The sequence below is a fragment of the Rhizobacter sp. OV335 genome (assembly GCF_900142965.1).
Classification (GTDB): domain Bacteria; phylum Pseudomonadota; class Gammaproteobacteria; order Burkholderiales; family Burkholderiaceae_C; genus Rhizobacter.
This window is the reverse complement of the sequence record NZ_FRCQ01000037.1, coordinates 1-54,262: the sequence shown is the minus strand read 5'-3', so window position 1 is coordinate 54,262 and position 54,262 is coordinate 1. Positions and strand designations below refer to the sequence as shown.

General features: G+C 69.1%; 57 protein-coding genes and 1 pseudogene (1 of these 58 cut by a window edge). 33 read left to right on the top strand and 25 right to left on the bottom strand.

The genetic code is table 11. From position 1 onward, the window contains the following. The 3 genes from tagH to BUE42_RS27910 form a co-directional block, all read left to right on the top strand. On the top strand, nt 1-1,095 hold the 3' portion of the coding sequence (gene tagH, locus BUE42_RS34220) for a type VI secretion system-associated FHA domain protein TagH (RefSeq protein ID WP_073468553.1). 1,008 nt of this gene lie to the left of the window's left edge; only the last 1,095 of its 2,103 coding nucleotides appear in the window; the start codon falls outside the window, past its left edge; the stop codon is at nt 1,093-1,095. A gap of 35 nt (nt 1,096-1,130) precedes the next feature. After that, nucleotides 1,131-1,937, top strand: coding sequence for a PP2C family protein-serine/threonine phosphatase (locus BUE42_RS27915; protein WP_083614665.1), 807 nt, complete (start codon nt 1,131-1,133; stop codon nt 1,935-1,937). Nucleotides 1,938-2,032: 95 nt separating this feature from the next. Continuing rightward, nucleotides 2,033-2,614, top strand: a complete 582-nt coding sequence (locus BUE42_RS27910) for an OmpA family protein (protein WP_159445507.1) — start codon at nt 2,033-2,035, stop codon at nt 2,612-2,614. A gap of 32 nt (nt 2,615-2,646) precedes the next feature. Here the strand turns inward: BUE42_RS27910 and BUE42_RS27905 are convergent, their stop codons facing one another. After that, a complete protein-coding gene (locus BUE42_RS27905) occupies nt 2,647-2,985 on the bottom strand; it encodes an ORF6N domain-containing protein (protein WP_073468552.1) in 339 nt (112 codons plus the stop codon). Nucleotides 2,986-3,086: 101 nt separating this feature from the next. Here BUE42_RS27905 and BUE42_RS27900 point away from each other — a divergent pair, with 101 nt between their 5' ends. Continuing rightward, complete coding sequence (locus BUE42_RS27900; protein ID WP_073468551.1) at nt 3,087-3,566, top strand: GNAT family N-acetyltransferase; 480 nt, start codon at nt 3,087-3,089, stop codon at nt 3,564-3,566. A 36-nt stretch (nt 3,567-3,602) separates the two neighbouring features. Here BUE42_RS27900 and BUE42_RS27895 read toward each other — a convergent pair whose 3' ends face one another. From BUE42_RS27895 to BUE42_RS27865, 11 genes and pseudogenes are all read right to left on the bottom strand, one after another. Further along, complete coding sequence (locus BUE42_RS27895; RefSeq protein WP_073468550.1) at nt 3,603-3,965, bottom strand: hypothetical protein; 363 nt, start codon at nt 3,963-3,965, stop codon at nt 3,603-3,605. Between the two features lie 353 nt (nt 3,966-4,318). Further along, a complete protein-coding gene (locus BUE42_RS32725) occupies nt 4,319-4,882 on the bottom strand; it encodes a hypothetical protein (protein WP_143171804.1) in 564 nt (187 codons plus the stop codon). Further along, nucleotides 4,879-4,989, bottom strand: a pseudogene (locus BUE42_RS32720) (lipoprotein-releasing system ATP-binding protein LolD); the annotation flags it as partial. The gene BUE42_RS32725 and the pseudogene BUE42_RS32720, both read right to left, overlap by 4 nt. 29 nt (nt 4,990-5,018) lie before the next feature. Beyond that, on the bottom strand, nt 5,019-5,540 hold the full coding sequence (locus BUE42_RS32715; protein ID WP_143171803.1) for a hypothetical protein: 522 nt from the start codon (nt 5,538-5,540) through the stop codon (nt 5,019-5,021). Between the two features lie 311 nt (nt 5,541-5,851). Continuing rightward, a complete protein-coding gene (locus BUE42_RS32710; protein WP_143171802.1) occupies nt 5,852-6,226 on the bottom strand; it encodes a hypothetical protein in 375 nt (124 codons plus the stop codon). Nucleotides 6,227-6,359: 133 nt separating this feature from the next. Continuing rightward, nucleotides 6,360-7,046 carry a lipoprotein-releasing ABC transporter ATP-binding protein LolD gene (lolD, locus tag BUE42_RS27890; RefSeq protein WP_073468549.1) on the bottom strand — a complete coding sequence of 229 codons (687 nt, stop codon included), beginning with the start codon at nt 7,044-7,046 and terminating at the stop codon, nt 6,360-6,362. Next, a complete protein-coding gene (locus BUE42_RS27885; protein ID WP_073468548.1) occupies nt 7,039-8,295 on the bottom strand; it encodes a lipoprotein-releasing ABC transporter permease subunit in 1,257 nt (418 codons plus the stop codon). Before BUE42_RS27885 ends, lolD begins: the two co-directional genes overlap by 8 nt. A 43-nt stretch (nt 8,296-8,338) precedes the next feature. Continuing rightward, complete coding sequence (folE2, locus tag BUE42_RS27880; protein WP_073468547.1) at nt 8,339-9,130, bottom strand: GTP cyclohydrolase FolE2; 792 nt, start codon at nt 9,128-9,130, stop codon at nt 8,339-8,341. Between the two features lie 89 nt (nt 9,131-9,219). Beyond that, nucleotides 9,220-11,112 carry a 1-deoxy-D-xylulose-5-phosphate synthase gene (gene dxs, locus BUE42_RS27875; RefSeq protein ID WP_073468546.1) on the bottom strand — a complete coding sequence of 631 codons (1,893 nt, stop codon included), beginning with the start codon at nt 11,110-11,112 and terminating at the stop codon, nt 9,220-9,222. 7 nt (nt 11,113-11,119) lie between these two features. Continuing rightward, nucleotides 11,120-12,007 carry a polyprenyl synthetase family protein gene (locus BUE42_RS27870; protein ID WP_073468545.1) on the bottom strand — a complete coding sequence of 296 codons (888 nt, stop codon included), beginning with the start codon at nt 12,005-12,007 and terminating at the stop codon, nt 11,120-11,122. After that, nucleotides 12,004-12,246 carry an exodeoxyribonuclease VII small subunit gene (locus tag BUE42_RS27865; protein WP_073468544.1) on the bottom strand — a complete coding sequence of 81 codons (243 nt, stop codon included), beginning with the start codon at nt 12,244-12,246 and terminating at the stop codon, nt 12,004-12,006. Before BUE42_RS27865 ends, BUE42_RS27870 begins: the two co-directional genes overlap by 4 nt. Nucleotides 12,247-12,467: 221 nt before the next feature. Here BUE42_RS27865 and BUE42_RS27860 point away from each other — a divergent pair, with 221 nt between their 5' ends. The 4 genes from BUE42_RS27860 (at nt 12,468) to BUE42_RS27845 (ending at nt 15,907) form a co-directional block, all read left to right on the top strand. Continuing rightward, nucleotides 12,468-13,592 (top strand): aromatic ring-hydroxylating oxygenase subunit alpha, encoded by a 1,125-nt coding sequence (locus BUE42_RS27860; protein ID WP_073468543.1) that lies wholly within the window; start codon nt 12,468-12,470, stop codon nt 13,590-13,592. 32 nt (nt 13,593-13,624) lie between these two features. Then, entirely contained in the window at nt 13,625-14,518 is an 894-nt protein-coding gene (locus BUE42_RS27855; protein WP_235002652.1) for a DMT family transporter, read from the top strand. An 11-nt stretch (nt 14,519-14,529) separates the two neighbouring features. Next, complete coding sequence (locus BUE42_RS27850; protein WP_073468541.1) at nt 14,530-15,384, top strand: sulfurtransferase; 855 nt, start codon at nt 14,530-14,532, stop codon at nt 15,382-15,384. 88 nt (nt 15,385-15,472) lie between these two features. Continuing rightward, entirely contained in the window at nt 15,473-15,907 is a 435-nt protein-coding gene (locus tag BUE42_RS27845; protein WP_056810045.1) for a universal stress protein, read from the top strand. Nucleotides 15,908-15,910: 3 nt separating this feature from the next. Here the strand turns inward: BUE42_RS27845 and BUE42_RS27840 are convergent, their stop codons facing one another. Both BUE42_RS27840 and BUE42_RS27835 read right to left on the bottom strand, forming a co-directional pair. Further along, nucleotides 15,911-16,687, bottom strand: a complete 777-nt coding sequence (locus tag BUE42_RS27840) for a ZIP family metal transporter (RefSeq protein WP_073468540.1) — start codon at nt 16,685-16,687, stop codon at nt 15,911-15,913. A 62-nt stretch (nt 16,688-16,749) separates the two neighbouring features. Continuing rightward, complete coding sequence (locus tag BUE42_RS27835) at nt 16,750-17,562, bottom strand: dienelactone hydrolase family protein (protein ID WP_083614661.1); 813 nt, start codon at nt 17,560-17,562, stop codon at nt 16,750-16,752. Between the two features lie 115 nt (nt 17,563-17,677). Here BUE42_RS27835 and ppx point away from each other — a divergent pair, with 115 nt between their 5' ends. Genes ppx through BUE42_RS27820 form a run of 3 tightly spaced genes read left to right on the top strand, consistent with a single transcriptional unit; the run spans nt 17,678 to nt 21,120 of the window. Continuing rightward, nucleotides 17,678-19,189, top strand: a complete 1,512-nt coding sequence (ppx, locus tag BUE42_RS27830; protein ID WP_200799047.1) for an exopolyphosphatase — start codon at nt 17,678-17,680, stop codon at nt 19,187-19,189. 55 nt (nt 19,190-19,244) lie between these two features. Further along, the gene (locus tag BUE42_RS27825; protein WP_073468539.1) at nt 19,245-20,435 is read left to right on the top strand and encodes an AAA family ATPase; all 1,191 of its coding nucleotides are present in this window, start codon (nt 19,245-19,247) and stop codon (nt 20,433-20,435) included. Further along, a complete protein-coding gene (locus tag BUE42_RS27820) occupies nt 20,428-21,120 on the top strand; it encodes a hypothetical protein (protein ID WP_073468538.1) in 693 nt (230 codons plus the stop codon). Before BUE42_RS27825 ends, BUE42_RS27820 begins: the two co-directional genes overlap by 8 nt. On the opposite strand, the gene BUE42_RS27815 is transcribed toward BUE42_RS27820, so the two are convergent. Next, entirely contained in the window at nt 21,121-22,653 is a 1,533-nt protein-coding gene (locus BUE42_RS27815; RefSeq protein WP_073468537.1) for a Y-family DNA polymerase, read from the bottom strand. A gap of 18 nt (nt 22,654-22,671) precedes the next feature. After that, nucleotides 22,672-23,487, bottom strand: a complete 816-nt coding sequence (gene imuA, locus BUE42_RS27810) for a translesion DNA synthesis-associated protein ImuA (protein WP_073468536.1) — start codon at nt 23,485-23,487, stop codon at nt 22,672-22,674. 132 nt (nt 23,488-23,619) lie between these two features. On the opposite strand from imuA, the gene BUE42_RS27805 reads away from it, so the two are divergent. Next, the gene (locus BUE42_RS27805; RefSeq protein WP_073468558.1) at nt 23,620-24,594 is read left to right on the top strand and encodes a bifunctional helix-turn-helix transcriptional regulator/GNAT family N-acetyltransferase; all 975 of its coding nucleotides are present in this window, start codon (nt 23,620-23,622) and stop codon (nt 24,592-24,594) included. Continuing rightward, nucleotides 24,591-24,965: a YchJ family protein gene (locus tag BUE42_RS27800; RefSeq protein ID WP_073468535.1), complete on the top strand. Its 375-nt coding sequence runs from the start codon at nt 24,591-24,593 to the stop codon at nt 24,963-24,965. Before BUE42_RS27805 ends, BUE42_RS27800 begins: the two co-directional genes overlap by 4 nt. Here BUE42_RS27800 and BUE42_RS27795 read toward each other — a convergent pair whose 3' ends face one another. The 3 genes from BUE42_RS27795 to BUE42_RS27785 all read right to left on the bottom strand — a co-directional run bounded on the left by BUE42_RS27795 (nt 24,966) and on the right by BUE42_RS27785 (nt 27,024). Then, the gene (locus BUE42_RS27795) at nt 24,966-25,496 is read right to left on the bottom strand and encodes a hypothetical protein (protein ID WP_073468534.1); all 531 of its coding nucleotides are present in this window, start codon (nt 25,494-25,496) and stop codon (nt 24,966-24,968) included. Nucleotides 25,497-25,660: 164 nt separating this feature from the next. Continuing rightward, a complete protein-coding gene (locus BUE42_RS27790) occupies nt 25,661-26,737 on the bottom strand; it encodes a WD40/YVTN/BNR-like repeat-containing protein (RefSeq protein ID WP_073468533.1) in 1,077 nt (358 codons plus the stop codon). Nucleotides 26,738-26,754: 17 nt separating this feature from the next. After that, nucleotides 26,755-27,024, bottom strand: coding sequence for a MoaD/ThiS family protein (locus BUE42_RS27785; protein WP_073468532.1), 270 nt, complete (start codon nt 27,022-27,024; stop codon nt 26,755-26,757). Nucleotides 27,025-27,069: 45 nt separating this feature from the next. Here BUE42_RS27785 and rarD point away from each other — a divergent pair, with 45 nt between their 5' ends. The 3 genes from rarD (at nt 27,070) to BUE42_RS27770 (ending at nt 30,051) form a co-directional block, all read left to right on the top strand. Continuing rightward, the gene (gene rarD / locus BUE42_RS27780; protein ID WP_073468531.1) at nt 27,070-27,945 is read left to right on the top strand and encodes an EamA family transporter RarD; all 876 of its coding nucleotides are present in this window, start codon (nt 27,070-27,072) and stop codon (nt 27,943-27,945) included. 97 nt (nt 27,946-28,042) lie between these two features. Beyond that, on the top strand, nt 28,043-29,068 hold the full coding sequence (locus tag BUE42_RS27775) for a chitosanase (RefSeq protein WP_083614659.1): 1,026 nt from the start codon (nt 28,043-28,045) through the stop codon (nt 29,066-29,068). 68 nt (nt 29,069-29,136) lie between these two features. After that, complete coding sequence (locus BUE42_RS27770; protein ID WP_073468530.1) at nt 29,137-30,051, top strand: alpha/beta hydrolase; 915 nt, start codon at nt 29,137-29,139, stop codon at nt 30,049-30,051. On the opposite strand, the gene BUE42_RS27765 is transcribed toward BUE42_RS27770, so the two are convergent. From BUE42_RS27765 to BUE42_RS27750, 4 genes are all read right to left on the bottom strand, one after another. Beyond that, entirely contained in the window at nt 30,008-30,583 is a 576-nt protein-coding gene (locus BUE42_RS27765; protein ID WP_073468529.1) for a DUF3501 family protein, read from the bottom strand. The genes BUE42_RS27770 and BUE42_RS27765 overlap by 44 nt on opposite strands. Before the next feature lie 13 nt (nt 30,584-30,596). After that, nucleotides 30,597-31,943: a (Fe-S)-binding protein gene (locus tag BUE42_RS27760; RefSeq protein ID WP_073468528.1), complete on the bottom strand. Its 1,347-nt coding sequence runs from the start codon at nt 31,941-31,943 to the stop codon at nt 30,597-30,599. A 4-nt stretch (nt 31,944-31,947) separates the two neighbouring features. Continuing rightward, nucleotides 31,948-32,367 carry a rubrerythrin family protein gene (locus BUE42_RS27755; RefSeq protein WP_073468527.1) on the bottom strand — a complete coding sequence of 140 codons (420 nt, stop codon included), beginning with the start codon at nt 32,365-32,367 and terminating at the stop codon, nt 31,948-31,950. Nucleotides 32,368-32,526: 159 nt separating this feature from the next. Then, nucleotides 32,527-33,393 carry an alpha/beta hydrolase gene (locus BUE42_RS27750; RefSeq protein WP_073468526.1) on the bottom strand — a complete coding sequence of 289 codons (867 nt, stop codon included), beginning with the start codon at nt 33,391-33,393 and terminating at the stop codon, nt 32,527-32,529. A 147-nt stretch (nt 33,394-33,540) separates the two neighbouring features. On the opposite strand from BUE42_RS27750, the gene BUE42_RS27745 reads away from it, so the two are divergent. The 6 genes from BUE42_RS27745 to BUE42_RS27725 all read left to right on the top strand — a co-directional run bounded on the left by BUE42_RS27745 (nt 33,541) and on the right by BUE42_RS27725 (nt 38,449). Beyond that, the gene (locus BUE42_RS27745; RefSeq protein ID WP_200799046.1) at nt 33,541-34,032 is read left to right on the top strand and encodes a pilin; all 492 of its coding nucleotides are present in this window, start codon (nt 33,541-33,543) and stop codon (nt 34,030-34,032) included. A 114-nt stretch (nt 34,033-34,146) separates the two neighbouring features. Continuing rightward, a complete protein-coding gene (locus BUE42_RS34140) occupies nt 34,147-34,269 on the top strand; it encodes a hypothetical protein (protein ID WP_255376901.1) in 123 nt (40 codons plus the stop codon). A 95-nt stretch (nt 34,270-34,364) separates the two neighbouring features. After that, nucleotides 34,365-36,068, top strand: coding sequence for an AAA family ATPase (locus BUE42_RS27740; protein WP_073468524.1), 1,704 nt, complete (start codon nt 34,365-34,367; stop codon nt 36,066-36,068). 11 nt (nt 36,069-36,079) lie between these two features. Beyond that, the gene (locus BUE42_RS27735) at nt 36,080-36,769 is read left to right on the top strand and encodes a general secretion pathway protein GspB (RefSeq protein ID WP_073468523.1); all 690 of its coding nucleotides are present in this window, start codon (nt 36,080-36,082) and stop codon (nt 36,767-36,769) included. A gap of 45 nt (nt 36,770-36,814) precedes the next feature. Continuing rightward, complete coding sequence (locus tag BUE42_RS27730; protein WP_073468522.1) at nt 36,815-37,048, top strand: DUF2630 family protein; 234 nt, start codon at nt 36,815-36,817, stop codon at nt 37,046-37,048. Between the two features lie 99 nt (nt 37,049-37,147). Continuing rightward, the gene (locus tag BUE42_RS27725; RefSeq protein WP_073468557.1) at nt 37,148-38,449 is read left to right on the top strand and encodes a UDP-N-acetylglucosamine 1-carboxyvinyltransferase; all 1,302 of its coding nucleotides are present in this window, start codon (nt 37,148-37,150) and stop codon (nt 38,447-38,449) included. A 16-nt stretch (nt 38,450-38,465) separates the two neighbouring features. Here the strand turns inward: BUE42_RS27725 and BUE42_RS27720 are convergent, their stop codons facing one another. Continuing rightward, nucleotides 38,466-38,972, bottom strand: coding sequence for a GyrI-like domain-containing protein (locus BUE42_RS27720; RefSeq protein ID WP_073468521.1), 507 nt, complete (start codon nt 38,970-38,972; stop codon nt 38,466-38,468). A 25-nt stretch (nt 38,973-38,997) separates the two neighbouring features. After that, a complete protein-coding gene (locus BUE42_RS27715; protein WP_083614657.1) occupies nt 38,998-40,158 on the bottom strand; it encodes an imelysin family protein in 1,161 nt (386 codons plus the stop codon). Nucleotides 40,159-40,342: 184 nt separating this feature from the next. Here BUE42_RS27715 and BUE42_RS27710 point away from each other — a divergent pair, with 184 nt between their 5' ends. The 11 genes from BUE42_RS27710 (at nt 40,343) to BUE42_RS27660 (ending at nt 54,042) form a co-directional block, all read left to right on the top strand. Beyond that, a complete protein-coding gene (locus tag BUE42_RS27710) occupies nt 40,343-41,467 on the top strand; it encodes an acyltransferase family protein (protein ID WP_159445506.1) in 1,125 nt (374 codons plus the stop codon). A 13-nt stretch (nt 41,468-41,480) separates the two neighbouring features. Beyond that, nucleotides 41,481-42,965, top strand: a complete 1,485-nt coding sequence (locus BUE42_RS27705; protein WP_073468518.1) for a lipopolysaccharide biosynthesis protein — start codon at nt 41,481-41,483, stop codon at nt 42,963-42,965. Next, on the top strand, nt 42,962-44,233 hold the full coding sequence (locus BUE42_RS27700) for an O-antigen ligase family protein (protein WP_073468517.1): 1,272 nt from the start codon (nt 42,962-42,964) through the stop codon (nt 44,231-44,233). The genes BUE42_RS27705 and BUE42_RS27700 overlap by 4 nt, the downstream gene beginning before the upstream one ends. Nucleotides 44,234-44,256: 23 nt before the next feature. Beyond that, complete coding sequence (locus tag BUE42_RS27695) at nt 44,257-45,273, top strand: polysaccharide deacetylase family protein (RefSeq protein ID WP_073468516.1); 1,017 nt, start codon at nt 44,257-44,259, stop codon at nt 45,271-45,273. After that, nucleotides 45,273-47,018, top strand: coding sequence for an aminoglycoside phosphotransferase family protein (locus BUE42_RS27690; RefSeq protein WP_073468515.1), 1,746 nt, complete (start codon nt 45,273-45,275; stop codon nt 47,016-47,018). The genes BUE42_RS27695 and BUE42_RS27690 overlap by 1 nt, the downstream gene beginning before the upstream one ends. 22 nt (nt 47,019-47,040) lie before the next feature. After that, on the top strand, nt 47,041-48,204 hold the full coding sequence (locus tag BUE42_RS27685; RefSeq protein ID WP_073468514.1) for a glycosyltransferase family 2 protein: 1,164 nt from the start codon (nt 47,041-47,043) through the stop codon (nt 48,202-48,204). An 11-nt stretch (nt 48,205-48,215) separates the two neighbouring features. Beyond that, nucleotides 48,216-49,379: a hypothetical protein gene (locus tag BUE42_RS27680; protein ID WP_143171801.1), complete on the top strand. Its 1,164-nt coding sequence runs from the start codon at nt 48,216-48,218 to the stop codon at nt 49,377-49,379. Between the two features lie 655 nt (nt 49,380-50,034). Then, nucleotides 50,035-51,117, top strand: a complete 1,083-nt coding sequence (locus BUE42_RS27675) for a glycosyltransferase (protein ID WP_073468512.1) — start codon at nt 50,035-50,037, stop codon at nt 51,115-51,117. Continuing rightward, complete coding sequence (locus tag BUE42_RS27670) at nt 51,114-51,725, top strand: polysaccharide deacetylase family protein (protein WP_073468511.1); 612 nt, start codon at nt 51,114-51,116, stop codon at nt 51,723-51,725. The genes BUE42_RS27675 and BUE42_RS27670 overlap by 4 nt, the downstream gene beginning before the upstream one ends. Next, nucleotides 51,722-52,873: a glycosyltransferase gene (locus BUE42_RS27665; protein ID WP_073468510.1), complete on the top strand. Its 1,152-nt coding sequence runs from the start codon at nt 51,722-51,724 to the stop codon at nt 52,871-52,873. The genes BUE42_RS27670 and BUE42_RS27665 overlap by 4 nt, the downstream gene beginning before the upstream one ends. Then, nucleotides 52,870-54,042: a glycosyltransferase family 2 protein gene (locus tag BUE42_RS27660; protein ID WP_083614654.1), complete on the top strand. Its 1,173-nt coding sequence runs from the start codon at nt 52,870-52,872 to the stop codon at nt 54,040-54,042. Before BUE42_RS27665 ends, BUE42_RS27660 begins: the two co-directional genes overlap by 4 nt. Nucleotides 54,043-54,262 lie beyond the last annotated feature (220 nt).

The window sequence follows — 54,262 nt, the reverse complement described above, 5'->3', positions numbered from 1 at the left end:
GCGGCCTTCCTGGCTGCGCCCTCGCCGAGCGGCGCGTCGGCCAACACCGATCCGCTGGCGATGTTCGGCGGCTCCGCGCCCGCGGCGCCGCCCGCCGGCATCCCGGCCGATTTCGACCACACGCCCGAACTGCGCGGCGCCTATGTGCCGCCGGCGGTGCAAAGCCCGCCGCCGCCGGCTGCGCCGCCTGCGCGGCCGCTGCCGCCGACGCCGGTGGCACCGCCGCCGTTCGACCCCAACATGACGCAGGTCAGCGCACCGCGCCCGCCGGCACCGCCGCGCGCCGCGCCGCCGGCCGCGCGCATCCGCGGCGACGACCTGACCCCGACCACCACGATGCCCGGCGTGCGCCCGGCCCGGCCGTCGCTGATGACCTCGGCCCCGATGCCGTTGGCGCCGATGCCGCCCACGGCCTCCACGCCGGTCACTCCGCCCGTCGCGATGCAGCCGCCGCCCGCCGCCCGAGCCTACGCCGCCGGCGACACCACGCCCGAGGCCTTGTGGGCCGCGTTCTGCGAAGGCGCCGGCATCCACCTGCAGCCGCCGCAGGGCCTGAACCCGGCGCTGATGAAGGTGATCGGCGAGGTGCTGCGCCATTCGGTGGACGGCACGCTGAAGCTGGTCGCCACGCGGGCTGCCGCCAAGCAGGAGCTGCGGGCCGACGTGACGATGATCCAGGCGCGCAACAACAACCCGCTGAAGTTCTCGCCCGATGCCGGCACCGCGATCGAGCAGCTGCTGCAGCCGCCGATGCGCGGCTTCATGGTCGGCCCGGCCGCGGTGCACGACGCGATGGACGACCTGGTCGGCCATGCGATCGGCACGATGGTGGGCATGCGCGCCGCGCTCGAAGGCGTGCTGAAGCGCTTCGAGCCCTCGCAGCTCGAGGGCAAGCTCTCCGGCAACAGCGTGCTCGACAGCGTGCTGCCGATGAACCGCCGCGCCAAGCTGTGGGAGCTGTACCTGCAGCACTACCAGCGCATCCACGACGACGCCCAGGAGGATTTCCACGAGCTGTTCGGCAAGGCCTTCATCAAGGCCTATGAAGACCAGCTGGACCGCCTGGACGCAGAGCGTCACCCCGGCGGCACCTGATCCCCATCGATATCCCAAGCCGCCGCACAGGACGCATGGCCATGCTGCAAGTCGAGATCGCCGCCCGCAGCGAGGTGGGCGGGCGAAGCCGCAACGAGGACGACCTGCGCCATGGCGTCAGCGGGCCGTTCTGCTATGCCGTGTTGGCCGACGGGGCCGGTGGGCACCGGGGTGGCAACGTCGCCTCCGACATGGTCGTGCGGATGACCGCGCTCGGGCTGCAGTCGGCCACGCAGGCCACGCCGGAGTACCTGACCCAGCTGGTGTGCGACACGCATGCGGCGATCAACGAGCAGCAGCAAGGCAAGCGCAGCGCCGAACGCATGCACGCGACGCTGGTCGCGCTGTGGATCGACACGCGGCGCGAGGAAGCACTGTGGACGCACGTCGGCGATTCGCGCCTGTACATGCTGCGCCACGGCCGCGTGTGCCACGTGACGCGCGACGACAGCGTCGTGCAGCGCATGGTCGACGCCGGCTACCTGACGCCGGAAGAAGCCGTCGACCACCCGCACAAGAACCAGCTGCTCGGCGCGATGGGCACCGAAGGCCCGGTCGAGCCGAGCACGCTCGAGACGCACATGCCCATCGAAGACGGTGACGCCTTCCTGCTGTGCTCCGACGGCTGGTGGGACCTGTTCTCGAAGCGGGCGATCGAGGCGGCCTTTGCGGCCGCCGATTCGGCCGAGGACTGGCTGGACCGCATGGGCGAGACCATTCGCGCGGCGGCCAAGCCGAAGCAGGACAACTACAGCGCGGTCGCGGTGTGGATCGGCGATCCGTCGGAAACGACCCGGATGTCGGGGTTGTGGGAAGACGACAGCGCCGGCAAGACCCCTTGAACGCGGGCACCTTCGATCGTGGGGGGCGTGACCTTGGTCGCTTCCGACGGCCAGTGGCACCGGTCATGATCACGAAATCTGTACGGAGGTCCCTGATGGACGCGCTGAGCTTCAATTTCTCTTCTTCGCTGCGCCGCACGGCCGGGCTGGTGCTGGTCGCTGCGTTCGCCACCTCGTCATGGGCCCAGGACATCGGCGACACCCGGGTGCTGAAGGGCAACAAGGTCACCGAGGCCAACCTGCTGGACGCGCTGACGCCGCCGCCGGAGCCGGTCGTCACGCGCAGCCTGAAGGTGAGCCGCGATGGCGCCGGTGTCTCGGCGCCCGAGCGCAAGGCGAGTGCCTCGCTGCTGATCACGTTCCTGACCAACTCGTCGGAGCTGACCGAATCGGCGAAGCAGCAGCTCGACGTGGTGGCCGGCGCGCTGAAGAACGACCGGCTGGCCGACTACAGCTTCAACGTCGAAGGCCACGCCGACCCGCGCGGCAACCCCGACGCGAACATGGTGCTGTCGCAGCAGCGCGCCGAGAGCGTGCGCGACTACCTGGTCACGACGCACAGCATCGCCGCCGACCGGCTGAAGGCCGAGGGCAAGGGCGATCACGACCTGCTGAACCGCGCGGTGCCGGCGGCGCCGGAGAACCGGCGGGTGACGATCGTGACGAACACGAAGTAGGCTGAGATCAGCCGGGTCAATCGCTCCGACCGTCAGATCTCTTTTCTTCGAGCGCAACAAACCCGATCGGACGCTTGGGCGGATCGGGCGGGCGCCTGAATGGCACCGTGTTCGGTAAAGGCCAAGGGCGTCGTCCGCGAGAATTTCAGCTTTCGGAGGTGGTCACAGTTTGTGACCACCTCCGCTTTCTCTTCCGGCCTCAGCGAAAGCAGGAAGTCCTCTGGAAATCGACTGAGGTTGCGCCTGACCGCCTGGTTCGCCAGGTCGGCATCGATGATGACCCGCTGACCTCGCACAACCAGGATCCGGTCTTCGATCCGCGGCTGTTGGCCATCGGACTTGTCGGACGTTCTGGCTTCCTTGGAAGACACCAGCCCTGGAGTGGAAGTTGCTCGCTTCATGGCGCCGCAGTCTCGCCGAGACCGTCTGTGCAGACACCGGTACAGACCGCCCTCGCGTAACATCCGACGCCATGTCCGACATGCTCGTCACGCTCTACAAACTGCCACCGCTGAACGACGCGCTGGCCGCCGTGCACTGCCATGGCATCACCGTGCGGCGCGCGCTCGCACCCGAGAAGCCGCGCATCCTGGCCTGGGCGGCCGAGCACTACCCCGGCTGGGTGGCCGAGATCGATGTCGCGATCGGGCGCTTGCCGGTGGCTTGCTTCATTGCCGTGCGTGAGCAGCAGATCGTCGGCTTCGCGTGCCATGACGCGACCTGCAAGAACTTCTTCGGCCCCGAAGGCGTGCTCGACGCCGTGCAAGGCCAAGGCGTCGGCCGGGCGCTGCTGCTGGCCGCGCTGCACGCGCAACGCGAACTGGGTTATGCCTACGCCGTCATCGGCAGCGCCGGGCCGAAAGCGTTCTACGAAAAGACCGTCGGCGCGGTGGTGATCGAGGGATCGTCGCCCGGGATCTATGCCGGGATGCTGCGGGCAGGCCTCGAATAGGAGCGGCGCTTCGAGCGCAACGCTTTCCACGCTGCATCAGCAAGCATCACCGTCAGTCGCCCCATGCAGTACGAGTGGCGGCACTCGAACCATAAAAGTTGACTTGAGGCGGAACAGAAACTCGAAGACGATCGTCGCATAGGCACCGATTGCGGCGTCCATTCCCGGGTGCCAGCCGGCGAGCCAACACGCGAGCGCTGCAGGCAGCGTCAAGACCTTGGCTGCTTTCCAGCCTTGGTTGTGAAGTGCGAGGAAGTCGCTGGCGGCATCCCGAGCCGACCGGACGCCATCTCGGGCCGAGCCCATCCGCTCTCGAACATGCAGGTTCTCGTCGAACACGTGCAGGCTCTCGTCGAGCAGGCCCAGGGAGTTGGAAAACAGCCGCGCGGGGGTCAGCACTCTCAAGCGCTGTTGCGCCGCAAGTCAGGGCTCAGACAATTCCACTGAATCGCCGGATGCCTCCTGCACCGACGACAAGGGGGACTCTTCCGTCGCCCGCTGTCGCAGCAACAAGTCGACAGACAAGACGCAAGATGCGCTTCCGAGCATCAACAATGCTGAAGCGCCCGCAAGAGTTGTCATCCCGTGAACGGTAGACGGGTCGGAGATCCCGATGGAAACAAAAGGGGCTTGTCGGGTGGCGCCCTGAGGAACGGGAGCCGGAACCGGCCTGCCGGTCCCGGTTCCCAGCGATCGCTCGCGCCATCGAACCGAACAAGAGAGGTGGAAACGCCATCAACCTCGCCGGTTCTTCAGGCAGATGCACTTGCACCGGCGTCTTGTTCGCTCGATTCATCAACGTCCGATGATCGCGATGCTGAGCGTTCCTGCTCTGGCAACGACTCCGACGAAGAGCTTGAATCGTCGCTCGATTGCGCAGTCGAATCTGGTTCGCCGGAAGACTCGACATCGACTTGCATCAGGCCTTCAACGCCACCACCCTGCCTCCGCCGTCCGTCTTCGCGCCCTCTCCACTGTTCCTTGAACAAGTGCAGATGAAGGGCAACCGCTGCCGCGAAAACACTCCCCACGACTGCACCGCCGATGGCAATGACGCGCTCCGCCTCGTCACTGCAGTCAAATCCGTTCTTGACGGAACACCCAACCCCGGCAATCACGAAGGCGGGAAAGGGGAGCATCGTTCCTCCAATCGCAAGCTTCAAGCCGGCGTCAAGGCACGCCATCAGAGCACCGAGGCGAACAGCGGGCACTGCACGGTGTACACCGCCGTTCACTTGCGAGGTTGCCCTTTCGCTTTCGCTGGAGCTGACGGAATCGCTGTGAGATCGGCGGCTTGTTGTTGGTGTTGGGTTCATGGCGGTCCCTGCTTCAACCGCAGCACCCGGTCGCAGCGCTTCGCCAGCACCTCGTCATGCGTGACCATCACGAAGGCCGTGCCCTGGTTGCGCGCGAGTTCCAGCAGAGGTTGCGCTTGACCGCCCGGTTCGGAAGTCATGGATCGAGTTCCTGGCCCGCGGGCTTTTGCGGCGGCAGGTCTTGCGATGACAGTTCCACCGACGATTCGGTTGATGAGTCGAACTGTCCCGAAGAAGAGGACACCGAACCTGCCTCGCTGGCGTCATACGTCGAAGCGTCCTGCGGTTGCTGCTGACCTGAAAGTCTTCTGCCCAGCTCCATGCTCAGAAAATAGGCTCCAACGCTTACCAAGCCCGTTGTCAATGCGACACCTCCCAAGCCAACTGCCGCCCCCGCGCTGCAATTGAACTCATTGAGTACGATCCCCACCCCGCACCCCATGATCCCCAGATTCGAAATAAGGGCTGGGATGCCAACAACCACCGCAGTACCCGCCAAGCACCCGGCAAGAGATTTCAAAAAACTCTTGGCACAAGACCTGACTTCCTCTACGTCGGCGCCGACATCCTCCTGTCGTTGATCCTTTCGGCTGTCTTCTCGCTCAATGACAGTACTGCTCCTGACAGGACTGCTCCGTGATTCGCTGCTCGTGCGCATGTCAGATTCCCGTGAGCTGTGAAAGTACGGCTTCAGACGATCGCGATGCCGGGCACGCCCGCGCCGGTCGCTGTGCAGACGACTCGCTTGAATCAACGGGGTTGCTGCGCAGGTCGTCGAGCATTCCGGGTATTCGCGTGTTCATGGCCACTCCGATCTTTGAAAAGTTGTAGAGACGATGCATGTCCGAATCGAACCCGCGCATTGCAGGTTGCTGATCCGGACACCGCATGAGTGGCCAGAACGCCGATTCGGTTCCAGCACGGGCCATCTCTTCGCCAGGGCCTCGTCACCCTGTGGGCATGGGTGTGTCAGCCCCTGACAGCTGCTTGATCGGGCATTGCCGGCTGGACTGGAGCATCGGGCTCCTCGGGCAATGCAAGAACCAATTGGGCGAGATGATCCCCACCAAAGGTCAGCCCCAGATAGACACCCGTTGCGACGGCCATTGCCGTTTCCAAGCCAGCAACACCGCACACGAACGCGATAGCCAGCGCCGATACCCTCAATTGATTCAGGCTCGTCTGGATGCCACGGCCCACGAGGAATCCTCTGGCGGCTACGAGCGCCGCCCTGATCTTGCCCCGAAGATCGCACCCAGGTTCTTGCCCCTCGGGTACCGCGACGGGATTCACGGCGACGCGACCGCTTGCGACACCCGAGGCCGATGCTGATGTTCCGTTCATGTCAATTCCTTGCGCTGTGAAGACACTGCATGAGTGAACCGCCGCCTGGATTTCGTTCCGGCAGGGGCGAGGTTCTCGCGCGGCTCTCCGTCCATCGCTCCCGCGATGGCAACCCGCATCGACACCGATCGACTCAGTCGACCAGCCGCCCCTGCTTCAGCCGCAGCACCCGATCACAGCGCTTCGCCAGCGCCTCGTCGTGCGTGACCATCACGAAGGCCGTGCCCTGGTTGCGCGCGAGTTCCAGCATCAGCGCGAACACGCCATCTGCCGTCTCGCGGTCGAGGTTGCCGGTCGGCTCGTCGGCCAGCACGCAGGCCGGCTTGCCGGCCAATGCCCGCGCGATCGCGACGCGCTGGCGCTCGCCGCCCGACAGCTCCGACGGCCGGTGGTGCACACGCGCCGCCAGGCCCACCTGCGCGAGCACCGCCTCGGCCTGCTCACGCGCCTCGGGCTGCGTCAGCCGGCGAATGCGCAGCGGCATCGCGACGTTGTCGAGCGCGGTGAACTCCGGCAGCAAATGGTGGAACTGGTAGACGAAGCCGAGGTACTGGTTGCGCCAGACGCCCTGCTCCGTCGCGTTCATGTGCGAGAAATCGCGGCCCTTCAGCTGCACCGCGCCGCTGGTGGGCGCCTCGAGCCCGCCCATCAGGTGCAGCAGCGTGCTCTTGCCCGAGCCCGATGCACCCACCACCGCCACCGTCTCGCCGGCCCGCACGCTCAGCGCCACGCCCTGCAGCACGTGCACGTCGAGCCCGCCTTCGCTGAAGCGCTTGTGCAGCGCCTGCGCATCGATCACCAGTTCGCGCGAGTCACTCATAGCGCAGTGCCTCCGCCGGTTGGACGCGGCTCGCGCGCCAGCTCGGGTAGAGCGTCGCGACGAACGACAGCACCAGCGAGATCAGCGTGATCGGCACGATGTCGGCGGCCTGCGGGTCGCTCGGCATGCGGCTGATCAGGTAGATGCTCGACGGCAGGAAGCTGGTGCGCAGCAGGTGCTCGATGAACGGCACGATCACGTCGATGTTCAGCGCGATCAAGAGCCCGAAGCCGACGCCCGACAGCGTGCCGATGATGCCGGACGCCGCGCCCTGCACCATGAAGATGCCCATGATCGAGCGCGGGCTCGCGCCCAGCGTGCGCAGGATCGCGATGTCGGCCTGCTTGTCGGTGACGGTCATCACGAGGGTCGAGACGAGGTTGAAGGCGGCCACCGCGACGATCAGCGTCAGGATGATGAACATCAGGCGCTTCTCGAGCTGCACCGCCGAGAACCAGTTGCGGTTGGTGCGCGTCCAGTCGCTGACGATGAACTGCGGACCGAAGGCCTGCGACAGCTGCTCGGCGACGTCGCGCGCCTGGAACAGGTCCTTCAGGCGCAGCTGCACGCCGGTCGGGCCTTCGGTGCGGAACAGCTTGGCGGCATCGTCGACGTGGATCATCGCGAGGCCGCTGTCGTACTCGTAGTGGCCGGCGTTGAAGGTGCCGACCACCGTCATCTGCTTGAGACGCGGCACCACGCCGGCCGGCGTGACCTGCCCACCGGGCGCGACGATCGTGATCTTGTCGCCCTCGTGCACGCCGAGCGAGCGGGCCAGCTCGATGCCGAGCACGATGCCCCATTCGCCGGGCACGAGCTTGGACAGCGTCTTGTCCTTGATCTCGGCGGCGAGGTCGGTGACCGTGGCTTCATCGTCCGGCGAGATGCCGCGGATGATCGCGCCGCGCATGTCGTCGCCGCGCGCGACCAGCGCCTGCGCCGCGATGAACGGCGCCGCGCCGATCACCTGCGGGTTCTCGCGCGCCTGCTTCGCGGTGAGGTGCCAGTCGGGCAGCGCCTGGCCCTGGCCGTCCATCACCTCGACGTGGGCGACGACCGACAGCATGCGGTCGCGCACTTCCTTCTGGAAGCCGTTCATCACCGACAGCACGATGATCAGCGCCGCGACGCCGAGCGCGATGCCCAGCATCGAGACGCCGGAGATGAAGGAGATGAAGCCGTTGCGACGGCCGGTGCGGCCGGCGCGCGTGTAGCGCACGCCGATTTGTAATTCGTAGGGCCAATTCATAGGTGCGCGGATGCTACCCGGAATGCCCTCCGGATCGCACCGGTCACAGGCGCTCGATGCGGGCGAAGGCGCTGTGGTTGTGGATCGACTCGAAGTTCTCGACATCGACCGTGTAGCGCCCGATGCGCGCATCGCCATTCAAGGCCAGCGCCACATCGCGCACCAGGTCTTCGACGAACTTCGGGTTCTCGTAGGCGTGCTCGGTGACCCACTTCTCGTCAGCGCGCTTCAGCATCGGCCAGATCTCGCTCGACGCCGCGTTCTCGGCGAAGCGCACCAGCTCGCCCCACGGCACGTCCTGCAGCAGCTCGGCGCGGATCGTCACGTGCGAGCGCTGGTTGTGCGCGCCGTAGTCGGAGATCTCCTTCGAGCACGGGCACAGCGACTTCACCGGCACCAGCACCTGCGACCACACGACCGGCTGGCCGTCGCGCATCTCGGCAACCCAGCTGCCCTGGTAGTCGAGCAGGCTCTCGACACCGGACACCGGCGCGCGCTTGCGGATGAAGAACGGAAACTTCACCTCGACGCGGCCGTGCGTCGCATGCAGCTTCTCGAGCATCTCGGCGAAGCGCAGCTTCAGGCCGTCGGCATCGAGCGGTTCGTGCAGCGCATCGAGCCACGCGACGAAGCGCGACATGTGCGTGCCCTTCTGCTCGGCCGGCAGCGCCACGTCGAGCTCCCACTGGCCGATCGTCGGCTGCACGGTCTTGCCGAACTTCAGCTGCAGCGGGTAGCGCACATCCTTCACGCCGACACGCTGGATCGCCAGGTGCCGCTCGTCGCGCTCGCTCTGCGTGTCGGGAATGTGCAGCGCGTCTTTCAAATTCGTCATGTGATTCATGTCGGACTTCTATCTGTCAACGGTCGCAAGGATGACAGCATTCCGACCGCCCCATGCGCGAAAGGGCTTGACGACGCCGTTCAAACCCTTTGGCCGGCAGCCGGCCTGACGAGCGCCGGGCGCGCACCGAAGCGCTTCAGCACCGACTGCTCGATGCCCGCCGCATCCAGCCCGCAAGCCGCCAGCAGCTTGGCCGGATCGCCGTGCTCGACGAACACGTCGGGCAGGCCCAGCTGCAGCACCGGGATCTCGATCCTCGCGGCCTGCAGTGCCTCGAGCACGGCGCTGCCGGCTCCGCCTTGCAAGCAGCCCTCTTCGACCGTGACGATCGCATCGTGCGTGCGGGCCAACTCGGCCACCAGCTCGGCATCGAGCGGCTTCACGTAGCGCATGTTGGCCACGGTCGCGCCCAACGCCTCGCCGGCCGCCAGCGCCGGGTACAGCAACGTGCCGAAGGCCAGGATCGCGATGCGCTCGCCGCGGCGGCGCACCTCGCCCTTGCCCCAGGGCAGCGACGTCAGTTCCGGGTCGATCGCGACGCCGGCACCAGCGCCACGCGGGTAGCGCACCGCCACCGGGTGGTCCTGCTCGAACGCGGTGGTGAGCAGTTGGCGGCACTCGCGCTCGTCGGCCGGCGCGAGCACGCTCATGTTCGGAATGCAGCGCAGGAACGCGATGTCGTAGGCGCCCGCATGCGTCGCGCCGTCGCCGCCGACCAAGCCCGCGCGGTCGAGTGCGAACACCACCGGCAGGTTCTGGATCGCGACGTCGTGCACCAGCTGGTCGTACGCGCGCTGCAGGAAGGTGGAATAGATCGCGACCACCGGCTTCAGCCCTTCGCAGGCCAGGCCCGCGGCGAAGGTGACGGCATGCTGCTCGGCGATGCCGACGTCGTGGTAGCGCTCGGGGAAGCGCTTCTCGAACTCGACCATGCCCGAGCCCTCGCGCATCGCCGGGGTGATGCCGATCAGCCGCTTGTCCTTCTCGGCCATGTCGCACAGCCACTGGCCGAAGATCTGCGTGAAGGTCGGCGGCTTGCCGGACTTGACCTTCGGGAAGCCCTCGGCCGGATCGAACTTGCCCGAGGCCGCGTGGTACTTGACCGGATCGGCCTCGGCCAGCTTGTAGCCGTAGCCCTTCTTCGTGACGACGTGCAGGAACTGCGGGCCCGGCCGGTCGCGCAGGTTCTCGAGCGTGGGGATCAGCGAATCGAGGTCGTGGCCGTCGATCGGGCCGACGTAGGTGAAGCCGAACTCCTCGAAGATCGTGCCGGGCACGACCATGCCCTTCGCATGCTCCTCGAAGCGGCGTGCCAGCTCGAACAGCGGCGGCGCGTTCTTCAGCACCGATTTCGCACCCTCGCGCGCGGCGGCGTAGAACTTGCCGCTCATCAGCCGCGCCAGGTACTTGTTCAGAGCCCCGACCGGCGGCGAGATCGACATGTCGTTGTCGTTCAGCACCACCAGCATGTTGGCCTGCGAGACGCCGGCGTTGTTCAGCGCCTCGAAGGCCATGCCGGCGGTCATCGCGCCGTCGCCGATGATCGCGACCGAGCGGCGCTCCTCGCCCTTCAGCTTGGCGGCCACCGCCATGCCGAGCGCGGCCGAGATCGAGGTCGACGAGTGCGCGGTGCCGAAGGTGTCGTACTCGCTCTCGTCGCGCCGCGGAAAGCCCGACAGCCCACCCGCCTGGCGCAGCGTGGCCATGCGCTCGCGCCGGCCGGTGACGATCTTGTGCGGGTAGGTCTGGTGGCCGACGTCCCACACCAGCCGGTCGTGCGGCGTGTTGAAGACATGGTGCAGCGCGACGGTGAGCTCCACCGTGCCGAGGTTGGACGACAGGTGCCCGCCGGTCTCGGCGACGCTGTGCAGCAGGAAGTCGCGCAGCTCGCTCGACAGCTGCTGGAGCTCGACGCGCGACAGCCGGCGAATGTCGGCCGGGCTCTGGATGGTGTGCAGCAGGGTGTGGTTCATCGGCGGCTCAGGAATCACGTTCGACCACTTTGTCGGCCAGCATGTCCAGCAGGCGGGTGCTCGGGAGGCCGCTGCGCACCAGCGCCGCATGGGCCTGGTCGCGCAGCTGCGCGGCATGCCGGCGCGCGGGCTCCAGGCCCAGCACGCTGACGTAGGTCGGCTTGTTGTTGTCCATGTCCTTGCCGGCGGTCTTGCCGAGGGTTTCGGAAGCCTGCGTCACGTCGAGGATGTCGTCGACCACCTGGAACGCCAGGCCCAGGGCGTCACCATACTCCGCCAGGGCCTGCCAGGCCACCGGATTCGTGCGGCCGCAGGCCGCCCCCATCAGCACGCTGGCCTGCAGCAGGGCGCCGGTCTTGCGGTGGTGCATGTCGCGCAGCGTGCGCTCGTCGAGGGTGGCGCCGATGCTGGCCAGGTCGATCGCCTGGCCGCCGGCCATGCCGGCATGGCCGGCCGAGCGCGCCAGCAGCGAGCACAAGCGGGCCTGCAGCGCCGGCTCGACGCCCTCGTCGGGCGTCAGCACCTCGAAGGCCAGCGCCTGCATCGCGTCGCCGGCCAGCATCGCCTGCGCCTCGCCGTATTGCACGTGCACCGTCGGCTTGCCGCGACGCAGCACGTCGTTGTCCATGCAGGGCATGTCGTCGTGGATCAGCGAGTAGGCGTGGATCAGTTCCACCGCGCAGGCGGCCCGCAGCGCTGCTTCGCATTGGCCGTCGACCGCCCGGGCCGCGGCGAGCACTAGCAGCGGGCGCAGCCGCTTGCCGCCGTCGAGCACGCCGTAGCGCATGGTCTGGCCGAGGCCGGCCGGTGCCTCGACCGGCACCCAGCGCGACAGCGCGGCTTCGACCGATTCCAGCTCGGTGCGTGCCCATTCATCGAATTCGATCAAACTCATCCCCCGGACCACGGCTTCAGTTGGCCATCTTCGAGCACCTGCACCTGCCGCTCGACGGCGCTCAGGCGCTCGCGGCAGTAATTGAGCAGATCTGCACCCCTCTTGTAGCTTTCAAGCAGCTTCTCCAGCGGAAGCTGCCCACCCTCCATCGCGATGACCAAGCGCTCCAGCTCGGACAGGGCGTCTTCATAGCTGGCGGGCGCATCGGTCTGCGCGGGGGTGGAAGAGGTCTTCGGCATGTCGTGACACAAAAACAAGCATTGTAGTCAGCGACCATCCCGCGATCCACGACCCGGCGGCGGCTTCATCACTTCATCCCCCCAAAGAGGGACGAGCTGCGGCGCCGCAGCTACAATCCCGCCCTCGCTGGTTCCAACGCGCCGTGCGCAGCGAGACCTCCCACCCCCGGCAGCGCCCCGTGGTGGCACGTTCACATCGGTTATAGGAGACCCTCGGGATCATGTCCGACCTGAGCCTCGCACTTCCTGCTCTCGAGCGCCAAAACACCCAACTCCCCGTTTCCGCGTACTTCGACGACGACCTCCATCGCCGCGAGATGGAGCTCATCTTCCAGCATGGGCCCCGCTACCTGGGGCACGAACTCGCGGTTCCCGACATCGGTGACCACTACGCCCTGCCCCAGGAGGGTGAGGGCCGCGCGCTGGTGCGCACCGCGCAGGGGATCGAGCTGATCTCCAACGTCTGCCGGCATCGCCAGGCGGTGATGCTGCGCGGGCGCGGCAACACCGGCAGCCACATCGTGTGCCCGCTGCACCGTTGGACCTACGACCTGAAGGGGCAGCTGATCGGCGCGCCACACTTCCCGGCCGACCCCTGCCTGCACCTGAACCGCTACAAGACGCAGACCTGGAACGGCATGGTCTTCGAGGCCAACGGCCGCGACGTGGCCGCTGACCTGGCCAGCCTCGGCCCGCGCGCCGACCTGGACTTCAGCGGCTACGTGCTCGACCGCGTGCACATGCACGAGTGCGACTACAACTGGAAGACCTTCATCGAGGTCTACCTGGAGGACTACCACGTCGGCCCGTTCCACCCGGGGCTGAGCCAGTTCGTCAGCTGCGACGACCTGGCCTGGGAGTTCGGCCGCCACCATTCGGTGCAGACGGTCGGCCCGAAGAACGCGCTCGCGAAGGCGGGCTCCGACACCTACCGCAAGTGGCACGACGCGGTGCTGGCGTTTCGCAGCGGCCGCTTCGACAACCCGGTGCCGGCGCACGGCGCGATCTGGCTCACCTACTACCCGAACGTGATGGTCGAGTGGTACCCGCACGTGCTGGTGGTGTCGACGCTGTACCCGAAGGGGCCGCAGAAGACGCTGAACGTCGTCGAGTTCTTCTACCCGGAAGAGATCGCGGCCTTCGAGCGCGAGTTCGTCGACGCGAACCAGGCGGCCTACCTCGAGACCTGCGTCGAGGACGACGAGATCGCGCTGCGCATGGACGCCGGCCGGCGCGCACTGCACGAGCGCGGCGACAACGAGGTCGGCCCGTACCAGACGCCGATGGAAGACGGCATGGAGGAATTCCATGCGTGGTACCGCAAGGCGATGAAGCTTGCCGTGTGACGGGGCATCGCGCGCCGGGTGAGAATCGCCCGATGCGCTCCGCCCCCGTCCTGATGATCCTCGCGTCGCTCCTGTTCGCCAGCATGGGGGTCTGCGTGAAGCTCGCGTCCGCCTACTACCCTGCCGGCGAGATCGTCTTCTACCGCGGCCTGACCGGCACGCTGCTGCTGGCGGCGCTGACGCGCTGGCGCGGCGGCACCTTGCGCACCAACGTGCCATCGATGCACTTCTGGCGCAGCCTGACCGGCGTGTCGGCGCTGTGCCTGTGGTTCTACTCGATCGGCAACCTGCCGCTGGCGACGTCGATGACGCTGAACTACATGTCGTCGGTATGGATGACGCTGTTCCTGATCGGCGGCGCCGCGGTGCTGGGCACTGCCCGCGTCGACGGCCGGCTGATCGCGACGGTGCTGTGCGGCTTCATCGGCGTCGGGCTGATCCTGCGGCCGACGATCGCCGAGAACCAGCTGTGGCACGGCCTGATCGGGCTGCTGTCGGGCGTGGTCTCGGCCACCGCCTACCTGCAGGTCTCGGCCCTCGGCAAGGCGGGCGAGCCGGAATCGCGCATCGTCTTCTACTTCTCGCTCGGCGGCGTGCTGGCCGGCGCACTCAGCATGCTGTGGAACGGCGTGCATGCGCACACCTGGACCGGCGCGGCACTGCTGCTGGCCGTCGGCCTGCTGGCGACCACCGCGCAACTGCTGATGACCCGGGCCTACAGCACCGGCAAGACGCTGGTCAACGCGAGCCTGCAGTACCTGGGCATCGCATTCTCGTTCGCGTACGGCGTGCTGATCTTCAGCGATCCGGTCACCTGGATGGCGCTGGCCGGCATGGTGCTGATCGTCGGGGCCGGGCTCGCCGCGCTGCGACTGCGCCAGGAGTCTCCGCCGCAGCGCGACATTTCCGTCCTGCCCGAAAGCTGAAAGGCCTCCCGATGATCCGACCGCCGCTGATCTCTGCCGCTGAACTGCAACAGGCGCTGAGACAAACCCAGCCGCCGCTGGTGCTCGACTGCAGCTTCGACCTCGCCGATGCCACCGCCGGCGAGCGCAGCTTCCGCGAGGGCCACCTCCCTGGCGCGCTGTACGTGAACCTGAACGAGGACCTGTCGGGCCCGAAGACCGGCCGCAACGGCCGCCACCCGCTCGCCGATCGCGCCGACTACGCGCGCTGGATGGGCGACATCGGCATCGTGCCGGGGCGCGAGGTCGTCGTGTACGACCGGCAGGCCGCGATGTATGCGGTGCGCGCCTGGTGGGTGCTGCTGTGGATGGGCCACCCGGCAGTGCGCGTGCTGGATGGCGGGCTCGCTGCCTGGCAGGCGGCCGGCGGGGCGTTGTCGCAGGAGACTGCGCAACCGGTGCCGGCGGCACCCTACCCCGATGCCGCGCCGCAGCGGCCGACGATCGACGCCGGCCGGCTTCAGCAGCGCCTGGGCGAGGTGCTGGTGCTGGATGCCCGCGCGCCGGAACGCTACCGCGGCGAGGTCGAGCCGATCGATGCGGTGGCCGGCCACATTCCCGGCGCGAAGAACCGCTTCTTCAAGGACAACCTGCAGCCGGACGGCCGCTTCAAGCCAGCCGACCAGTTGCGCGCCGAGTTCCTCGCCGCGCTGGAAGGCCGTGCGCCGGAATCGGTGGTGAACCAGTGCGGCTCGGGCGTCACCGCCTGCCACAACCTGCTGGCGATGGAAATCGCCGGGCTGGGCGGGGCCGCGCTGTACCCGGGTTCGTGGAGCGAATGGTCATCCGACAGCGCTCGTCCGACGGAGAAATCTCCTCGTCTCTGACGCGGGATAGCGGCCACCGCGGGCGCCTTCTGGGGAACACTGGACTTCCGGGTGAAGTCCATCCTGTTCCCACTTTCAGGAGGTGACCATGTTCCACCGCATCCTGGTTCCGACCGACGGTTCGGACATCACGAAGAAGGCGACCGACACGGCCATCGCGCTGGCCAAGTCGGTCAACGCGCGGGTCTACACGCTGAGTGTCAAGGAGCCGTTCCCGTACAGCGCGATCTCGGAGATGCAGCCGACGCCGCCGCAGGAGTTCTTCGACGCGCAGGAGCGCATCGCATCGACCCGCGTGAAGGCGGTGCGCGACGACTGCGTCGCGCTAGGCGTGCCCTGCGAGGCGCACACGCTGGAGGCGCTGCACCCCTGGGAGGCGATCATCGACCACGCCCGCCGCCAGGAGTGCGACCTGATCGTGATGGCCTCGCACGGCCGGCGCGGCGTCAGCGCGCTGCTGCTGGGCAGCGAGACGCAGAAGGTGCTGACGCACAGCAAGGTGCCGGTGCTGGTCGTTCGGTAGCCATCAGTGATGGTGCGCGTGGCTGGCGACGAAGATCACGATCGCCAGCCCGACGCCCAGCCACGCCAGCTGGGCCGCGGTGTCCTTCGCCGACAACCGGTGCTGCAACTGCGGGATCAGGTCGGCCACCGCCACGTAGATGAAGCTGCTCGACGCGACCACCAGCAGGTACGGGAACAGCGCTTCCCACGGCCCGACCACCACGTAGCCGACCACGCCGCCGACCACCGCGGCCATGCCCGACATCGCGTTGTAGAGCAGTGCCTTGCGGCGTGACAGCCCGGCGTTCAGCAGCACGATGTAGTCGCCCACCTCCTGCGGAATCTCGTGCGCGATGATCGCGAGCGCGGTGAACATGCCCAGCCGCGTGTCGGTCAGGAAGGCCGCCGCGATGATGATGCCGTCGCAGAAGTTGTGGATGCTGTCGCCCAGCAGCACGGTCCAGCCACCGCGGCCGGCCTGGTGCTTGTCGAAGCCGTGGTGGTGGTGGTGCTCGTCGCCTTCATGGTGATGGCCGTGGCGGTACAGCTCGGCCTTCTCGAGCAGGAAGAAGAACAGCAGCCCGGCCAGCAGCGTCATGAACAGGCTCTGCGGGCTGGCCTTGCTCTCGAACGCCTCCGGCAGGATGTTCAGCAGCGCAGTGCCCAGCAGCACGCCGGCCGACAGGCTGACCAGGTGGTGCACGATGCGGCCCAGCACGTTGATCGTCAGGCTCGCGGCCAGCAGCACCGACAGCAGCCCGCCGGCAAAGGTCGCGAGCACGATGTAGAGAAGGGTCATGGGACTCGATCAAACAAAAGCCGCGCGATGTGCGCGGCTCGGGCAAAAGCAGACAAGGCTGTTCAGGCGACGCCGTGCGCCTTGAACCAGTCGAGGCACCGCCGCCAGCCGTCCTGGGCCGCCTCGGGCCGATAGCTCGGCCGGTAGTCGGCATGGAACGCATGCGGCGCGTCGGGATAGATCACGATTTCGGAAGCCTTGGCTGCAGCACCCCCCACGGCCAAGGCTGATTTCATCTTATCAACCGTGTCAAGCGGGATGCTGGTGTCGGCCCCGCCGTAGAGGCCGAGCACCGGGCCGTGCAGTTGGCCGGCGATGTCGACCGGGCGGCGCGGCTGCAACTCGGTGGCCGGCGTCGCCAGCTTGCCGTACCAGGCCACGCCGGCCTTCACCGCGGCGTTGTGCGCGTCGAAGAGCCAGGTGATGCGCCCGCCCCAGCAGAAGCCGGTCACGCCCAGCCGCGACACGTCGCCGCCTTGCGTCGCGGCCCAGCTGACGGTCGCATCGAGGTCGTTCAGCACCTGCGCGTCGGGCACCTGGCTGATCAGCTCGGAGTGCAGCAGGGCCACGTCGGTGTAGGCCTTCGCATCGCCCTGGCGCACGAACAGCTCGGGCGCGATCGCGAGGTAGCCCTGCTTCGCGAAACGCCGCGCCACGTCGGCGATGTGCTCGTGCACGCCGAAGATCTCGCTGATGACGACGATCACCGGCAGCCCGGTGCCGCCGGCCGGCATCGCACGGTAGGCGGGCATCTCGAACCCGCCGACCGGGATCGTGACCGGCCCGGCGGCCAGCCCGTGGGCATCGGTGACGATGGCATGGGCGGTGATCGGCTGCACCGATGCGGCATAGCCCTGGCCTGCGGTGACGAGCATGGCGATCCCCCTGATGCGTGTGAGTTGGCCCGTGTGGGTGGGCGCGATTCTATTTTCTCGATGCAGCCCCTGGCCGCGACGAGGTCTGCCGGCAAACCAAGTGAGAATCGCCCGCATGACCAGCCGATTCCCCGACCACCTTGCGGCCATCGACATGGGCTCCAACAGCTTCCGCCTGGAGATCGGCGAACTGAGCCCCGGCCGCTACAAGCGCATCGATTACCTGAAGGAGACCGTGCGCCTGGGCGCCGGCCTCGACAAGTCGGGCCTGTTGACCGAAGACGCGATGCTGCGCGGCCTGACCTGCCTGGGCCGCTTCGCGCAGCGCCTGCGCGGCTACGAAGCGGGCCAGGTGCGCGCCGTCGCGACGCAGACGCTGCGCGAGGCGCGCAACCGCGACGCCTTCCTGCTGCGCGCCCAAGAGGTGCTCGGCCAGCAGATCGAGGTGATCTCGGGCCGCGAGGAAGCGCGGCTGATCTATGCCGGCGTCGCGCGGCTGCAGCCGTCGGAAGACCCCCGGCTGGTGATCGACATCGGCGGGCGCTCGACCGAGATGATCCTCGGGCAAGGCCGCACGCCGCTGCGCGCCGAGTCGTTCCAGGTCGGCAGCGTCAGCCTGTCGATGCGCTACTTCGCCGACGGGCGCTTCACCGAGGCCGCGTTCCGCGCCGCGCAGGTGGCCGCCGGGGCCGAGCTCGAAGAAGCGCTGGCGCCGTTCGCGCCGCAGCACTGGCGCGAGGCGCTGGGCTCGTCGGGCACGGCCGGTGCGGTGTCGCAGCTGCTGCAGGCGAGCGGCATCACCGACGGCGCGATCACGCCCGACGGGCTGCGCTGGTGCATCGAGCAGTGCCTGAAGGCCGGCCGCATCGACAAGCTGAGCCTGCCCGGGCTGAAGGAAGACCGCCGCGCGGTGATCGCCGGCGGCCTCGCGATCCTGTACACGCTCGCCACGCACTTCGGCATCCAGCTGCTGCAGCCGGCGCGCGGGGCGTTGCGCCAGGGCGTGATCTTCGACCTCGACGAGCGGCTGCATGCCGAATCGCGCGACCGCGAAGGCCACGACGGGCACGACATGCGCGATGCCTCGGTGGTCGAGATGCAGCGGCGCTTCGAGGTCGACAGCACGCAGGCCTGGCGGGTGGCGGGCGTGGCCGATGCGTTGCACGCCAGCGCGGCGCCGCAGCGCAGCCCGATCCAGGCGCGCGAGCTGCGCTGGGCCTGTGCGCTGCACGAGATGGGCATGATGATCTCGCACCACGACCACCACCGGCACAGCGCCTACGTGCTGGGCAATGTCGACGCGGCGGGGTTTTCGCAATCGCAGCAGCGCCGGCTCGCCGAGCTGGTGCTGGCGCAGCGCGGCGGGCTGCGCAAGGTGGAGCCGCAGCTCGCGAACGCGGATTTCGCGGCCCAGGTGATGTGCCTGCGGCTCGCGATCATCAAGTGCCATGCGCGCGGGCCGGTCGATGCGACGGCGTTGCAGCTGCAGCTGGCCGGCCGGCAGGCGACGCTCGGCTTCACCGAGGCCTGGGCGCAGACCCATCCGCGCACGATGTTCCTGCTGAACGAGGAGGTCGAGGCGTGGCAGAAGAGCAACCTGTTGAAGCTGGCGCTGAAGCCGAGGTGATGTGTTCTGCGCCGAGAATCGTCGCCAGATTGCGCAGTGAACCTGGAGTACGGCCGTGATCAAGACGATCAAGATAAACGGATTCAAGTCCATTCATGACCTCGGCGACAGCGGTCTCGAACTGGGGACTGTCAACTGCTTCATCGGTGCGAACGGGGTCGGCAAGAGCAACATCCTGGAGGCCATTGGCGTCCTCGGCGCAGCAGCGAACGGGATGGTGGATGACGAGGCCCTGTTGCGACGGGGGGTGCGCGCCGGACTGCCGCGTCTCTACAAGAGCTCGTTCCGAGGCACGCCGGCGCAGCCGCACATCGGCATCGAAGCCGTATCAGTCCAGGGTGCGACGTACCGCGTTTCGCTGCTGAATCCGCTGGAGTCTCCCGAACCCGCCTGGACGTTCAAGACCGAGCGACTGGAACAGGGCGGAGAAGCCATCGTCTCCGATGGCGTTCGCAACAAGCGCAACCTCAATCCCAAATCCGGGTTGGCGGCGCTTCGCATGGTGGATCTGGAGCCTGGCAGCGCCGCAGCTGACCTGCTTGCCGAGCTTCAGCAATACGCCATTTACTGCCCGAATACGCCAACGCTGCGAGGGATGGTGCCCGATCAACAGACCCGCGAGCCGGTCGGTCTGTCGGGTGGCCGCCTCGCGGAAGCCATCGACGATCTGAGGCATTCGGCATTGGCAGACGAATCGGGGCTGTTGGACGATCTGTTGGGCATGCTGGACTGGGCTTCCGACGTGAGCACCACGCGCAGCACGCAAACATTGCTGTCGCCTTCGGTTCCACGCGCACAGACGGTGCTGAAGTTCACTGACCGCTACATGGCCGCCAGCCGCAACGAGCTGACAGCCTACGACGCCAGCGAAGGGGCGCTGTATGTCTTGTATTGCGCCGCGTTGTGTCTGGCAGAACGGGGGCCGTCGGTGCTCGCCATCGACAACCTGGATCAGGCGCTGAACCCGCGACTCGTCAAGGCCCTGGTCCAGAGACTGCATGGCTGGCTGACTCAGCGAGGATCGCCGCCCCGGCAGCTCTTGTTCACCGCGCACAATCCTGCTGTGCTGGACGGCCTGGATCTCTCCAACGATGCTGTCCGCCTGTTCGCGGTGGGCCGCAACAACTTGGGGCATACCAGCGTGCATCGCATCGAGATGACGCCCGAGCTGGCCGCCCTGAACCAGCAATACCCGCTGTCACGCCTGTGGCCGATGGGGCACCTCGGGGCGGTGCCGGATGTCTGACCTGCGCATCGCGTTGGTGGCGGAAGGCTCGCTGACCGAGAGAGAAATCCTGAAGGCCGCACTGCAGGCCGTGCTGTCCCCTCGCACCTTCGAGCTGGTGCAACTGCAGCCTGAATCGACCCTGCCCAGGCTGGGTGGTGGATGGGGTGGTGTGCTGAAGTGGTGCAAGGACGTGGCGACTCGACACGCCGGCCCGCTGAACACTGATCCGACGTTGAAGAGTTTCGATGCAGTGGTGTTGCACCTGGACGCCGATGTCGCCGGTTTTTCATATGCCGATATCGCGATGGCACCGGCCGACATCTGGAAGCCACTGCCTTGCGACAACCCCTGCCCGCCCACGGCCGCCGCTGCGAGCGCGCTGCATGCCGTGCTGTTGAGCTGGCTCCATCCTGCGCAGCCCGGGCCGACCGGCATCGTGTGCCTGCCCGCGATGAGCACCGATGCGTGGGTTGCCGCAGCGACCCTGCCGGCTGACCATGCGTTGCTGGAAGCACTCGAGTGTCGAGTGGACATCGGGCCACGCCTTCGGCAATTGCCACTCGCGTACCGCTTCCGGAAATCGCGGCCGGATGTGCTGCTTGCGGCCCCCCGGGTCACGGCGAATTGGGCCCAGGTCGCGGAGCGCTGCTCGCGGGCGAGGCAGTTTGCCAACGACACGCTCGCTGTCTTTGGTGTTCATTGATCACCCGAACCGCCCCTGTAGGAACCACCCCTCCCCCTCCGACTGCGCCGACAGCGGCAGCCGCGCGCGGTAGATCCACACCAGCGCGCCATCGGGCAGCTGCGCGATGAAATAGTCGCGCTCGACCGCGTCGCCATCCCACCAGCCGGCTTCGATGCGCTCCGGCCCGGCCAGCAGTTGCAGCAGGTGGCCGTCGAACATCGGCTGCGACTGCTTCTGCGGCAAGGGCATCGCCTGCGGCAGCAGCCACACCGGCCGCACCAGCGCGCCTTGCTGCAGCAACTCGGCACGGCGCAGCGGCGGCGCGGCCCCGCCACGCGGCACCAGGCCGTCGAGTTGCGCCGCGCACACCCGGCTGCCGCGCTCGGGCCGATGGTCCTGCACCGGCAGCACGCGCTGCACCCGCTCACGGCCGAGCCGGGCCTGCAGCCGCTCGAGCAGGCGCGTGAGCCCCTCGCGCTCGCTGCGCGGCGTCGGGAACAGCTCGGCATTCGGCGGCGGCTGGCGCGCGATGTCGCTGGCGCGCAGCACGAGCTCCAGCGTCGGCGCCGGCAAGGCCAGCTGCGACAGCCGCTCGCGCAGCAGCGCCATCAAGTGCTTCAGGTCGCGCGACGGCTCGGCCAGCGCGATCTCCAGCGTGGTGTGCAAGGGTGTCTTGTCATCGCGCCGCCAGCGCGGCTCGTGCTTCATCAGCAGGCTGAAGCGGCGCACGAAGGCATGCTGCGCCGACAACCACGCCACCAGCCGCGCCAGCAGCACCTCCACGCCGTGCAGCACCTGCTCGGTGGTGTCGGCCCGCGCGAACAGCTCCAGCGCACTGTCGAAGCTCGCCGGCAGCTCGATCGACACGCGCGGGTCGGGGCGCCGGCCGAGCGCGCCATCCAGCTCGACCAGCAAGGCCTCGCCGAAGCGCCGCGTCAGTCCGGCACGCGGCAGGCTGCGCAGGTCGCCCAGCGTGTTCAGGCCCATGCCCTGCAGCGCCTCCCAGTGCTCGCGGCCCGGGCCGAGCAGCCAGACCGGCGCGGCATCGAGCGCGCGCTGCAGCGCGGCGGCATCGGCGCAATGCAGGCCGTCGACGCTGCGCGACAACAGCGCCGAGCCCTGCGCCGTCGGTGTGCTGACGCAGTGCAGCGCGTGGCCGAGCGGCCGCAGCGCCTCGCGCAGCCGCTGCAGCAGCGCTTCGAGCCCGCCGAAATAACGCAGGCTGGATTCGACCTCGAGCAGCACGCCCTGCGGCAGCGTGAAGCTGACCGCCGGCGTGAACGCCAGCGCCGCATGCGCGACGCTGACCAGCGCCTGGCGGTCGCGCAGCGCATCGGCTTGGCCGATCAGCAACTGCGGCGCGAGCGCCAGCGCGGTCGCGCGCTTCAGCCCCGGCTTGACGCCCAGCGCCTGCGCGTTCGCATTGGCATGGACGATGCGATGCGCCTCGACCAGCGCGACGGCCGGCTCATCACTGCCGCCGCCCGCCGGGAGCGTCGCCAGGAAGGATTCCAGCGGCAGCAACGGCAGGTGAAGACCGATCCAGAGCATCGCGTGCCCATGCGCACATCAGGCGAGGTTGACGAAGGTCGCGGCGCGCAGCAGCGGCACCGCGGCTGCGCCCTGCCCCGACAGCACCGTCTGCGCCGCCAGCTCGCGGGCCTTGCGCGTGGCGCTGGCCGACAGCACCGGCGGCAGCTCGAGCAGCAGCGCCTGGGCGAGCGGCGGGCCGCGGCGCTTCAGCACGCGCACGCTGAGGCAATCGGCCCCGCCGGCCTGCAACGCCAGGCGCAACGGCGCGGGGCTCGCCTGCTGCTGCACCGCCATCTCGCGCAACACGAAGGCCGGGCCGTCGTGCGCATGGGCGGCCACCTGCAGCCGGCGCAGCCGCTCGGCGCGCAGGCGCGGTGGCAACCACGCCAGCACCGCGCCGACATGTCCGCTGTGCAGCGCCTGCTCCAGCGCCCACAAGCGCGCGTCCACGCCCGCCTCGTGCGGCCGGCCGTCGACGCCGGGAATGCCCTGCGTGCCGGTGTCGATCACCAGCAGCTGCTCGGCATCCAGCCCCATCTGCATCAGCGCCCAGGCCGACAGCGCGGCCGGTGGATCGAACAGCATCACCAGCCGGCCGGCCCGCTGCGTCGCGGCGAGGCTGGGAGCGAGCAGGCGAATCTCGCCGAGGCCGGGGTGCGGCAGCAGCAACTCGCTGAGCGCGCGGCGCGGCCAGCCCCCGCCCGGCAGTTGCGCATCGAGCGCCGCGAAGCCGCTGGGCAGTGCGCGTTCGGCGCTGCGCCCCATCTGGTTGCCACGCCACACGCTGGTGTGCAGCCGCTCGGGCAGCGGCGCACGAGCGTGAGGGGCGAAGTGGGTGATAGCGGAAGGCATGTGAACTACTGTATGCACATCCAGTATATCGATCCCCTTGAAAACGGGGCCATGGCGTTACAAGTCTGTATGAATAAGCCTTTGGCACATTGATGATTGCTTTTGGCAATCAATTCCGGCAGCATGCCGGTCATGCCTGACGCCCTTGCCTCTTCCGATCCGAACGACCGCGTGGCCGCGGTACGCGCCTTCAACCGCTTCTACACACGCCGCATCGGCGTGCTGCGCGAAGGCCTGGTGGACAGCGGCTTCACGCTGACCGAATCGCGGCTGCTGTGGGAGTTCGCGCACCAGGCGCAGCCGACGGCCGGCGAGCTCGCGCGCTCGCTGGAGCTCGACCCCGGCTACCTGAGCCGGCTGCTGCGCGGCCTGCGCGAGCGCGGGTTGATCGAGGCGAGGCCGTCGGCCAGCGATGCGCGGCAGTCGCACCTGTCGCTCACGGCAGCCGGCCGGGCCGCCTTCGCGCCGCTCGACAGCGGCTCGCAGCAGCAGGTGCAGGCGCTGCTCGCGGCGCTCGACGAGCCGTCGCAGCAGCAGTTGCTGCAGGCGATGGGCACGCTGCAGCGCCTGCTCGACGACGACCCGGCACGCCGCACGCGCCAGCCTTACCTGCTGCGGGCGCACCGCCCGGGCGACATCGGCTGGGTGATCGCGCGCCACGGCGCGCTGTATGCGCAGGAGTACCGCTGGGACATCGGCTTCGAGGCGCTGGTCGCGCGCATCGCCGCCGCCTTCATCGAGCGCTTCGAGCCGGAGCGCGAGGCCTGCTGGATCGCCGAGCGCGATGGTGCGAACGTCGGCTGCGTCTTCCTCGTGCAGGCGCGCGACGAATCGACGCAGGCGGTGCAGGAAGGCGTGGCCCAGTTGCGCATGCTGCTGGTCGAGCCGTCGGCCCGCGGGCTCGGCCTGGGCCGCCGGCTGGTCGAAGAGTGTGAGCGCTTCGCGCGCCACGCCGGCTACCGCCGCATCACGCTGTGGACCAACGGCAACCTGAGTGCCGCGCGCGGCATCTATGCAGCCGCGGGCTACCGGCTCGTCGCGAGCGAACCGCACCACAGTTTCGGGCACGATCTGGTCGGAGAAACCTGGATCCTCGATCTGACATGACCTGCCCCTGCGGCCTGCCCGTTCCCTATGCCGACTGCTGCGGCCGCTACCACGCCGGACCGCTGCACCTGCAAGCGCCCGATGCCGAGGCCTTGATGCGCTCGCGCTACAGCGCCTTCGTCAACGGATTGCCGGATTACCTGCTGGCGACCTGGCATGCGAGCACGCGGCCCGCCACGCTGGAGCCCGATCCGCCGGGCCTGCGCTGGCTCGGGCTGGACGTGCGCCGGCATGCTTCACAGGATGCCGATCACGCGACCGTGGAGTTCGTCGCGCGCAGCAAGCTCGGCGGCCGCGCGCAGCGATTGCACGAGACAAGCCGCTTCGTGCGCGAAGAAGGCCGCTGGTTCTACCTCGACGGCGAGTTCTGATCAGGCGAACTCTTGGCGCACGCTGGCCGACATCAGCCGGCGGATGATCCACCCGAGCATCCCGCAGGCCCCGAGCGTCACCAGCACCGCCATCACGCGCGCCGCGGTCACGAAACCGCCGAACACGCCGAGCGCCCGCGGCGGCAGCATCGCGGTGCTCAGCGTGCTGTCGACCACCGACTGCATCACCTCCTGCTGCAGCCACACGCCCAGCAGGTTCGCGACGATCGTCAGCAGCAGCAGCGCGATGAAGGTGCGGCGCGCCCAGTTCAGGCGCAGCAGCAGCCCGACCGCCGACACCAGCGTGGCCAGCGACATCACCAGCCCCGCATTCACCACCCACGGCAGGTAGGCAATCAGCAGTCCGAACAGGCCGCTGACCTGCAGGCCCTCTCTGCGAAACCCACCCGACACCAGCATCGCGTTCTGCAGCAGCGCCGAGGCACAGGCCAGCGCGCCGAGCAGGATGAACACCCACGCGGTCGCGGTGACGAAAATGGAACGGGCTCCGACGGTGATGGTGGTGGGCATGGCGCTTCCTCGACAGCTCCGATTGTCCGGAGCACGGGCGGCCTTGTCATGCGCTGCAACACGCGGCCCCCCAAGATCGAGGGGACGGTAACGCGCCATCTGTGCACATGGCGCCACAAGGTGTCAGTCGATGTATCCACCGGTGTGCGGACCGGGCCGGTGCATCAACCGAAGCGCAGCGCGTACACCGGCGGCAGCTGGGCCGGCAGCGCCGTCCAGTGGTCCCCGCCGTCGTCGCTGCTCCACACATGGCCGGTCGTGCTGCCCATCAGCAGGCTGCGGCCGTCCGGCGACACGTCGAGCCCGTGTCGGTACAGCAGGTCGTAGCAATGCTGCTGCGGCAGGCCGCTGCGCAGCGTCTCGAAGCTCGCGCCGCCGTCGCGCGTGCGATTGACCACCAGCGCCCCGCCGACCGGCACGCGTTGCTGGTCGGCGACGCCCGGCACGAACCAGGCCGTCTGCGCGTCGCCGGGGTGCACCGCGACCGCGAAGCCGAAGTCGGACAGCGGCGCGTTCGTCACCTGCTGCCATGAGGCCGACGCATCGGTCGAGCGCCAGATGCCGTTGTGGTGCTGGGTCCACAGCACGTCCGGCTGCGCAGCGCAGCGCACGATGCGGTGCGGGTCCTGCGTGTTCGGCGAACCGGCCTGCTCCGGCGGCATGTAGGCGGCGCGCATGCCGTCGGCCTGCAGCAGCCAGTTCGCGCCGTCGTCGTGCGTGACCCAGGCGCCACCGCAGCTGATGCCGAGCACCAGGTCGCCGGCGCGCGTGGGATGCGGGCAGATCGAATGGATGCCGGGCACGTCGTAGCCGCCGCCGAACCATTCGGCGCGCTCCGGCCGCTGCCACAGCGAATCGACCAGCTGCCACGACGCGCCGCCATCACCGCTGCGGAACAGCCCGCCCGGCAGCGTGCCGAGCCACAGCGTGCCGTGGTCGCGCTCCAGCGACCACACCTGGACCACCTTCCACGGCACGCCGGTCGCGTCGGCCGGCTGCACCGGGAAGGCCGGCGCCGCGACCTCGTGCCAGCTGACGCCCTGGTCGTCGGACGCATGCAGCTTGACGCCGAAGTGGCCCAGGTTCAGCGCCGCCAGCAGGCGGCCGTCGGCGCCGGGCGGCAGCAGCATCGACACCGGCTCGCCGAGGAAGCTCGTGCGGGCGATGTCCCACGCGCCGCCGCGGCCACGCTGCAATTCGAAGAGGCCCTTGCGGGTCGCGACCCAGGCACGGTCTGACATCGGCAACTCCTTGGAATTCAACCGCCGGACAGGGCCTGCATCACGTGGACCCGGCTGTCCGGCCGCAGCGGGTCGGCCAGCGCGGCGCGGTCTGCGCTGCGCACGCCGTCGACGAAGGCCACCACGTTCGGCCGCAGGTGGCCCTGCTCGTCGAGCACGTAGCCGCGCAGCCGCGGGTGCGCGGCGAACACCGCGTCGAGCGCAGCGCGCAGATTGGCGGCGTCGACATCGAGCTCGGGCGTCTCGATGAAGCGGCGCAACTGCTGCGTGAACACGACGTGGGCCATGGGGCACGATGATGCCCGCCGCGGCCAGCCGCGACAATCCACCGGATGAATTACGGACCCTTCTACGCCGCCCTCGCCTTCGCACTGTGGGGCATCTTCCCGCTGTTCTTCCGCCGGCTGGCCATGCTGCCGGCCGGCGAGGTGCTGGCGCACCGCATCGTCTGGTCACTGGTCTTCGTGCTGATCGTGCTGGGCGTGCGCCGCCAGTGGGGCTGGCTGCGGCCGCTGCTGCGCCAGCCGCGCGTGCTGGGCGCGTTCGCCGCCAGTGCGCTGCTGCTGGCGGTGAACTGGCTGACCTACATCTGGTCGGTCAACAACGGCCATGTGATCGACGCGAGCCTCGGCTACTTCATCACGCCGCTCGTCAACGTGCTGCTCGGCTACACCGTGCTGCACGAGCGGCCGCGCCGCGGCCAATGGATCGCGCTCGCGCTGGCGACGGCCGGCGTGGTCTGGCTCACGGTGCAGGCCGGCCAACCGCCGTGGATCGCGCTGGTGCTGGCCGCGAGCTTCGGCAGTTACGGGCTGTTGCGCAAGGTGGCGGTGCTCGGGCCGCTCGAAGGCCTCACGCTGGAGGCGATGCTGCTCGCGCCCTTGGCCATCGCCGCGCTGCTGTTCTGGCAGGCGCAGGGCACCGGGTTGTTCCCGCTGCCCGACACCGCGACCAACCTGTGGCTGCTGGCGGCCGGGCCGATCACCGCGGTGCCGCTGCTGCTGTTCGCTGCCGGCGCGCGCCGCATCTCGATGACCACGCTCGGGCTGATGCAGTACATCGGCCCGACCATCCAGTTCGGGCTCGGCGTGTGGCTGTTCGGCGAACCGTTCGGCGGCGCGCGGCTGCTGGGGTTCGGGCTGATCTGGCTGGCGCTGGCGGTGTACAGCGTGGAGGGCTGGCGGGCCGCGCGGCGCACCCGCGCCTGAAGCCGCCGACACAGGGGTTGCAGCTGGTCACAACCCGGTGGCGGCGCGGCGGCATCGCGCGTTCAGAATGGAAACGATTCCACCGGACCTTTCCACCATGAACCGTCGAACCCACCTTGCGCTGCTGTCGTTGAGCATTGCCCTCTCCGCTTGCGGCGGCAGCTCGGACGACGAATCGTCCCCGCCGGTGTCGAGCGCTCCGCCGGCACCGGCGCCCGCACCCGCGCCTTCACCGGCCCCCGCTCCGGCGCCTGCCCCCGCACCGGCACCCTCCCCCACACCGGCTCCTGCTCCGGCCCCCTCTCCTGCACCAGCTCCTGCGCCAAGCCCTGCACCGGCTCCCGCGCCTGCACCGGCCCCTGCGCCCGCTCCGGCACCTGCCCCGGCCCCGGCTCCTGCACCCGCTCCGTCGTCCACCGACCTGACCGATGCCCGCAAGAAGGACATCGCGATGCAGATCGTCTCGAGCGCCGAGAACTCGTCGCTGAACTGGAAGGCGCAGTACGCCTACATCCAGGACATCAACGACGGCCGCGGCTACACCGGCGGCATCATCGGCTTCTGCTCCGGCACCAGCGACATGCTGGAAGTCGTCCAGGACTACACCCAGCGCTCGCCGAACAACGTGCTGGCCAAGTACCTGCCGGCACTGAAGAAGGTGAACGGCAGCGATTCGCACGCCGGCCTGGACCCGAACTACACCGGCGACTGGAAGACCGCCGCCGCCGACGTGATCTTCCAGCAGTCGCAGGACAGCGTGCGCGACGACACCTACTTCAACCCGGCGGTGAGCCAGGCCAGGACCGACGGCCTGCGCGCGCTCGGCCAGTTCGCCTACTACGACGCGATCGTGATGCACGGCCCCGGCAACAACGGCGTCAGCTTCGGCGGCATCCGCAAGGCGGCGATGGCCAAGGCCAAGACACCCGCGCAGGGCGGCGACGAGACGACCTACCTGAACGCCTTCCTCGATGCCCGCGTGGCCGCGATGAAGACCGAAGAGGCGCACAGCGACACCACCCGCGTCGACACCGCGCAGCGCGTCTGGCTGAAGGCCGGCAACTTCGACCTGAACACGCCGCTGAACTGGAAGGTCTACGGCGACAGCTTCAGCATCAAGTAGTGCCTGGCCGGGCTGGAAAGCCCGAGCGGCGCCGTCGCCTGCTGGCGGCGTGGCAACATCGTTGCCCGATGCGCTCGTTGTCCTTCCGCCGCTGGCACCGCCCGGCCGCCCTCGCGGCCGGCATCGCCGTGCTGCTCGGCCTTCAGATCGGCTGCGCGACGCTCGACGAGCGCCAGCGCGCGTGGATCTTCCAGCCCGGCGACCGCGTCTGGTACGGCGGCGCCGCGGCCGCCAAGGGCATGGACGACGCCTGGATCGACTACCGCTCCCACGTCGCCGAATCGCGTGACCAGGCGGTCCGCCTGCACGGCCTGTGGCTGCCGCAAGACGACCCCAAGGCGCCGGTGCTGCTCTACCTGCACGGGGCCCGCTTCGACGTGCGCACCAGCGCGACGCGCATGCGGCGCATGCACGAACTGGGCTTCTCGGTGCTGGCGATCGACTACCGCGGCTTCGGCCGCAGCAGCGCCGGCCTGCCGTCGCAGGAGCTGGCCGCCGAGGACGCCCACGCCGCGTGGGACTGGCTCGCGCAGAAGCGCCCGCACGCCCGCCGCTTCATCTTCGGCCACTCGCTGGGCGGTGCGATCGCGGTGCAGCTCGCGGCCGAGGTGCCCGACGAGGCTGGCCTGATCGTCGAAGGCGGCTTCACGTCGATCCCCGACGTGGTGTCGACCTTCCGATGGGGCTGGCTGCCGGTCGCATCGTTCATCACGCAGCGCTTCGACGCCGCGTCGCGCATCGCCGACGTCGGCTCGCCGGTGCTGGTGGTGCACGGCAGCGACGACACGCTGATCCAGCCGGCGCTCGGCCGCGCGCTGTTCGAACGGGCCCGCGAGCCGAAGCGCTTCCTGCTGGTCGAAGGCGCCTCGCACCACAGCACCAACGACCTGGGCCAGCCGCAGTACCGCGCGGCGGTGGCCGAGCTGTTCGGCGTCGGCGCTAGCGCAGATCCCCCGCCAGCGAAGCCAGCGTCTCCGGGTTGATCGCCACGTGCGCCGGGTAGTGCGTGTGGTCGCAGCCCAGCTTGCAGGCCGCTCCGGCGCGTAGCGCGTCGCGTGCGGCAGGCGGAAATTCGAAGCGCAGGAAGTGCACCGCCGAGGTCTTCTCGTCGGTCTCGCGGTCGAGGTCTTCATCGGCGATCGCGTAGACGCGCGCCTGCCCCTCGACCTCGACGAACATGCGGTCCTCGATGCCGATCAGCCGCGCCAGTTCGCGCTTGCGCTCGTGCACGTCGGGGTACTCGATCAGCATCGTCGCCTTCCAGTTGCCGCCGTCGGGCAGCAGCGGCGCGTAGGCCTCGATCTCGCCCTGGATGCCGTCCTCGTCGAAGATCTTCTCGATGTGCAGCATCTCCTGGATCTGCCGGCGGATCGTCTGCTCGTCCTCGAACTGCACGGTGACGTGCTCGCCCAGCGCCACCGAGCGCAGCCGGCGGTGCGCGATGAAGGCCGGCCGCTGCGCAGTGCGGATCTTCGCGTAGGCCTCCAGCGTCAGCAGGCTGTCCTTCGTGATCATCTCGGTCGCTCCGTCAGAGTCCGTAGGCGATGCGCACCAGGCTCAGCGGGTGCGCGAGCGTCGCGGCCGGCGCGCCCTGCTGCGCCATGCCCTGCGCGATGTGGTGCCCCGCCAGCGCGCAGTCGGAGCTGATGTAGTCCGGCCCGTTCGCCGCCATCGCCTTGAACACCGGCTTGCCGATCTTCATCGCGACCGGGTGGGTCGGCGTCTTCACGCCGTAGGTGCCGGCGTGGCCGGAGCAGCGCTCCACCGTGTTGAGCTGCACCGTGACCGCCTGGCCGATCAGCTTCAGAACCTCCTCGGTCTTCTTGCCGATCTTCTGCACGCGGCCGTGGCAGGGCACGTGGTAGCTCACCTTGCCGAGCGGCTGCTTGAAGTCGGTCTTCAACAGGCCGTCCTTGTGGCGGGCCATCAGGTACTCGAACGGGTCGAACATCGCCGCCTGCACCCGCTTCACGTCGGCATCGTCCGGGAACATCAGCGGCAGCTCCTGCTTGAACATCAGCGTGCAACTCGGGATCGCGCTCAGGATCGCGAAGCCCTCGCTCGCGTAGCGCGCCAGCACCGGCACGTTGGCCTCCTTGTGCTTCGCCACCGCATCGAGGTCGCCGAGCTCCAGCTTCGGCATGCCGCAGCACGACTCCTTGTCGACGATCGTGTACGGAATGTCGTTGTGCTCGAGCACCTTCAGCAGGTCGTGGCCGATGCCGGGCTCGTTGTAGTTGACATAGCAGGTCGAGAAGATCGCCACCTTGCCCGGCGTGCGCTCGCCGTTCGTCACGACAGTCGCCGCGCCCTGCTTCTTCGCGCTCCAGCGGAAGCGGCTCGCGGCCAGGTCGGGCAGCCAGGCCTCGGGGTGCACGTGCAGCGTGCTGTCGAGCAGCGCGCGCATCGGCTTCGTGCGGTTCAGCGCATTCGCCACCTGCACCACCACCGGGATGCCGGCGAACTGGCCGTGCACGTCGGTCGACGCGAGGAAGCGCTCGCCGGCACCGACCCCGCCCTTCTTGAACTTGATGGCCTTGGCGCGCAGCATCGTGTGCGGGAAGTCGAGGTTCCACGGGTGCGGCGGCACGTACGGGCACTTCGTCATGTAGCAGAGGTCGCACAGGTAGCACTGGTCGACCACCTTTGCGTAGTCGGCCTTCGCGACGCCGTCGACCTCGCCGGTCTTGCTGCCGTCGACCAGGTCGAACAGCGTCGGGAACGACTGGCACAGGCTCACGCAGCGCCTGCAGCCATGGCAAATGTCGAAGACGCGCTCCATCTCGTGGAGGCAGGCCTCCTCGTCGTAGAACGCCGGGTTCTTCCAGTCGACCGGGTGGCGTGTGGGCGCTTCGAGATTGCCTTCGCGGGTCATGCTGTCAATCGACCAGCGCGTCCAATGCCTTTTGATAGCGGTTGGCGTGCGAGCGCTCGGCTTTTGCCAGCGTCTCGAACCAGTCGGCGATCTCGTCGAAGCCTTCGGTGCGCGCCTGTCGCGCCATGCCCGGGTACATGTCGGTGTACTCGTGCGTCTCGCCGGCCACCGCGGCCAGCAGGTTCTGCCGGCTCGAGCCGATCGGCAGCCCGGTGGCCGGGTCGCCCACGACTTCCAGGAATTCGAGGTGGCCGTGCGCATGGCCGGTCTCACCTTCGGCGGTGGAGCGGAACAGCGCCGCCACGTCGTTCTGCCCTTCGATGTCGGCCTTGTTCGCGAAATAGAGGTAGCGGCGGTTGGCCTGCGACTCGCCGGCAAACGCGTCCTTCAGGTTCTGCTCGGTCTTCGATCCTTTCAATCCCATGGCGCTCTCCTGCTAGTGAATGAGGGGACCGGCGAACCGTAGCGCGCTGGCCGGCGCGCGGCAAATACAAAGCTTCAATGCAATGCATAGCAGGCCGCTATGTTTTCTGCGGGTAAACGAGGACGGTAAAAGCGCGAGGACGAGAAATCGCCGAACCGGTCACCCCAGGCCGAGCAGCTGGCGGGTGAGCTGGTTGAGCCGGCCGTCGGGCGACGCCAGGTCGTGCAGCACGGTCAGGTGGTTGGTGCCGGGGATGCGCTCGCACACCGGCACCGCGCGCTCGCCCCAGGCGGTGCGGATGGCGTCGTTCTGCGCGAGAAACTCTTCGCTCTCGTCGGCCCCGACGGCAGCGCACAGCACGCCGTTCGGCGCCGGCATCGCCACCGGGCTCAGCTTCGCGGCGAGCGCCGGCGTGAGCCGCAGGTCGGCCGCCAGGAAGGGCGTGCGGCGCACCGGCTCCAGGTCGAACACGCCACTCACCGCCAGCGCGCCACGCACCAGGTAGGGCGGCAGGTCGGCGCCCACCTGGGGCCATTCGCAGTTCAGCAGCATCGCGGCCAGGTGGCCGCCGGCCGAATGCCCGGCCACGATGATGCGCAGCGGGTCGCCGCCATACAGCGCCGCGTTGCGCCACACCCACGCCAGCGCCTTCACCATCTGCAGCGCGATGAAATCGATGCCCACCGGTGCCGCCGACGTGCCCGGGCACAGCGCGTAGTTCGGCACCACCACCATCGCGCCGGCATGCACGAAGGTCGGCGCGACGAAGGAATGCTCGGATTTGTCCAGCGAGCGCCACCAGCCGCCGTGGATGAACACCAGCACCGGCGCGCCGGCGCGCGGCGACGGAAAGATGTCGAGCGTCTCGTTCGGGCCGTCGCCGTAGGGCACGTCGAGGCGCCTCGACAGCCCGTCGCGCGACAGCGCCGACGCCTTCGCCCACCGCTCGAAGATCTCCGGGTGCTCGGGGATGCGGGCCCGGTTGTTGTATTGCTTGTCGAGGCGGTCGGGGTCGAATCGGGCCATGCAATCTCCGCGGTGCCGGCGCAGGGGTGCCGGATGGGGCCTGTTTCTAACCCGCCCGCCGCCGCAGGGCAAGCCGGCGCAGGTCACCGATCGAAACCGGCGCGGCGCCCGCGCCACGGCAGAATGCGCCATCGCTACGAGGCCCGCATGCACGCACCTTCCCACCGCCCTTCGCGCGGATTCACGCTGATCGAACTGATGGTCGTCGTGGCCGTCATCGCCATCCTGGCGACGCTGGCGGTGCCCAGCATGCAGGGCCGGCTGGTGCGCGGGCAGCTGGTCGACGCGGTCAAGCTGGCCGACATCGCGAAGGCGCCGGTGGCCGCCGCCTGGGCCACCACCAAGACCCTGCCGCTGGACAACGCCGCCGCCGGGCTGCCGGCCAGCGACAAGATCGTCAGCACGCTGGTCAGCTCGGTGGCGGTCGAATCGGGCGCGATCCAGATCACCTTCGGCAACCAGGCCAACGGCGCGATCCGCGGCAAGACGCTGACGCTTCGCCCGGCGGTGGTCGAGGACGCGCAGGTCGTGCCGGTGTCCTGGGTCTGCGGCAATTCGGCCGTGCCGGCCAAGATGACGGCCAAGGGGCTCAACAAGACCGACGTGCCACCCAATTTCCTGCCGGTGAACTGCCGCTGACCGCCACCCAAAAGCTGGCACGAAGATCGCTTCCATGTCGTCACCTGGCCGATAAAACCCGCGCCAGACGGTCGTTCCGGCGGTTTCGGGGCGATCCAGAAACATGGAGTTCACATGATTGACAAACAACGTCACCGCCCCCGCCCCGTCCCCCACGGCTTCCTGCCGAACTGGGTGCTGGTGGTACTCGCGACCGGCGCGATGGCCCTGGTCGGCTTCGCCCACTCGTTCGTCTGAGCGAGATCGTCTGAGCTGATCGTTCGCTTGCACCGCGGGCGGCGATAGACTGCGCGGGGCCGCACCGGCCCGCTCGCACCGTCACACCGCCCCCCATGTACGCGCCATTCTTCGGGCTCAAGCAGGAGCCCTTCTCGATCGCCCCGGATCCGCGCTACCTGTTCATGAGCGCGCGGCACCGCGAGGCGCTCGCGCACCTGCTGTACGGCGTGCGCGGCGGCGGCGGCTTCGTGCTGCTGACCGGCGAGATCGGCGCCGGCAAGACCACCGTCTGCCGCTGCTTCCTCGAGCAGATCCCGAAGCGCTGCAACGTCGCCTACATCTTCAACCCGAAGCTGACGGTGTTCGAGCTGCTGAAGACGGTGTGCGAGGAATTCCGCATCCCGTACCAGCACCAGGGCGCGGGCGCGCCGACCGTCAAGGACTACCTCGACCCGCTGAACGACTTCCTGCTGCGCACCCACGCGATCGGCCTGAACAATGTGCTGATCATCGACGAGGCGCAGAACCTGTCGCCCGACGTGCTGGAGCAGCTGCGCCTGCTGACCAACCTCGAGACCACCGAGCGCAAGCTGCTGCAGATCATCCTGATCGGCCAGCCGGAGCTGCGCGACATGCTGGCGCGGCCGCAGCTCGAGCAGCTCGCGCAGCGCGTGATCGCGCGCTACCACCTGAAGGCGCTGAGCGAGAAGGAAACCTCGCAATACATCCGCCACCGCATGGCCGTGGCCGGCATGCGCACCGCGCTGCCCTTCGACCGGCCGGCGCGGCACCGCATCTTCCAGCTGTCGCGCGGCGTGCCGCGGCGCATCAACCTGCTGTGCGACCGCGCGCTGCTGGGCGCCTACGGGCAAGGCCAGCCGCGGGTCGATGAGGCCATCGTCGAGAAGGCGGCGGCCGAGGTGTTCGGCTCGGCGCACGACGACGACGCGACGCTGCCTGCTGCGTCGCGCTTCCAGCAGGCGGCCCGCTGGGGGCTCGGCGCGGCCGGCGCCGCGGCGCTGCTGGGCATGGTGGCCTGGGCGGTCGACGGGCGGCTCGGGCGGCCTTCGAGCGGCAACCCCGATGCGCAGGCGTCGCAGTTCCCGGCGTCGGCGGCGAGTTCGCCGGACAAGGCCCGCCCGGCGGTGGCTGCCGCATCATCGGCCGCCACGCCCGCCGCCCCGCCGGCCAGCGCGGTCTCGCTCGACCTGCGCGACGGCATGAAAACCGCGTGGCGCACCGAGAAGGAAGCCTGGCGCGAGCTGGCGCCGGCCTGGAAGCTCGCCGCCGACCTGCCCGACCCCTGCGCCAGCGCGCAGCGCGAGAACCTGCTGTGCTTCCGCACCGTGGCGACGCTGGCGCTGATCCGCCAGCTGAGCCGCCCCGGCATCCTGCTGCTGCGCGACGACGCCGGCCAGTCGGTCTTCGTGCTGCTGACCGCGCTGACGCCGCAGACCGCGACGCTGCGCGCCGGCGGCGTCTCGCAGACGGTGTCGCTGCTGTCGCTGGCCAAGGTGTGGCGCGGCGATTTCGCGACCTTCTGGCGCGCGCCCGAGGGCTACCAGTCGGCGCTGAACGAGGGCAACGCCGGGCCGGTGGTCGAGGCGCTGGCCACGCTGGTGGCACGGGCCGAGGGCGCGAGCGCGCCGAGCGGTGGCCCCGCCTTCAACGCGGCGCTGAAATCGCGCCTCGCCAGCTTCCAGGTGGCCTGGGGCCTCACCGCCGACGGCGTCGCCGGCCCCACCACCTTCATGCAGCTCAACCGCGCCACCGGCGTCGACGAGCCGCGCCTGCAGGCCGACGGCCTGGTCCACTGAGAGGCATTGCGATGTCCTACATCCTCGATGCCCTGCGGCGCGCCGATTCCGAACGTGAACGGGGCCGCGTGCCCGGGCTGCATGCCCAGACGGCCGGCAGCGCGGCCGATGACGACGACATGCCCGATGGCCGCGGCGGCATGCGATGGGGCTTCGTCGCCTCGCTGCTCGGGCTGGCGCTGATCGTGGTCTTCGCGTGGATGGCGTTCGGGCGCGACAAGCCGATCGAGGTGATCGTCTCGGCCCCGCCGCCGCCACAGCCGGTACCGGCCCCTGCGCCACCCGCGCCCGCCGCGATGGTGACGGCGCCTGCGCCCGCCCTGGCACCGAGCGCGGAAGCGGTGGTGGCCTCGTCCGCATCCGCAACGACCACCGCGGCACGCGCCACACCCGCTGCCGAGAAGCCGCAGCGCAAGCCGGTGCCCGCCAGGCGAGAAGCCGCACGCCCCGCCACGCCAGCCGTCGACGAGACGCCGGCCGTGCCGATGAGCGAGCTGCCCGACGACGTGCGCCGCCAGCTGCCGGCGCTGTCGATCAGCGGGGCCAGCTATTCCGCGAGCCGCGGGAGCCGCATGCTGATCGTCAACGGCCAGCTCTACCACGAGGGCGACACCATCGCGCCCAACCTGCACCTGGAGCAGATCCGGCTCAAGTCGGCGGTGCTGCGCTACAAGAACTACCGCTACAGCGTCGGCTACTGATTCCGGCGTACGCTGCGGCTCATCCGCCACTGCAGGAGAACGGCCATGAGCGACAAATCGATCCTCGATCACATAAGCGCCCTCGTCGACGAGGAGCAGCACCTGCGCGACGGCGCCAAGGCGCCCGGCCAGAACGCCGAGCGCATCCGCCACATCGAGCACCAACTCGACCAGTGCTGGGACCTGCTGCGGCAGCGCCGCGCCAAGCGCGAGTTCGGCGAAGACCCGGCGAGCGCCAAGGTGCGCGACGAGAAAACCGTCGAAGGCTACGAAGGCTGACACCCGGCCCGCCTCACTTCACACAGGCTTCATCCGGCGTTCGACGACGCCAGGGACAGTGGGCCGGTGCCCACCACCGCGCGCCTCGCGCACTGTCCCATGTCCCACCTCATCGTTCACGGCGGCCAGCCCTTGTCGGGCCGCATCGTCCCGTCGGCCAACAAGAACGCGGTGCTGCCGATCCTGTGCGCGACGCTGCTGACACGGCAGCCGGTGCGCCTGCGCCGCGTGCCCGACATCACCGACGTGCGCAAGATCCTCGACGTGTTCCGCTCGCTCGGCAGCCGGGTCGAGATCGACTTCAAGACCGGCCTGCTCGACCTGCACCACCGCCTCACGAACTTCGACGAGACGGTGCACCGCCTGCCACAGGAGATGCGTTCGTCGATCATGCTGGTGCCGCCGCTGCTGGCGCGCTTCGGCGTCGCGCGCATCGAGAACGACGTTCAGGGCTGCACGCTGGGGGTGCGCGAGATCGATCCGCACGTCGAGGTGCTGCAGCGCTTCGGCGCGCGCGTCGAGCGCCGGCCTGACGCGCTGGTCGTGCGCAGCGACGGCCCGCTGCGCGCGGCCGACCACTGGCTCGACTACGCGTCGGTCACCACCACCGAGAATTTCGTGCTGTGCGCCGCGCTCGCCGAAGGCAGCGCGACGCTGATGAATGCCGCCTCCGAGCCGCACGTGCAGGAGTTCTGCGAGTTCATGCGCCAGCTCGGCGCACGCATCGAGGGCTGCGGCACCTCGCGGCTGACGATCCACGGCGTCGACGCGCTCGGCGGCGCCGACTACAGCTTCGCCGACGACTTCCACGAGGTCGTGACCTTCCTCGCGCTCGGCGCGATCACCGGCGGCGACGTGCGGGTGCGCAACACCGCGCCGCACCAGTTCCCGCTGATCGACCGCAGCTTCGCGAAGCTGGGCGTGCAGGTGCTGCACGAGGACGGCTGGTCGCGCACCGTGGTCGATGGACCGCTGCGCGTGGCCGAGCCGTTCACGCAGAACATGCTGCCGAAGATCGAGGCCGCGCCGTGGCCCTACCTGCCGGTCGACCTGCTGCCGATCTTCATCGCGCTCGGCACGCGTGCGCAGGGCAGCGTGATGTTCTGGAACAAGGTCTACGACGGCGCGCTCGGCTGGACCTCGGAGCTGTCGAAGTTCGGCGCGCACGCGTTCCAGTCGGATCCGCACCGCATCGTCACCTTCGGCGGCAAGCCGCTGTCGCCGGCCGAGGTCGAGAGCCCGTACATCATCCGCGTCGCGATCGCGCTGCTGATGCTGGCGGCCAGCATCCCGGGCCGCTCGGTGATCCGCAATGCCGGGCCGATCCGGCGCGCGCACCCGCAGTTCGTCGAGAACCTGTGTGCGCTCGGGGCGAAGATCGAATGGGAGGCGGGGGACTGAGGGCGGAGAGGCCGATTCAGCGCGGCTCGGCGGCGAACACGAGGTCGGTGCGCCATTTCGACATGTCGGGCTCGGTGTCGGGTCCGTCGAGGTAGAACTCGTAGCGCCCGTCCCAGACCTCGGCCTTGCCGCGCGGGTGCTTGCGCCACGCCACGTCGTGCTGCTGCCCCCACGCGAGCAAGTAGCCGGTGGCCGGCATCAGCTCGTCGGGGTGGCCGGTGTGGCGCATCGTCACGTAGCTGCCGGCGGCGATGCGGCCCGACTGCACCCGGGCATCGCCCGCGGCCGGCTTCTCGACGATGGTGCCGACGTCGATCTCCATCAGCCCGGCCATGTCGATCACGTTGTAGCGGAAGAAGAGCGGGCCGACCGGTGGCACGCCATGCGCCTGCAGCCAGGCGAACAGCTGCGGAATCAGCGGCACCACCTTCGTTCCGATCTCGCCCATCGCCACCTCGGTGCGGATGAACATGCAGGGCTGCTCGGGGCGCTGTTCGAAGCGCGGGGTCGTCAGGGTCGTCATGCGAGGCTCCTTTCGTCAGGCCGGGTCAATCTCCATCTGCATCGGTGAACTCGATCGTCACCTTCCACGCCGCCGCGATCGGCGGGTCGATCACCGCGCGCAGCGCGACCAGCGCCTTCACCGGTGCCGCGATGCGCGCCGGCGTCCAGGTGGCCGCGTCCACAGGCAGCGCCGCCACCGACTGCCGCACCGCCGCCACCGCGCGGCGCAGCGCCGGCCCGTGCGGCTTGCCCAGCCCCTGCTCGGCCAGCACGTCGTCGAGCCCCCAGCGCGGCCCGCCCTGCGTGTAGGCCAGGCCCGGCGTCTGCCCGAGCAGCAGCTGCGCGACGCCGTCCACATGTGCCAGCAGGAACTCCCGCGTGTGCTTCGTGCGCATGCTGTCGAAGTTCTCCAGCGCATCGCGCTGCCCCGGCACCTGCAGCGCCTGCGCGCGGGCCGCCTTCTCGAGCTTCTTGCCGCGCAGCAGCTCGACGCTGCCGACCAGCAGGTTCAGGATCAGCTTCTTCGCCGCCGGCACGTCGGGCGGCGTCGCCGAGCGCCAGTGCTCGGCCTCGGTGCGCCAGCCGGCCAGCAGCAGGCCCACCTCTTCCTTCAGCGACATCGCGATGCGCAGCGTGTAGCGGCACAGCGCCGGGCTGCGCAGCACCGGCGCGTTCGGCTCGGTGCCGGCCGGGAACAGCAGCCATTCGAGCGCCGGCAGCCCCTTCACCGCGGTGCCCCAGCGCTCCATCGCGTCATTCGCGGCCGCACCGGTCATCGGCGCCGTCGCGGTGACGGTGGCCGCCTGCTGGATCACCTTCGGCCGGGTCGGCCAGAAATCGATCGCCTTCGAGCTGCGCCGCGCGAGCGTCGGGCCCATCTGCAGCGCCTCGAGCCGGCGCCAGCTGAGCATTGCCTGCAGCCACAGCGCCTGGCTCTCCTTCAGCTGGGCCGGCGTCGGCTTGCCGCCGGCCGCCATCGCCGCGTCGAGCACCGCCACCAGCCCGGCCGCGCTGCGGTCCAGCGCCTCGTAGGCCGGCAGCGCCCACTGGTCGTGCAGCATCTGCATCCAGGTGACGAACGGGTCGATGGCCGCGCCGGCCCCGGCCGGGGCCGCCGAGATCGCCGCGATCGACGCCAGCCGCCACAGCACCGCGCGGCGCGCCAGGGCGGCACGGGGCGGACGGTGAACCGGGCTCGCAGGCATCGGCAGATTATGGACAAAGTCACACTTCGCGCGTGTCTTTTCCGGTCCATCACTGCCCCCCTGCCCGAGGGACGACCCCCTGCCCGGGTGGTGTTTTCTGCCAGATCCCTATGGTGCAATGCGACGCCTTTTCCCTCGGCGGGGCGCTTTCCGACCCTGCCGATCCGCCCGCACGCCAAGCCGCATGACCCGACCCGACGCCTCCGCTGCCCCCGCCTCGTTGCCCTTGCGCAACCTGACGGTCGACGGCCTGCGCGGCATCGCGGCGATGCTGGTCGTGCTCTACCACCTCTACCTCAACACCGAGACGCTGCTGCGGTCCGCCACGCCCGACTGGCTGCACACGCTGATCGGCAGCTTCGGCGCCACCGGCGTCAACGTGTTCTTCGTGCTGAGCGGCTTCGTGATCTCGATGAGCCTGCGCGACGCGCCGCTGTCGGGCCGCTACGTCGCGATGTTCGCGCTGCGCCGCTCGGTGCGGCTCGACCCGCCGTACTGGGCGACGATCATCCTGTGCATCCTGATGGCCAAGCTGTCGGCGCTGCTGTTCGCCGAGCTCGCCGGCCGCGGCCAGTTCTCTGCCGCGCAGATCGTCGCGCACCTGTTCTACCTGCAGGACATCCTCGGCTACGGCGACATCTCGGCGGTGTTCTGGACGCTGTGCATCGAGCTGCAGTTCTACCTCGTGCTGGTGCTGGTGCTGACCGCCGCGCACGACCCGGCGCAGCCGCGCAGCCGCCCGATCCTCGCGGTCGCCGCGCTGGTCGCGCTGTCTCTCGTGCTCGCGGTTGGCCAGATCAAGCTGCCGGTCGACGGCCTGTTCGTGCGCTACTGGCACATGTTCGCGCTGGGCGCGCTGACCTGCTGGTGCGTGTTCGGCGACCTGTCGTGGCGCTGGTGGTGGGCGCTGGTCGGCGTCGAGCTCGCGGTGGTGTTCGGCAGCGCGCCGTCGCTGCCCCACTTGGCGCCGGTGCTCGCCGCGCTGGTGCTGGTGCTGTCCAGCCGCTGGGTGGCCGCACGCGGCTGGCTCAGCGGCGCGGCGCACCAGTTCCTCGGCAAGCTGTCGTACAGCCTCTACCTGATGCACCCGATCGTCGGCTGGAGCACGATCTCGGTGCTGAAGAAGCTGTTCGGCGACCACCCTTCCGTGCCGCTCGGCCTGCTGTACATGGCCTGCGGCATCGGCACCAGCATCGTCGCCGCGTGGATCCTGTACCGCGCCGTCGAGCTGCCGGCCATCCGCTGGAGCAAGAAGGTGCCGATGCCGCGCGCCGCCGCCCCCGCGGTGCACGCTGCCGTCGCGACCTGACCCGGCCGTCCCCATGTCCTCCACCGCCTCGGAAGTCGGCCGCTTCTTCAAGCACTCGGGCATCTATGCCATCGGGAATGCGCTGAACCGCGTCGGCGCCTTCCTGCTGCTGCCGATCTACACCCGGCTGCTGTCGCCAGCCGAGTACGGCACGCTCGAAACGCTGTACCTGGTGTCGACCGTCGTGTCCGGCGTGCTCGGGGTCGGCATCGCGCACGCGACGCTGCGCTTCTACTTCGACTACAAGGACGCGGCCGACCGCCGCTCGGTGGTCAGCACCAACCTGATCGCCTCGCTGGTCATCTCGGTCATCGGCGTGCTGGTCGTCTCGCTGTTCGCCAACCCGCTCGCCGCCTGGCTGTTCAAGGGCCAGTCGCTCGGCTGGGCGATCCAGTGGATGCTCGCCACCATCGTGTTCGAGCTCGCGTCGCAGGTCGGCCTCGCCTACGTGCGCGCGGTCGAGCGCTCGATGCTGTTCATCGTCGTCTCGTTCGTGAAGCTGGTGGTGCAGGTGATCGCCAACTCGGTCGCGCTGATGCACTTCAACGCCGGCGTCGAGGGCGTGATGGCCGGCAACTGCCTGACCGTCGCGCTCGGCTTCGCGCTGCTGTCGTGGGTCAGCCTGCGCGACTGCGGGCTGCGCTTCGAATGGGCCAAGCTGATGCCGGTGCTGCGCTACAGCCTGCCGCTGCTGTGGACCACGATGGTCGGCATCGTCGCGAGCACCGCCGACCGCTTCCTGCTGCAGTCGCTGGTGTCGCTGGAGGCACTGGGCATCTATGCGCTCGCGCTGAAGCTGTCGAAGCTCGCATCCGACCTGGTCGGCGAGCCGATCAACCGGGCCTACGGCGCGTTCCGCTTCACGATCATGGAACGCGACGACGCCGGCACCATCCAGGCCCAGGTGGTGCGCTACCTGGCGGTGATCCTGTCGCTGATCGGCCTGGCCATCGTGCTGTTCGCCGGCGATGCGCTGCGCCTGATCGCGGCGCCCGCCTACTGGGAAGCCGCGCGCTACCTGCCGTGGCTGGTGGGCGCCGCCGTGCTGCAGGTGCTGACCTACCCGCTGCAGACCGGCATCTACTACCAGAAGAAGTCCAGCAGCATCTTCCACATCGCGCTCGCGGCCTGCGTCGCCGGCCTGGTGCTGGGCGTGCCGCTGATCTGGGCCTTCGGCATCCTCGGCGCCTGCCTGTCGGTGCTCGGCGTCTCGATCGTCTCGGTGGTGATGACCGACCGCATCAGCCAGCGCTTCTTCCCGGTGCACTACGAGTGGCGCAAGCTCGGCACGCTGCTCGCGCTGGTGATCGCCGTCGCGGTCGCCGGCCAGCTGGCCGACCGGCTGCCGCTGCTGTGGAGCCTGCCGCTGCGCTTCGTGCTCAGCGCCGCCTTCCTGGTCGGCATCGTCGCGACGCGCGTGATCGAGCCGGCCGAACTGGCCGCCGCACGCGCGAAGCTGCTGCAGCGCTTCGGCCGGCCTTCCGGGGCCGCGACATGAGCTTCGCCGTGCTGCCCATCTGGCTGTTCCTCGGCAGCCTGCTCGTCGCGCCGCAGCTGTGGTGGTCGCCGCTGCTCGGCCTGCGGGTCGACTACATCGTCTACCCGATGTGGATCCTGGTGCTCGCGTCGCGCGGCCGGCTCGGCGAGGTGTTCCGCTTCCGCACGCAGGATTACTTCTTCCTGCTGATGTACGTCTGGATCTTCCTCAGCGTGATGGTCGCCGGCCTCACCGACATCGGCCAGTTCTACCTCGTCTACTACGCGAAGCTGTTCCTGGTCTATCGCCTCGTCAGCGCGACCATCAGCGACGTGACCGACCTGAAGCGCACCGGCTATGCGCTGATCGCGCTCGCACTGCTGATCGCGATCGAGGGCATCCAGCACATGAACAACGCCGAGGGCATCGGCTGGGCGGGGCAGAGCTATGCCTGGATCGACGGCTCGGCCTCGTCGATCGGCCTGAAGTCGCGCATCCGCTGGATCGGCATCTTCGACGGCCCGGGCGTGTTCTGCGTGATGTTCACCGCCGCCGCGCCGTTCGCGTTCCAGTACATGGTGAGCCCGTATGCGCTGTGGCTGCGCGTGGTGGCCGCCGTCGGGCTGACCTTCCCGCTGCTGCTCGCGGCCTTCTACACCGGCTCGCGCGGCGGCATCCTCGCCACCGCGGCGATGGTCGGCATGTTCATCGTCTCGCGCTTCAAGATCAGCCTGGGCAAGCTGGTGATCGCGGCAGCCTGCGGCGGTATCGCGCTGGCCGCGGCGCCGTCGTACCTGACCGAGACCAAGGACGCCAACAACTCGGCGCAGGGCCGCGTCGAGATGTGGGCGATGGGGCTGCAGATGGTGCAGGAGAGCCCGCTGTTCGGCGTCGGCAAGGGCAACTTCGCGGTCTATACCCGCAAGCTGGTCGCGCACAACTCGGCGCTCGAGGCGATGGGCGAGACCGGCTTCCCCGGCATGTTCCTGTGGATCGCGATCATCTACATGGGCTTCAAGCACATCGTGGTGCGGCTCAAGGAAGCCACCGACCCGACCGAGAAGCAGGCGCTGCTCGCGGTGATGATGAGCCTGTCGGGCTACCTGATCAGTTCGCTCTTCGTCTCGCTCGAGACGGAAGTGATGTATTTCCTCCTGGGAATGACGGCCGCAGTGGGCCGCTTCACCACACAACCCGTGAGTTTCACCCGCAGGGATTTCATGTTCATCGTGGCCTTCCAGGTCGCGTACTACATGGCCTTCAAGGTGTTCATCATGGGGTACTACTAGCAGTCACGGAGCGAGGGGACACCATGGTCGGCAAGCAGGCAATGCTCGCGAGGTGGCTGGACATGGCCGGGGTGACCCGCGCGCGCCTGCGCAGCGGGCCGCGCGGGCTGACCATCCTCGCGTACCACCGCATCCAGGACCTCGGCGACGAATCGCGCTTCGCGGCCGACCCCGAGCTGATCAGCGCGAGCGTCGCCGAATTCCGCCGCCAGCTCGCCTTCCTGCGCGAGCACTGGAACCCGATCGGGCTGTCGAACGCGATGGACGTGATCGAGCGCGGCCAGGCGCTGCCGCCGCGCAGCGTCGCGATCACCTTCGACGACGGCCACCTCGACAACTACACCCACGCCTTCCCGCTGCTGCGCGAGATGAACGTGCCGGCGACCATCTTCCTGTCGACGCTGTACATCGGCAGCCGCGACCCGTTCTGGTTCGACCGCGTGTCGACGCTGCTGTTCTGCGCGCCCGCCGGCACATTGCGCCTGCCGCTGGCCGACCTGACGCTGGAGCTGTCCGACGTGGCGTCGCGCCGCGCCGCGTCCGACCGGCTGCTGTCGGTGCTGAAGCGCCTGGCCGACGAGCGCCGCCGCGATGCGCTGCAGGAGCTGGAGGCGCTGCTCGCCCGCCACGCCGTGCCGGCCGATGCCGCGCCCACCTCGGCGCTGAACTGGGACCAGGTGCGCGAGATGACGCAGCACGGCATCGAGTTCGGCTCGCACACCGTCACCCACCCGGTGCTGTCGATGCAGACCGAGGAGCGGGTGCGCTTCGAGCTGTCGCAGTCGCGCGAGACCATCCGCCGCGAGACCGGCCAGCGGGTCGACCTGCTGGCCTACCCGGTCGGCAAGAGCTACACCTTCAACGACCGCGTCGTCGCGATCGCCAGGGAATGCGGCTACCGTGCCGCGCTGGCCTACATCGACGGCGTCAACGACCCGAGCTGCGCCGACCGCTTCGCGCTGAAGCGCATCGCGGTCGAGCGCTACATCCCGCATCCCTTGTTCATGGCCCGCATGACCTTTCCCGGAATCTTCGTCTGATGGCCTCGTCTGCGTTCTCTTCGCCGGCCCAGCCGGTGATCTCGCAACCGGCCGAGCTGCGCAACGCCCCGCCGTGGCAAGAGGGCTGGGAGCTGCTGGTCGGGCCGCTGGGCGGCCGCTCGGTCGTCTGCCTCGACGACGGCGGACCGGCGGTCACCGCGCTGGCACAGCGCTGCGCGCGCGTGCGCGTGCTGGCCGCCGACGGCCGCAGCGCCGACGAACTCGCACAGCGCGTGCGGGCGCACGGCTGGACGCACGTCGAGGTGATCGCGCTCGACGACCTGCACCGCGCCGCGCCGATCGCGTTCGACGGCCTGGTCGTCAGCGACCTGAGCGGCCGCGCGCTGGCCAAGGTGCGCGGCGGCCTGGGCCGGCTGCTCACCCAGGCGCGTCCGCTGCTGCGCGACGGCGCCTTCGTGCTGCTGGCCACGCCGAACCGCTTCGGCCTGAGCCGCGATCGCTTGGCGCGCGGCCTGCGCGGCGGGAGTGCCTGGCCGTGGTTCACGCTCGCCTCGCAGTTGCGCCGCCTCGGCGTGCGCGCGCCGCGCGTGCACCCGCTGCTGCTGAACGAATACGCCGGCATCAGCGAGGCCATCGCGCCCACCGGCTACCTGCCGACCAAGAACCAGGGGCTGACGCGCGAGCGCATCAAGCAGTGGCTGTGGGGGCCGCGCGCGGCGCGCTGGTTCGCGCCGGCGCTGGCGGCGGTCGGCTGGATCGGCGATTCGCAACCGGGGCTGATCGATGCGGTCGCGTTGACGCTGCAGGCCGGCGGCAGCCAGTTCCAGTGGGTGCAGTACCTGGTGCTGCTGAGCGGCAAGGTGATCGCGACCTTCCGGCCCGATTCCGACCGCGAGACCTCGCGCGTCGTCGTGATCACGCGCGACCCGCTCGCGGTGGCGCGCCGCGTGCAGGAGGCCGAGAGCCTGCGCCGCCTGCATGCGCTGCTGCCGGCGCACCTGGGGATGCTGCTGCCGCGCGTGCTCGACCGCTTCAAGCTCGACGGCAACGACTGCTTCGTGCTGCAGCACATGCGCGGCGTGACCGCCGATGCGCCGGTGCCCGGGCTGCAGCGCGTGACGCGCACCGCGCAGCGCTTCCTGCTGGCGCTGCACGAGGTGACCTGCGTGAAGCGCGTGATGGACGACGAGGCCTGGGAGACCAGCCTGCAGCCGATCTTCGAGTCGGCCGTGCTGCGCAACCCGCAGGCCGCGCCGGCGCTGCAGCGGCTTGCGCAGCACATGCGCGAGCACGTGCTCGGCCATGTGTGGCTGGACGTCTGCAGCCACGGCGATTTCAAGATCGAGAACGTGATGTACGACCCGCAGACCTGCGAGATCACCGGCGTGATCGACTGGGAGCATGCGATGCTGTGCGGGCTGCCGTACATCGACATGGCTTACCTGCTGACTTACAACCGCATGCTGGGCGGCGAGAGCTGGCTGCAGGCGGCGCGCGCGCTGCTGGCCGGCCGGGTGAGCCCGAACGAGCTGGCCATCGAGGCCGAGTACTGGCGCGCCACGCGGCTGCCGGAGCGGCTGGTGCCGGTGCTGCGCGCGCTGGTCGTCGTGCACCACATCGGCTGCCGCTGGCACGGCCAGTGGTCGACGCAGGCGAGCGCCGAGCTGAACGCGTTGATCGAGAGCTGCATCGAACTGCTGGTGCGATCCCCGGCGCCTGCCGCGCTGGCCAGCGTGCTGCCTGCCGCCCCGGCACCGCGTGCCGCGGCGCGCCCCCTGACCTGAAGAATTCGAGAATGGCGCCGTGATGAAACTGATCGTCCTGCTGAGCATTGCCGCGGTGCTGTACCACTATGCGGTCTACCCGGCGCTGGTGCTGCTGATCGCCCGCTGGCGCGGCCATGGCGCCGCGGCCTTGTATCCCGCGTCGCCCGAGGGCAGCGCGCAATGGCCACGCGTCACGCTGCTGATCGCCGCCTACAACGAGGAACGCGTGATCGAGGGCAAGATCCTCAACTCGCTGGAGCTCGACTACCCGCACCCGATCGAGCTGATCGTCGTCTCCGACGGTTCGAGCGACAGCACGCCGCAGATCGTGTCGCGCTATGCAGACCGCGGCGCGGTCTCGATGCACCAGGCGCCGCGGCGCGGCAAGACCGCGGCGCTGAACCGCGGTGTCGCGGCGGCCACCGGCGAGATCGTGGTGTTCTCCGACGCCAACAACGATTTCAACCGCGATGCGCTGAAGGCGCTGGTGCAGCATTTCGCCGACCCGGCGGTGGGGGGCGTGTGCGGCGTCAAGCAGATCCGCGAGGCCGGCGACCGCGAGAGCAGCGTCGGCGACGGGTTGTACTGGCGCTATGAATCGGCGATCAAGCTGGCCGAGGGGCAGATCGGCTCGATCACCAACGCCGACGGCGAGATCTTCGCGATGCGCCGCGGCCTGTGGCGCCCGATCGCCGAGGACATCATCAACGACGACGCGCAGATCACCTTCGACATCGTCGACCAGCGCAAGCGCATCCTCTACGAGCCGGCGGCACGCTCGACCGAGTACGCGTCGATCCGCATCGAGGACGATTTCTTCGTCAAGGTGCGCATGGTGGCCGGCGGCTTCCAGACCATCGCGCAGCAATGGCGCCGGCTGCTGCCGCCGCTGTCGTGGTTCGCGCTCGCCTACCTGTCGCACAAGGTGCTGCGCTACCTGGTGCCGCTGTTCCTGGTGGCGATCGCGCTCGGCTCGCTGTGGCTGGCCGCGACCGGCGTGGCCGAGTACCAGGTGCTGGTCGTGCTGCAGCTGCTGTTCTACGGCACGGCGTGGGCCGGCTGGCTGCGCCTGCGCCGCGGGCCGCTGCCGACGGCGCTGTACGTGCCGTTCTATTTCTGCACGATGAACCTGGCGGCACTGCTGGGCTTCGTGCGCTTCGTGACCGGCAAGCAGGGCACCAGCTGGCGGAAGGCGCAACGATGAGAGGCACGACGATGATGGCCGCATTGATCCTGCTCGTGCTGGTGGCAGCGTGCGCCGGCGTGGTGTGGCGCCTGCTGCGCTCGCGCCACATGGACCTGTGGATCGCGAGCTACCTGAAGCAGTGGCCGCGCAGGCTGCACGGTCGCGGCGCCAGGATGACGCACAAGCACACGCATGTGCACTTCTGCTTTGCCGATCACTACGAGCCGTTCTGGCACAAGCCCGATCTCGCGACCGCGCGGGCGCGCGTCGACCGCTGGATGGACCGCTACCCGAAGATCGCCGCCGAGCACACCGACAGCAACGGCCGGCACCCGCAGCATTCGTTCTTCTACCCGGAAGAAGAGTACGACGAGGTGATCCTCGACCAGCTGGCCGACCTGTGCCGGCGCGGCTTCGGCGACGTGGAGGTGCACCTGCACCACGACAACGACACCGCCGAGAACCTGCGCAAGACGCTGAGCGGTTTCACGAAGCTGCTGAACGAGCGGCACGGGTTGCTGCGCAAGGACCCGGTGACGGGCCAGGTGCTGTATGCCTTCATCCACGGCAACTGGGCGCTGGACAACTCGCGCCCGGACGGCCGCTGGTGCGGCGTCAACAACGAGCTCGACGTGTTGTACGAGACCGGTTGCCGCATGGACATGACGCTGCCGTCGGCGCCGAGCGACACGCAGACGAGCAAGATCAACTCGATCTACTTCGCGCACGGCGAAGCGGGCTGCTGCAAGTCGCACGACCACGGCCGCGATGCGCGCGTGGGCGAATGGCTGCAGGGCAAGGAGTTGCTGATGGTGCAGGGCCCGCTGGCGCTGAACTGGAGCGACCGCAAGGCCGGCATCATGCCGCGCATCGAATCGAGCGAGATCTCGGCCGATGCCCTGCCGACGGCGGCGCGCGTCGCGCTGTGGGAGCAGGCGGCCATCGGCATCGAGGGGGTGGAGAACCACCTGTTCATCAAGGTGCACACGCATGGCGCGGAGGAGCGCACCGCGGGTGCGCTGCTTGACGGCGGCATGCAGCGCCTGTGGATCGAGCTGGAGAAACGCTTCCGCGACCGGCCCGGTTTCTCGCTGCACTACGTGACGGCCTGGGAGATGTACCAGCAGATCGAGCGGCTGTGTCGGAACGAGGCGGTGAAGGCTTCTTCTTTGCGTGAAGAGGTTGTGGCATGAGGTTGTTCGGAGTTCTTGCTTGCAAAGGCGCGGGTGGGGAGGCTGTGGCGCGCCGGACGGGCCGGTCTTCGCCCCTCTCGGGGCGAAGACTTCCCTCCGCTGACTGGTTTCATGGCCCGTCGCCGAAACTCCCGCCACTCACTTCGTTCGTTGTGGTCAAACAGTCGGCGACAGTCAGTTCACGAAGCGTGCTGCGCACGCGGGCCATGAATCCAGCCAGCTCCGGCGGCCCGTCCCTATTGGCGCTCCACAGCCTCCCCACCCGCGCCTTTGCGGGCACCGTCGTTTCGTGTTTGGGGGAAAAGATTGAAGTGACCGACGAAGCGTTCGTGCGCTCGCGTGCTCGTCGATCACTTCAGTCTTTTCCCCCCGACGAGAGTGGGCGGTGCTTCGCGGTGGGTGAGGGGATGGGCTGGGGGCGATTTCTGGGGCGACGGAGAAGGTCGGTTTTGGGGATGGCGCGCGCCAGCGCGCTTCGTAGACTGACTCATCGGCACTGTTTGACCACAACGAACGAAGTGAGTGGAGGGAGTTTGCCGATGCATCCCCAAAGCCGATCTTCTTCGTGGAGTCCGTGCCCCCCGGTGGGGGGCGCGGACCGCCCCAGCATGAGCCCCCAGCCCATCCCCTCACCCACCGCGACGCGCCACACAGCATGAGAGTCCTGCACGTCATTGAAACACTGGACTTCGGCGGCGCCGAGAAGGTCGTCGTCGACCTGGTCGCCGCCACCAAGGGTCGCTGCCAGCCCGCCGTCTGCTGCGTGAAGCACAGCGGCGAACTGGCCCAGCGCCTGGGCGACGGCGTGCAGGTGTTCTCGCTCGGCAAGGGCGAAGGCAACGACCTGACCGTGCCGTGGCGCCTCGCGCGCCTGGTACGCGAGCAGGGCTTCGACGTGATGCATTCGCATCTGTGGGGTGTCTACCTCGAGTCGGCGCTTGCCGCCAAGCTCGCCGGCGTGCCGCTCGTTCACACGGTGCATGGCAACTACCAGGACTACGGCCGGCGCTTCATCCCGCGCCTGAAGCTCGCGCTGCGCCACCGGCTGGAGCGCTTCGCGGCGCGCTGGCACCAGCGCATCGTCACCGTGTCGCATTCGATCCAGAGCTACGTGGTCGAGAACATCGGCATCGACCCGCGCCGCGTCGAGACGGTGCACAACGGCATCGACGAGCGCGTGTCGCTGCAGGGCGAGCGCCGCGGCACCACCTTCATCACCGTCGGGCGCATGGCGGCGGTGAAGAACCACGCGATGATGATCCGCGCGTTCGCGCGCGTCGCGGCTTCGCGCCCCGATGCGCGGCTGCAACTGGTCGGCGACGGGCCCGACCGCCCGGCCCTCGAAACGCTGGCTGCCTCGCTCGGCGTCGCGTCCCGCGTCGAGTTCCTCGGCTTCCGCAACGATGTCGCCGAGCTGCTCGCCGCGGCCGACGTGTTCCTGATGTCGTCGCACTACGAAGGCGTGTCGATCGCGATCCTCGAGGCCATGCGCGCCGGGCTGCCGGTCGTCGGCACGCAGGTCGGCGGCATCCCCGAGACCGTGCTGCAGGGCGAGAGCGGCCTGCTGGTGCCCGACGGCGACGAGGCCGCGTTCGCCGATGCGATGCTGACGCTGCTGCAGGATGCGAGCCGCCGCGCCGTGCTCGGCCGCGCCGCCACGCAACGCCAGCGCGAAGCCTTCTCGCTCGAGAGCGCCGCCCAGCGCTATCTGCAAATCTATGCCGGAGGCCTGCAGTGATCAAGGCTGTGCTGCGCAAGCTGCTGAGCCCGGTGCTGCGCTACCGCGGCGACGCGCCCGGGCTGTACCTGAGCTTCGACGACGGCCCGCACCCTGTCGTCACGCCGCAGGTGCTCGACGCGCTGGACCAGGGCGGCGTGAAGGCCACCTTCTTCATGATCGGCCAGGAGATGGAACGCCACCCGGCGCTGGTGGCCGAGGTGCGCGCGCGCGGCCATGCGATCGCGCTGCACGGCTTCACGCACCGGCACTGCGCCGACATGAGCTGGCGCGAGCAGCTCGACGACCTGCGCCGCATGCGCGCGGTGGCGGCGCGCTTCGGCGTGCGGCTGCGCAGCTACCGGCCGGCGTACGGCGAGCTGTCGGTGCTGCGCATCGGCTGGTGCCTGCTGAACCGCGTGAAGATCGTGATGTGGTCGTTCGAAACCCGCGACTCGTTCGTGCAGCAGGCCGACGAACTCGAAGCGCGGGTCACGCCGCAAGCCCTGACGGACGGCGACATCCTGCTGTTCCATGACGACACCCCGGTGACCGCGCAGGCCCTGCCGCGCTTGCTGGACAACGCCCGCGCAGCCGGCCTGCGCTTCGGCGTTTTGGAGACCGTGTGAAGACCCTCATCCACATCATCAGCGCCGACGACGTGTTCGGCCCCGAGAAGACCGTGATCAACGAATGCCTGGCGCTGCGCGGCAGCGACTGGCACGCCCGGATCATCAACATCTGGAACACCGACGACACGCCGATCTCGCGCAAGGTGCGCGAGGCCGGCATCGACTACGAATGCCTGCAGTCGGCCGGCAAGCTCGACCTGGGCGCCATCCGCGCGCTCGCCGCGAAGCTCGCGGCGCAGCCCGGCACGGTGGCGCACAGCCACGGCTACAAGGCCGACCTGTACACGCTGCTGGCCGCGCGCCGCGCGAAGGTCACGGCCCTCACCACCGCGCACGGCTGGACGTCGGAGAACGCGAAGGTGCGGCTGTACGAGCGCCTGCAGGCCTTCCTGTGGCGCTTCTTCGACCGCGTGGTCTGCGTGTCGCAGAGCTACCGCCAGCTCGCGAGGGCCGCCGGCGTGCCGGACCGCAAGATCACCGTCGTGCACAACGCGATCCGCAGTTCCTACCAAGCACAAGGCGCGCAAGCGCGCAGCGATGCGCGCGCGGCGCTCGGGCTGGACGACGATGCGCAGGTCGTCGCGATCATCGGCCGGCTCGGCATCGAGAAGGGCCACCGGCTGTTCGTCGAGGCCGCCGCGCAGCTGGCGCCGCGCTTCCCGAAGGCGCGCTTCCTGATCGCCGGCGAAGGCGCGCAGCGCGCCGACATCGAGGCCCAGGTGGCGCAGCTGAAGCTCGACGGCACGGTGCGCCTGCTCGGCCACCGCAACGACCTGCCGGCGATCTACCCGGCGCTCGACCTGCTGGCGATGGCCTCGCTGCGCGAAGGCCTGCCGAACGTGCTGCTCGAAGCGATGCTGCACGGCGTGCCGGGCGTCGTGATGGCGGTCGGTGGCATTCCGGAGGTGGTGAGCGACGGCGTCGACGGGCTGCTGGTACCGCCGGGTGACCTGGCGCGCTTCGTTGAATCGCTCGCGGCGCTGCTGGGCGACCCGGTGCGCCGCGTGGCGATGGGCGCAGCCGCGGTCACGAAGGTGCGCGACGGCTTCCTGTTCGATGCGCGGATGAAGCGCATGGTCGAGATCTACGAAGCCGGCCTGGTGCGGCCCGGTGCGCCGGCCCCCGCGGCAGGGAGCGCCGCATGATGCACGCGTTGTGGATGGTCGCGGCGCTGGCTGCGAGCGCGCTGGTGCTGCTGGTGGCGGCGATCTTCTTCTACCAGGCGATCCGCGGGCTGTGGGGCGTGCGCGCGCCGGCGCCGCTCGCGCCGCGCCGCGACAAGCGCTTCGGCGTGCTGGTGCCGGCGCACAACGAGGAAGGCGTGCTCGGCCCGCTGTTCGCGTCGCTCGCGCGCGTGGACTACCCGCGCGAGCGGCTGGCGATCCTGTTCGTCGCCGACCATTGCACCGATGCAACGGTGGCCGAGATCCGCGCCGCCGGCTTCGACTGCCTGGACCGCCAGAGCGGCGCGCGCGGCAAGACCGCGAGCCTGGCCGAGGGCATCACGACGCTGGAGGCGAAGCATGGCGAGGCGCTCGACGCGGTGGCCTTCTTCGATGCGGACAACCTTGTCGACCCGCTGTTCTTCCAGCAGGCCGCGGCCGGCCTGCATGAAGGCCACGCGGTGCTGCAGGGCCGGGTCGGCGTGCACAACTGGCAGGCGACCTTGTTCTCGCGGCTGAACTACATGAACGCGGTGGTCGAGAACCGGCTGGAGGAGCTGGCGCGCAGCCAGGCCGGCTGGAGCTGCAACCTGCGCGGCCACGGCATGGTGTTCCGGCGCGACGTGCTGCAGCGCATGCCCTGGCATTCGGACACGATGGTCGAGGACCAGGAGATGCTGGTGAAGCTGGTGTGCAGCGGCCAGCGGGTGCACTGGCTGGAGCATGCGCGCGCATCGAGCGTGATCCCGGAGACGGCGAAGGAAGCGGCAGCGCAGCGCAGGCGCTGGGCCGGCGGGCGCTCGGCGATCGTCGGGCGCAGCGTGCGGGCGCTGTGGGCGCGTTTCCGCGCGAGCGGTGATGGCGCAGCGCTGAACCTGCTGATCGACTTCCTGTTGCCCTCGCACGCGGTGCAGCTGAGCCTGCTGTTCGTTGCGATCGTCGTGGCTGCGGCCGTCTGCGGATTCGCGTCGTGGCAGTTCCTACTGGCCTTCGCGCTGCTGCCGGCGTACCTGCTGTACTTCATCGCCGGCAACCTGCTGAGCGGGGTTCCTGCGAAGACCTTCCTCGACATCCTGTGGGCGCCGGCGTTCATCGCGTGGCGCACGTGGATCTACCTGACGAGCCTGAGTGGCGTGAAGCGTTGGCGCTGACTTTCGCTTGCGGCGTGTTGCGCGTCGCGGCGGGTGAGGGAGTGGGCTGGGGGCTCATGCCTCGGCGGTCGGCCCTGGCGGGCCGACTCCACGGAGAAGCTCGGCTTTGGGGATGCATCGGCAAACTCCCTCCACTCACTTCGTTCGTTGTGGTCAAACAGTGCCGATGAGTCAGTCCACGAAGTGCGCTGGCGCGCACCATCCCCAAAGCCGATCTTCT

What these genes read in the sequence shown, in the direction of transcription:
- BUE42_RS27915 (WP_083614665.1), top strand. Translation starts at nt 1,131, where the DNA reads ATGGCCATGCTGCAAGTCGAGATCGCCGCCCGCAGCGAGGTGGGCGGG.
- BUE42_RS27910 (WP_159445507.1), top strand. Translation starts at nt 2,033, where the DNA reads ATGGACGCGCTGAGCTTCAATTTCTCTTCTTCGCTGCGCCGCACGGCC.
- BUE42_RS27900 (WP_073468551.1), top strand. Translation starts at nt 3,087, where the DNA reads ATGTCCGACATGCTCGTCACGCTCTACAAACTGCCACCGCTGAACGAC.
- BUE42_RS32725 (WP_143171804.1), bottom strand. Translation starts at nt 4,882, where the DNA reads ATGAACCCAACACCAACAACAAGCCGCCGATCTCACAGCGATTCCGTC.
- BUE42_RS32715 (WP_143171803.1), bottom strand. Translation starts at nt 5,540, where the DNA reads ATGCGCACGAGCAGCGAATCACGGAGCAGTCCTGTCAGGAGCAGTACT.
- BUE42_RS32710 (WP_143171802.1), bottom strand. Translation starts at nt 6,226, where the DNA reads ATGAACGGAACATCAGCATCGGCCTCGGGTGTCGCAAGCGGTCGCGTC.
- lolD (WP_073468549.1), bottom strand. Translation starts at nt 7,046, where the DNA reads ATGAGTGACTCGCGCGAACTGGTGATCGATGCGCAGGCGCTGCACAAG.
- BUE42_RS27885 (WP_073468548.1), bottom strand. Translation starts at nt 8,295, where the DNA reads ATGAATTGGCCCTACGAATTACAAATCGGCGTGCGCTACACGCGCGCC.
- folE2 (WP_073468547.1), bottom strand. Translation starts at nt 9,130, where the DNA reads ATGACGAATTTGAAAGACGCGCTGCACATTCCCGACACGCAGAGCGAG.
- dxs (WP_073468546.1), bottom strand. Translation starts at nt 11,112, where the DNA reads ATGAACCACACCCTGCTGCACACCATCCAGAGCCCGGCCGACATTCGC.
- BUE42_RS27870 (WP_073468545.1), bottom strand. Translation starts at nt 12,007, where the DNA reads ATGAGTTTGATCGAATTCGATGAATGGGCACGCACCGAGCTGGAATCG.
- BUE42_RS27865 (WP_073468544.1), bottom strand. Translation starts at nt 12,246, where the DNA reads ATGCCGAAGACCTCTTCCACCCCCGCGCAGACCGATGCGCCCGCCAGC.
- BUE42_RS27860 (WP_073468543.1), top strand. Translation starts at nt 12,468, where the DNA reads ATGTCCGACCTGAGCCTCGCACTTCCTGCTCTCGAGCGCCAAAACACC.
- BUE42_RS27855 (WP_235002652.1), top strand. Translation starts at nt 13,625, where the DNA reads ATGCGCTCCGCCCCCGTCCTGATGATCCTCGCGTCGCTCCTGTTCGCC.
- BUE42_RS27850 (WP_073468541.1), top strand. Translation starts at nt 14,530, where the DNA reads ATGATCCGACCGCCGCTGATCTCTGCCGCTGAACTGCAACAGGCGCTG.
- BUE42_RS27845 (WP_056810045.1), top strand. Translation starts at nt 15,473, where the DNA reads ATGTTCCACCGCATCCTGGTTCCGACCGACGGTTCGGACATCACGAAG.
- BUE42_RS27840 (WP_073468540.1), bottom strand. Translation starts at nt 16,687, where the DNA reads ATGACCCTTCTCTACATCGTGCTCGCGACCTTTGCCGGCGGGCTGCTG.
- BUE42_RS27835 (WP_083614661.1), bottom strand. Translation starts at nt 17,562, where the DNA reads ATGCTCGTCACCGCAGGCCAGGGCTATGCCGCATCGGTGCAGCCGATC.
- ppx (WP_200799047.1), top strand. Translation starts at nt 17,678, where the DNA reads ATGACCAGCCGATTCCCCGACCACCTTGCGGCCATCGACATGGGCTCC.
- BUE42_RS27820 (WP_073468538.1), top strand. Translation starts at nt 20,428, where the DNA reads ATGTCTGACCTGCGCATCGCGTTGGTGGCGGAAGGCTCGCTGACCGAG.
- BUE42_RS27815 (WP_073468537.1), bottom strand. Translation starts at nt 22,653, where the DNA reads ATGCTCTGGATCGGTCTTCACCTGCCGTTGCTGCCGCTGGAATCCTTC.
- imuA (WP_073468536.1), bottom strand. Translation starts at nt 23,487, where the DNA reads ATGCCTTCCGCTATCACCCACTTCGCCCCTCACGCTCGTGCGCCGCTG.
- BUE42_RS27805 (WP_073468558.1), top strand. Translation starts at nt 23,620, where the DNA reads ATGCCTGACGCCCTTGCCTCTTCCGATCCGAACGACCGCGTGGCCGCG.
- BUE42_RS27800 (WP_073468535.1), top strand. Translation starts at nt 24,591, where the DNA reads ATGACCTGCCCCTGCGGCCTGCCCGTTCCCTATGCCGACTGCTGCGGC.
- BUE42_RS27795 (WP_073468534.1), bottom strand. Translation starts at nt 25,496, where the DNA reads ATGCCCACCACCATCACCGTCGGAGCCCGTTCCATTTTCGTCACCGCG.
- BUE42_RS27790 (WP_073468533.1), bottom strand. Translation starts at nt 26,737, where the DNA reads ATGTCAGACCGTGCCTGGGTCGCGACCCGCAAGGGCCTCTTCGAATTG.
- BUE42_RS27785 (WP_073468532.1), bottom strand. Translation starts at nt 27,024, where the DNA reads ATGGCCCACGTCGTGTTCACGCAGCAGTTGCGCCGCTTCATCGAGACG.
- rarD (WP_073468531.1), top strand. Translation starts at nt 27,070, where the DNA reads ATGAATTACGGACCCTTCTACGCCGCCCTCGCCTTCGCACTGTGGGGC.
- BUE42_RS27775 (WP_083614659.1), top strand. Translation starts at nt 28,043, where the DNA reads ATGAACCGTCGAACCCACCTTGCGCTGCTGTCGTTGAGCATTGCCCTC.
- BUE42_RS27770 (WP_073468530.1), top strand. Translation starts at nt 29,137, where the DNA reads ATGCGCTCGTTGTCCTTCCGCCGCTGGCACCGCCCGGCCGCCCTCGCG.
- BUE42_RS27765 (WP_073468529.1), bottom strand. Translation starts at nt 30,583, where the DNA reads ATGATCACGAAGGACAGCCTGCTGACGCTGGAGGCCTACGCGAAGATC.
- BUE42_RS27760 (WP_073468528.1), bottom strand. Translation starts at nt 31,943, where the DNA reads ATGACCCGCGAAGGCAATCTCGAAGCGCCCACACGCCACCCGGTCGAC.
- BUE42_RS27755 (WP_073468527.1), bottom strand. Translation starts at nt 32,367, where the DNA reads ATGGGATTGAAAGGATCGAAGACCGAGCAGAACCTGAAGGACGCGTTT.
- BUE42_RS27750 (WP_073468526.1), bottom strand. Translation starts at nt 33,393, where the DNA reads ATGGCCCGATTCGACCCCGACCGCCTCGACAAGCAATACAACAACCGG.
- BUE42_RS27745 (WP_200799046.1), top strand. Translation starts at nt 33,541, where the DNA reads ATGCACGCACCTTCCCACCGCCCTTCGCGCGGATTCACGCTGATCGAA.
- BUE42_RS34140 (WP_255376901.1), top strand. Translation starts at nt 34,147, where the DNA reads ATGATTGACAAACAACGTCACCGCCCCCGCCCCGTCCCCCACGGCTTC.
- BUE42_RS27740 (WP_073468524.1), top strand. Translation starts at nt 34,365, where the DNA reads ATGTACGCGCCATTCTTCGGGCTCAAGCAGGAGCCCTTCTCGATCGCC.
- BUE42_RS27735 (WP_073468523.1), top strand. Translation starts at nt 36,080, where the DNA reads ATGTCCTACATCCTCGATGCCCTGCGGCGCGCCGATTCCGAACGTGAA.
- BUE42_RS27730 (WP_073468522.1), top strand. Translation starts at nt 36,815, where the DNA reads ATGAGCGACAAATCGATCCTCGATCACATAAGCGCCCTCGTCGACGAG.
- BUE42_RS27725 (WP_073468557.1), top strand. Translation starts at nt 37,148, where the DNA reads ATGTCCCACCTCATCGTTCACGGCGGCCAGCCCTTGTCGGGCCGCATC.
- BUE42_RS27720 (WP_073468521.1), bottom strand. Translation starts at nt 38,972, where the DNA reads ATGACGACCCTGACGACCCCGCGCTTCGAACAGCGCCCCGAGCAGCCC.
- BUE42_RS27715 (WP_083614657.1), bottom strand. Translation starts at nt 40,158, where the DNA reads ATGCCTGCGAGCCCGGTTCACCGTCCGCCCCGTGCCGCCCTGGCGCGC.
- BUE42_RS27710 (WP_159445506.1), top strand. Translation starts at nt 40,343, where the DNA reads ATGACCCGACCCGACGCCTCCGCTGCCCCCGCCTCGTTGCCCTTGCGC.
- BUE42_RS27705 (WP_073468518.1), top strand. Translation starts at nt 41,481, where the DNA reads ATGTCCTCCACCGCCTCGGAAGTCGGCCGCTTCTTCAAGCACTCGGGC.
- BUE42_RS27700 (WP_073468517.1), top strand. Translation starts at nt 42,962, where the DNA reads ATGAGCTTCGCCGTGCTGCCCATCTGGCTGTTCCTCGGCAGCCTGCTC.
- BUE42_RS27695 (WP_073468516.1), top strand. Translation starts at nt 44,257, where the DNA reads ATGGTCGGCAAGCAGGCAATGCTCGCGAGGTGGCTGGACATGGCCGGG.
- BUE42_RS27690 (WP_073468515.1), top strand. Translation starts at nt 45,273, where the DNA reads ATGGCCTCGTCTGCGTTCTCTTCGCCGGCCCAGCCGGTGATCTCGCAA.
- BUE42_RS27685 (WP_073468514.1), top strand. Translation starts at nt 47,041, where the DNA reads ATGAAACTGATCGTCCTGCTGAGCATTGCCGCGGTGCTGTACCACTAT.
- BUE42_RS27680 (WP_143171801.1), top strand. Translation starts at nt 48,216, where the DNA reads ATGATGGCCGCATTGATCCTGCTCGTGCTGGTGGCAGCGTGCGCCGGC.
- BUE42_RS27675 (WP_073468512.1), top strand. Translation starts at nt 50,035, where the DNA reads ATGAGAGTCCTGCACGTCATTGAAACACTGGACTTCGGCGGCGCCGAG.
- BUE42_RS27660 (WP_083614654.1), top strand. Translation starts at nt 52,870, where the DNA reads ATGATGCACGCGTTGTGGATGGTCGCGGCGCTGGCTGCGAGCGCGCTG.